Raw genomic sequence first — 57,671 nt, 5'->3', positions numbered from 1 at the left:
GCGGAACAGCGGACCGAACGGCACCGTCACGTCTCCGATCCTCACCACCACGCCGAGGTCGAACCAGTCGGCGCTCTCGGTGTCGACGGCCGTGAGGGTGAGCGTGAGGGCACCGTTCAGCAGCCGGTAGTCGGGCGGCACGCCCTCGCGCTCGATCCTGACGCCTCCGACCGCGTCGAGCAGGGGCAGCTGCTCGACCACGAACACCGCCGCATCCGCTCCGCGGAGCACGGCGGGCCGATCGGTGTCGGGGACGATCGACGACCCCGCCTCGGCCAGCACGGCCGTGGCCCTGCGGAGGATCGCCGACTCGAGGTCGACCGGCCCGCCACCGTCGAGCTCGCCGGCGCGATCGGGAGTGCGCCGCCAGTGCCAGCTCACCCGCGCGACGCGGCGCGGCTCGAACGAGACGGTGCAGACCAGGCGCGGCGGCTCGGGCTCGTCGAGCACGAGTGCGGTGTCGTCGCTCCGCACCGCGACCCGGCCGCGCAGCGGCACCAGGTGCTCGCGGAGGAACTCGTCGACATCGTCCGGGGGGACGAGGGTGCTCCCGGGATGGCGGAGGAGCCGGAGCTCCTCGTCGTCGAGCGGGAGCGGCGTCGGCGCGAGCACGAGGCGGGACGGATCGCCGCCGACGACCGCGTAGAGGCCGTGCCGGGCGATCGGACGCGCCGACTCGACGGGCGGCTCCGTGTCGTCGATCCGCAGCACCGGTCGGAGCTCGAGGGCGCCCGACCTCGACTCGGCGCGCAGCGAGACCTGGGCGGCCGACGCGAGGGCGAGGGCGCCCTTGTCGGGGGCGAGCAGCGGGATCCGCAGCGCCTCGGCCTGTGCGAGCAGCTGCCAGAGCAGCGGGCTCTCGTAGTCGTCGAGGTGGATCCAGTCGGGGTCCTGGCCGAGGTGGACCGTCCGGGTCGCGCGGTGCAGCGCGGCGAACTCCGCGAACCAGCGCTGGTGCGAGGGATCGAGGGAGAGCCGGTGGGTCTGGTGGTTCAGCGACTTCCAGGTGAGGGTCGTCCGGTTCCACGCTCCCCCGCGCCCGGCGACGACCGGCCGGGTCGCGAGGCGGTGGTCGTCGCGGTCGGCGGCGTCGTAGCCCGTGGCGACGACCCGCTCGCTCGCCGGGGCGCGCCAGGGGTCGTCCGCCCGGCGCACGAGGCGGCGCAGCTCGAACTGCAGCCCGATCGGCGTGAGCGGCCCGGTGCTCTCGGCCGCGGCTCCCCCGCTGAGCTCGCCGACGCGGGCGCGCCAGGACGCGGAGGAGGACGCTTCGGGAGGCACCGGTCCATGCTGTCACGACCCTCCGACACGGCCGTCCCGCGGCGGGAGGGGGGCAGAATCGGAGCATGACCAGCAGCGACTCCCCCGAACCCACTGTCCTCGCGATCGGCGGAGGCGGACTCCGCGTCGCCCTGACCACCGCGGGCGCCGAGATGACCTCCCTCCGCGACGACGCCGGCCGGGAGTACCTCTGGCAGGCCGGCCCGGAGTGGCGCCGGCACGCCCCGGTCCTCTTCCCGATCATCGGGCGCCTGCCGGGCGACACTCTGCACCACGACGGCGTCGACCACCGGATGGGCCAGCACGGCATCGCCCGCGACCGCGTCTTCGAGCTGGCCGGCGTCTCGGGCGACGAGGCCGTGTTCCGACTGCGGAGCGACGACGCCACCCGCGCGGTGTTCCCGTTCGACTGGACGCTGCTGATCGCCTACGCCGTCACCGGCTCGAGCGTGCGGATCACGCAGACGGTGGAGAACCGCGGCACGGGTCCGCTCGGCGCCTCCGTCGGCAACCACCCGGCGTTCGCGCTTCCGCTGCCGGGGGCGACCGGCGGGCACCGCATCAGCTTCGCTCAGGCGGAGCCGGAGGGGTTCCGCCGCGCGCCCGAGAACCTGCTGCTCGACGAGCGGCACCCGGCACCGCTCGAGGACGGAGTGCTCACCGTCGACGATGCGCACTTCGAGGAGGGCGTGATGATCTTCGACGAGCCGCGCCGCAGGACGCTCCGGCTCGAGGCCGACGGTGCGCGCACGATCGAGGTGGACTCCGGCGACTTCGACGTCGTCGGCGTGTGGAAGCCGGTCGGGGCGCCGTTCGTCTGCATCGAGCCGTGGCGTAGCATCCCGACCCCGGCGGGGTGGGACGGCGACATCCTCGACAAGCCCGGCCAGTTCGTGCTGCAGCCGGGCGAGCAGCGCGCCTTCGCCTACAGCATCACGCTGGCCTGAAGGTCCTCGCGCTGCAGCCGGGCGTCGAGGAGCTCGAAGCGCCGGATGATCAGCCCCTCGCGCGTCGCCCAGGGGCAGATGACGAGCTTCTCGACGCCGAGCGCGTCCATCGCCGCCTCAGCGACGAGAGCGCCGGCCAGGAGCTGCGGCGCACGGAGGACCGAGACGCCGGGCAGCGCTGAGCGATCGGCGGCGCTGATCGCAGCCAGGCGCGAGGACCACAGCCGGAGATCGATGAGGTGCAGCTCGCGGCGGGCGAGCGGGCCGGCCGCGCTCGGAGCGGCGCCCGCGATCCGCGCCAGCGAGCGGAACGTCTTCGAGGTGCCGGCGACCAGATCGGGGCGGCCGAGGGCGAGGAAGGCGCGCACCGGCTCCGCCAGGATCTCGCGGGCGTGACGGCGGGCCGCCTTGACGCTGGTGGCCGACGCCGGATCGCCGACCAGGAGATCGCGGGTGACGCGACCGGCACCGAGCGGGACGGACACGGCGAGCTCGGGGACCTCGTCGACGCCTTGCGACAGCTCGAAGGACCCGCCGCCGATGTCGAGGTCGAGGATCGACCCGGCGCCCCAGCCGAACCAGCGGCGGACCGCGAGGAACGTCGCGGAGGCCTCGGCCTCGCCGCCGAGCTCCTGGAGGTGCACCCCGGTCTCGGCGCGCACGCGGTCGAGGACCGCCGCGCCGTTGCCCGCCTCGCGGATCGCGGACGTCGCGAAGGCGAGCAGATCCTCCGCCCGGTGGGCGCGGGCGACCTCGTGCGCCTCCGCCACGAACGAGATCAGCTCGCGCTGCCCCTCCTCGGTGATGTCACCGGCGGAGTCGAGGTACGCGACCAGCGCGAGGCTGCGCTTGTGCGACCGGTACGGCACGGGCCGCGCTCCCGGATGCGCGTCGACCAGCAGCAGGTGGACCGTGTTGGAGCCGATGTCGAGCACGCCGAGTCGCATGCGCCCACGCTAGCGCGGGCCCGACGCACCCCCGGACACGGCGCCTCCGGGGACGACGCGGGCGTCGTCATGCCCCTGGCGGCGGCGGCACCAGCAGCACCCACAGGAGACCGATGCCCGTACGGAGATCGGTCTCGATACGCCGCCTTCGGCGGCTACTCGACCAGCATGCATGCGAGCGACACGTGCAGGCGAGCAGGCACGTGGCTTCCCGCACGACTGACGGTGGTGGGTCCCGATACGCCGCCTCCGGCGGCTGCTCGACCAGCATGCTCGCGCGCGGCGAGCGGGTACGCACGTTGTCCCCGGCATGCGCGCCGAGCGGCCTCGCAGCGCAGCTGCCGAGCCGAGAACGGAGGCCTGCAATCCAGTCGAACCCTCCGCAGGGTCACCGGCGATCCGCGTGACAGCGGATCATCGTACCCGGAACGCGACACGCTCCCCCACCGCGACCACCCGCGGAAGCCGACCGCGCGACGGGCGACGAGCGCAGCGAGGAGCCCGTCGACAAAGGCCCGGCCGCAACGCGACCGGGCCTCTGCAGGAACTCAGTGGTCCCAGTTCTCCACGGGCTTGTCCGAGGTGGAGGAGCCGACGACGTGCACGCGCATGTCGTTGGTGGTGCCGGCGCGGCCGGGAGGGGATCCGGAGACGACGACGACGGTCTCGCCGGGCTGGGCGAGTCCTTCGCGCAGCAGCACCTCGTCGACCTGCGCGAACATCGCGTCGGTGTGGTTCACCCGCGGCGTCACGAAGGACTGGACGCCCCAGTTGAGCGCCATGCGGCGGCGGACCGCCGGCTCGGGCGTGAACCCGATGATCGGGATGCCGTGGCGCAGGCGGGTCATGCGGCGGACGGAGTCGCCCGACTCGGTGAACACGCAGAGGAACTTGGCCTCGACGAACTCGGCGACCTCGGCGGCGGCCAGCGTGACCGATCCGCCCTGGGTGCGCGGCTTGCTGCCGAGCGGGGGGATCCGCTCGAGCCCGTGCTCCTCGGTCGATTCGACGATGCGGGCCATGGTCTGGACGGTGACGACCGGCCAGGCTCCGACGCTGGTCTCGCCCGAGAGCATGACCGCGTCGGCGCCGTCGAGGATCGCGTTCGCGACGTCGGAGGCCTCAGCGCGGGTGGGGCGCGGGCTCTCGATCATCGACTCGAGCATCTGGGTCGCTACGATGACGGGCTTGGCCCAGCGGCGGGCGAGCTCGACGGCGCGCTTCTGCACGATCGGGACGGCCTCGAGGGGCAGCTCGACGCCGAGGTCGCCGCGGGCGACCATGATGCCGTCGAAGACGTCGATGATCTCCTGCAGGTTGTCGACGGCCTGCGGCTTCTCGATCTTGGCGATGACGGGAGCCTTGCGGCCCTCCTCCGCCATGATCTCGTGCACGCGGACGATGTCGCTGGCGTTGCGCACGAAGGACAGCGCGATGATGTCGGCGCCGAGGCGGATGCCCCAGCGGAGGTCGTCCTCGTCCTTCTGCGAGAGGGCGGGGACGTTGACCGCGACTCCGGGCAGGTTGATGCCCTTGTTGTTCGAGATGTTGCCGGGGACGACGCACTCGGTGATGACGCGCGGGCCGTCGACGGCGGTGACGCGGACAGCGACCTTGCCGTCGTCGATGAGCAGCATGTCGCCCGGGTTCACGTCGTCGGGGAGGCCCTTGAACGTGGTGCCCGAGAGCTCCTTGGTGCCGAGGACCTCCTCGGTGGTGATGGTGAAGACGTCGCCCTCGGCGAGCGGGTACGGTCCGCCCTCGAACTTGCCCAGGCGGATCTTCGGACCCTGGAGGTCGACGAGGATCGCGACGGCGCGGCCGGCGTCGTCGGCCGCCTGGCGGACGATCCGGTAGATCGCCTCGTGCACGTCGTAGCTGCCGTGGCTGAGGTTCATGCGGCACACGTCCACGCCGGCGTCGATGATCGCACGAATGGTCTCGTACGAGGACGTTGCCGGGCCGAGGGTGGCGACGATTTTCGCTCGTCTCATTGAGGGGGTGCTCCGTTGTTCTGCGCCCGGAGGCGCGTCGTTAGCGGGGAGGGTGAGCAGGGATTGCTGGCGGCCAGAGACTATCGCGTCCCTGCGACTACAGCGTGAAGCCGCGGTCGTTGGGCCCGACGGGTGCGGGGAGCTGGGTGCTGCCCTCGAGGTAGCGGTCGACCTCGGCAGCGACGGAGCGGCCCTCGGCGATCGCCCAGACGATCAGGGACTGTCCGCGACCCGCGTCTCCGGCGACGAACACGCCGGGGACGCTGGTCTCGAAGTTCGCTCCGCGGTCGACGTTGCCGCGCTCGGTGAAGGGCACGGCGAGCTGGCCCGCGAGATGGTGCGACTCGGGGCCGGTGAAGCCCAGGGCGAGCAGGACCAGATCGGCCGGGATCTCGCGCTCGGTGCCGGCCTTGGGGACGCGGCGCCCGTCGAGGTACTCGGTCTCGGCCACGCGCACCGCGCGGACCTCGCCGACCTCGTTGGAGAGGAACTCCACGGTCGAGGCGAGGAACATCCGCTCCCCGCCCTCCTCGTGGGCGCTCGAGACCTCGAACACCGTCGGGTCCATCGGCCAGGGCTGGCCCTCGGGACGCTCCGACGGCGGCTGCTTGCCGATCGCCAGGTTGGTGACCGAGGCGGCCTTCTGGCGGTGCGCGGTGCCGATGCAGTCCGCGCCGGTGTCGCCTCCGCCGAGGACGACGACATGCTTGCCCTCGGCCGAGATCTGCTCGAAGACGCGGTCGCCGGCGATGGCGTGATTCGACTGCACCAGGTACTCCATGGCGAAGTGGACGCCGGAGAGGTCGCGACCGGGGATCGGCAGATCCCGCGGCACGAGGGCGCCGGTCGCGACCACGACGGCGTCGTAGCGCGCACGCAGGTCGTCCCACGTGATGTCGGAGCCGATGTCGACTCCGGCGCGGAACCGGGTGCCCTCGGCCTTCATCTGGTTCAGACGCAGCTCGAGGTGCTTCTTCTCCATCTTGAAGTCGGGGATCCCGTAGCGCAGGAGTCCGCCGATGCGGTCGTCGCGCTCGTAGACCGCGACGGTGTGCCCGGCGCGGGTGAGCTGCTGCGCGGCGGCGAGACCGGCCGGCCCCGAGCCGACGACGGCGACCGTCTTGCCGGTCAGGCGCTCGGGCGGGTGCGGCTGCACCCAGTCGTTGCCGAAGGCCTGATCGATGATGGAGACCTCGATCTGCTTGATCGTGACCGCGGGCTGATTGATGCCCAGCACGCACGACGACTCGCACGGCGCGGGGCACAGCCGACCCGTGAACTCCGGGAAGTTGTTCGTCGCGTGCAGGCGCTCGATGGCCTGGCGGCCCTCGCCGCGCCACATCAGGTCGTTCCACTCGGGGATCAGGTTGCCGAGCGGGCAGCCCTTGTGGCAGAACGGGATGCCGCAGTCCATGCAGCGGCCGGCCTGCCGACGCAGGACGGCGGAGTCGCCCTGCTCGTAGACCTCCTTCCAGTCCATCAGGCGGACGGACACGGGGCGCCGCTTGGGCAGCTCCCGGTCCTGCACCTTCAGGAACCCCTTGGGATCAGCCACCGGTCACCTCCAGAATCCGTCCCCAGACGATGTCGCCATCGGGGTCGAGCCCCTCCTCGACCGCCGATGCGCGCGTGGCGAGCACGGCGGCGAAGTCGCGGGGCAGTACTTTGACGAAACGCGAGACGGTTCCGTCGAAATCGTCGAGCATCCCCTGGGCCAGGGTCGACTCGGTCTCGGCCACGTGCCGCTCGAGGAGATCACGGAGGATCTCGACGTCGGCGCTGCCGAGCTCGGACAGCGTCAGCTCGCCCGAGGCGAGAGCGTCGCGATTCACGAGCTCGCGCTGCAGGTCGTGGATGTACGCCGTGCCGCCGGACATGCCCGCGCCGAGGTTGCGCCCGGTCGCCCCGAGGATCACCGCGAGACCGCCGGTCATGTACTCGAGCGCGTGGTCGCCCACCCCTTCGACGACCGCGGTCGCTCCGGAGTTGCGGACCAGGAAGCGCTCGCCGACCATGCCGCGGATGAACATCGTGCCCTGGGTCGCCCCGTAGCCGATGACGTTGCCCGCGATCACGTTGGTCGAGGCGTCGAAGGTGCTGCGCCGGTCGGGGCGCACCACGATCTGTCCGCCCGAGAGTCCCTTGCCGACGTAGTCGTTCGAGTCGCCCTCGAGGCGCAGCGTGATCCCCGCGGGGAGGAAGGCGCCGAGCGACTGACCGGCGGACCCCGTGAGGAGCACCGTGATCGAGTCGGCGGGCAGGCCGTTCTCGCCGTAGCGGACGGTCACCTCGTGACCGAGCATCGTGCCGACCGCCCGCTCGGTGTTCTTGATCTCGCGCTCGATCACGACCGTGCCGCGGTGGTCGAGCACGTTCGCCGAGAGCCGGATCAGCTCGTTGTCGAAGTGGTGCTCGAGCTCGTGCTGCTGGGCGCGGCCGTGCCGGCGCGGCTCCTCCGCCGAGAAGACGGGGCCCACGAGGATCGGCGTGAGGTCGAGACCGCTCGCCTTCCAGTGCTCGATCGCCTGGTTGACGTCGAGCAGCTCGCGGTGGCCGACGATCTCGTCGATGCTGCGGAAGCCGAGCTGCGCGAGGTACTCGCGCACCTCCTGCGCGATGAACTCGAAGAAGTTGACGACGAACTCGGGCTTGCCCGAGAAGCGCTTGCGCAGCTCCGGGTTCTGGGTCGCGACGCCCACCGGACAGGTGTCGAGGTGGCAGACGCGCATCATGATGCAGCCCTCGACGATCAGCGGAGCCGTCGCGAAGCCGAACTCCTCGGCGCCCAGGAGCGCCCCGATCACGACGTCGCGGCCGGTCTTCATCTGACCGTCCACCTGCACCACGACGCGGTCGCGCATGCCGTTGAGCATCAGCGTCTGCTGCGTCTCGGCGAGGCCCAGCTCCCAGGGGGTGCCGGCGTGCTTGAGCGAGTTCACGGGGCTCGCGCCGGTGCCGCCGTCGTGGCCGGAGACCAGGATGACGTCGGCGAGGGCCTTCGCGGTGCCGGCGGCGACCGCTCCGATGCCCGACTGGCTGACCAGCTTGGCGTGGATGCGCGCCGACGGGTTCGCCCGCTTCAGGTCGAAGATCAGCTGCTTCAGGTCTTCGATCGAGTAGATGTCGTGGTGCGGAGGCGGCGAGATGAGCCCGACGCCCGCTGTCGCGTGGCGGGTGCGCGCGATCCACGGGTAGACCTTCGTCGGCGGCAGCTGACCGCCCTCGCCGGGCTTGGCGCCCTGGGCGAGCTTGATCTGGATGTCGTCGGCGTGCGTCAGGTACATGCTCGTGACGCCGAAGCGCCCGGAGGCGACCTGCTTGATCGCGGAGCGGCGCTCGGGGTCGAGCAGGCGCTCGGTGTCCTCGCCGCCCTCACCGGTGTTCGACTTGCCGCCGAGGCGGTTCATCGCGATGGCCAGCGTCTCGTGCGCCTCCGGGGAGATCGAGCCGTAGCTCATCGCTCCCGTCGAGAAGCGCTTGACGATCGACTCGACCGGCTCGACCTCGTCGATCGGGACGGGCGTGCGGCCCGCGGTGTCGAGCGCGAACATGCCGCGGAGGGTCATCAGCGAGGTCGACTGGTCGTCGACCATCTTGGTGTACTCGCGGAACACGTCGTAGCGGCGGTTGCGGGTGGAGTGCTGCAGGCGGAACACCGTGTCCGGGTTGAACAGGTGCGGGGCTCCGTCGCGGCGCCACTGGTACTCGCCGCCGACCGCGAGGCGCTCGTGCGCGATGATCGCGCCGTCCTCCGGGTAGGCGGCGCGGTGGCGCGCGGCGTTCTCCTCGGCGACCACGTCGATCCCGATGCCGCCGAGCTTCGAGACGGTGCCGGTGAAGTACTGGTCGACGAACTGCTGGCTGAGCCCGACGGCCTCGAAGGTCTGCGCGCCCGCGTAGCTCGACACCGTCGAGATGCCCATCTTCGACATGATCTTGAGCACGCCCTTGCCGAGCGCCTTGATCACGTTCTTGACGGCCTTCTCGGGCGAGATGTCCGAGAGCATGCCGCTGCGCACCAGGTCCTCGCACGTCTCCATCGCGAGGTACGGGTTGACCGCGGAGGCGCCGTAGCCGATCAGCGTGGCGACGTGGTGCACCTCGCGGACGTCGCCGGCCTCGACGACCAGCCCGACGCGCATCCGGTTCTCGGTGCGGATCAGGTGGTGGTGCACGGCCGCGAGCATGAGCAGCGACGGGATCGGCGCCAGGTCCTTCGTGGAGTCGCGGTCGGACAGCACGAGGAACTGCGCGCCGGCCGCGATGGCCTCGTCGGCCTCGCTGCACATCTCGTCGATGCGGTCCTGCATGGCGCGGGGGCCCGCGTCGACGCGGTAGAGCCCGCGGATCGTCGTGGTGATGTGACTGAGCGGGCGCGGCGCGATGTGCTGGATCTTGGCGAGCTCGTCGTTGTCGATCACCGGGAAGTCGAGGACGACCTGGCGGGCGTGCTCCGCCCCGGAGGAGAGCAGGTTGCGCTCCGGGCCGAGACCGAGGCGCAGCGAGGTGACGACCTCCTCGCGGATCGAGTCGAGCGGCGGGTTGGTGACCTGCGCGAACGCCTGCGTGAAGTAGTCGAACAGGAGGCGCGGCCGCTTCGACAGCACCGCGACGGGAGTGTCGGAGCCCATGGCGCCGAGCGGCTCGGCCCCGGCCTTCGCCATCGGCAGCAGGAGGAGGCGGACCTCCTCCTCGGTGTAGCCGAAGGTGCGCTGGCGGCGGTTGACGGACGCCGGAGTGTGCACGATGTGCTCGCGCTCGGGCAGGTCCTTGAGGTTGATGCGGCCCTTGTCGAGCCACTCCTCGAACGGAGCGGAGTCGGCGAGCTGCGCCTTGATCTCCTCGTCCTCGACGAGGCGGCCCTGCTCGGTGTCGACCAGGAACATGCGCCCCGGCTGGAGGCGGCCCTTCCGGACGATCTTCGCGGGGTCGATGTCGAGCACGCCGATCTCGCTGGCGAGCACGACGAGGCCGTCGTCGGTGACGACGTAGCGCCCGGGGCGCAGGCCGTTGCGGTCGAGGGTCGCGCCGACGAGCTCGCCGTCGGTGAAGACGATCGCGGCCGGGCCGTCCCACGGCTCCATGAGCATCGAGTGGTACTCGTAGAACGCGCGGCGCTTCTGGTCGATGGCGGCGGCCTGGTTCTCCCACGCCTCCGGCACCATCATCATGATCGCGTGCGGCAGCGAGCGACCGGCGAGGTTCAGCAGCTCGACGGTCTCGTCGAACGAGGCGGAGTCGCTGCGCCCGGGCGAGACGATCGGGAACAGCGGCGAGAGGTCGCCGAGGGCGGCGCTCTTCAACTGCGACTGGCGCGCGCGCATCCAGTTGCGGTTGCCCTGCACCGTGTTGATCTCGCCGTTGTGCGCGATCATCCGGAACGGCTGCGCGAGCGGCCACGACGGGAAGGTGTTGGTCGAGTAGCGCGAGTGCACGAGGGCGAGCTTCGAGGCGAAGCGCTCGTCCGAGAGGTCGGGGTAGAACGGCTCCAGCTGGAGCGTCGTCACCATGCCCTTGTAGACCATCGTGCGGCTCGAGAGCGACATGAAGTAGACCTCGAGCTCGCGCTCGACGCGCTTGCGGAGGCGGAAGGTCAACCGGTCCAGGCGCACCGAGGCGAGCGGGACCCCGGTGTCGTCGGTGAGGTCGCTCGTGACGTAGAGCTGCTCGATCGCGGGCATCGCGGCGCGGGCCAGGGTGCCGATCTCGTCCGGCTGGACCGGGACGGAGCGCCAGCCGAGCACCGAGAGGTTCTCCTCCCGGGCGATCTCGGCGATCGTCGACTTGACGCGCTCGCGCTCGAAGACGTCGACCGGCAGGAACGCGTTGCCGACGGCGTACTGCCCGAGGGCGGGGAGCTCGAACGGCGCCACGGCGCGCAGGAACTCGTCGGGGATCTGGGTGATGATGCCCGCGCCGTCGCCGGTGCCGGCGTCGGAGCCGACGGCGCCGCGGTGCTCGAGGTGCCGCAGCGCCTCGAGGGCGAGGTCGATGATGTCGTGGCCGGCGGTGCCGCGCATGGTGGCGACCATCGCGAGGCCGCAGGCGTCCTTCTCGGCCGACGGGTCGTACATCCCCTGGGCCGCCGGGGCGCCGAGGAACGGCAGGGAGGAGACGCGGGGCGAGTGCTGGGCAGGTGCCATGGGAACCGTCTTCACGAGAGTTGTGGCGGATCGGGACGTCGCTGGCCCGCGGTGGTGAGGGAGGTGCGGCTCCCCGATCGGGAGGGCCGTGTCTGCGAAGTGACGGAGGTGGCTGTCACGTCGGGTGGGTCGAGCTCAGTGGGAGCGAGTGCCGAGGGATCGAGCGCCGTGGGCGCGTGCAGGGTGATCGGGCGCCCGATCGATCACGTCCGGGTGGCAGCGCTTGTGGCGTCGGCCCCGCGTGATGATCGAGCGATCGTCGGGCACCCTCGGGGCGGTCACGGGCGGACCCGTGGCCTCCCTCAGGTGCGGGAGACCGTCGTCGTCTCGGCGTCGTCGCCGGAGTCGGCAGTGGTGGCGTGCGTCGGGTCGGAGTCGACGTCCTCGAATTCTACCGCAGCCGGGGCGGGCGTCCACTCGCGGCCGGGGCGGTAGGCGGAGGGCTCGCCTCCTGGGTGCTCGCGGCGCTGGATCTCGATCAGGACGAGCCCGATCACCACGGCGATCAGCGCGGCCCAGACGTTGGTCCGGATGCCCCAGAAGACCTCGCTGGGGTCGATGCGGATCGACTCGAACCAGATGCGGCCGACCCCGTACCAGATCAGGTAGGTGCCGAACACGGTGCCCCACTGCAGCCTGAACTTGCGCTCGAGCAGCAGGATGACGGCGATGCCGACGACGTTCCACACGATCTCGTAGAGGAACGTGGGGTGGAAGAGCGTCCCCTCGGGGAGGCCCTTCGGGAACGCCGGGTTGTCGGACGAGATCTCGAGACCCCAGGGAAGCGTCGTCGGCAGGCCGAACAGCTCGGCGTTGAACCAGTTCCCGATGCGGCCGAGCGCCTGCGCCGCGAGCATGCCGGGCGCGAGGGCGTCGGCGAAGGTCCAGAACCGGACTCCCGTCCACCGGCAGCCGATCCAGGCGCCGACGGCACCGCCGATCAGGCCGCCGAAGATCGCGTTGCCGCCGTTCCAGATCCGGATGACCTCCCACGGGTCGGCGCCCGCGTAGAAGTAGTCGCCGGGGTGGGTGAGCACGTGGAAGACCCGCGCTCCGACGATGCCGAGCGGGACCGCCCAGATGATGATGTCGAGCACGACCCACGGCTCGGCGCCGCGGCGCACCAGGCGCCGGTTCGTCATGATCGTGGCGGCGACGATGCCGAGGAGGATGCACAGCGCGTAGGCGTGGATCGAGAACGTGAAGGTCCCGATGGAGAAGTCGTACTGTCTCCACGCCTCGGGCGGGCTCGGGATGCTCAGCGGGAGGGACACCGTCAGGTCGACCTTTCGAAGGAGGGATGCCCGCGGGCGCGACGACAGCGCGCCCGGTGGGCATCCCGAGTGTAGTGGGAGCTCGTCAGCGAGCGGATGCGGCGCGCGTGCCCTCGGCGAGGCCCCGCGCGGTCTCGGCGACCGCGTCCACTCCCCCGGAGGCGAGCGCGCGGACGAGCGCCGAGCCGACGATGGCGCCGTCGGCGTAGGCGAGGATCTCGGCGACCTGCGCGCCGGTCGAGACGCCGACTCCGACGCAGGCGCTCTCGGAGCCGGCCGCGCGCAGCCGGTCGACGAGGGTCCGGGCGGCGCGGTCGACATCGGCGCGGGCGCCGGTGATGCCCATCGTCGAGACGGCGTAGACGAATCCGCGGCTCTGGCCGACGGCCTGGCGCAGGCGCTCGTCGGTCGAGGAGGGGGCGGCGAGGAACACGCGGTCGAGTCCGAGGCGCTCGGAGACGGCGATCCACTCCGCACCCTCGTCGGGAATGAGGTCGGGGGTGATGAGCCCCGAGCCGCCGGCCTCCGCGAGGTCGGTCGCGAACCGCTCGACGCCGTACTGCAGCACCGGGTTGTAGTAGGTCATCACGAGGACGGGCACGTCGACGCGGGCACGGATCTCGCGGACGGCCTCGAACCCGTGTCGCAGGCGGAACCCTCCGGCGATCGCGGCCTGGGTCGCCTCCTGGATGACCGGGCCGTCCATCACGGGGTCGGAGTAGGGCAGGCCGAGCTCGATCGCGTCGACGCCGTTCTCGGCCAGGGCGACCGCCGCGTCGATGCTCGTCGCCAGATCGGGGAAGCCGACGGGCAGGTAGCCGATCAGGGCGCCCGCCGCCTCGACGTTCCGCCGGCGGACGGTCTCGGCGACGCTCGGTCCGATGCCGCTCACGACTGCACCGCGCCCTGGTCCATCAGGCCGAAGTAGTGCGCGGCCGTGGTCATGTCCTTGTCGCCGCGACCGCTCAGGTTGACCAGGATGGTCGCCTCGGGGCCGAGCTCGCGACCGAGCTCGAGCGTGCCGGCGAGGGCGTGCGCGGACTCGATGGCGGGGATGATCCCCTCGGTGCGGCTGAGCAGCATCAGGGCGTCCATCGCGGCGGCGTCGGTGACGGCGCGGTAGTCGGCGCGGCCGATGCTCGCGAGCCAGGAGTGCTCGGGGCCGACGCCCGGGTAGTCGAGACCGGCCGAGATCGAGTGCGACTCGGTGGTCTGGCCGTCCTCGTCCTGCAGGAGGAAGGTGCGGGCGCCGTGCAGGACGCCGGGGCGGCCCTTGCTGATGGTCGCCGCGTGACGCGGGGTGTCGACTCCGTCGCCGCCGGCCTCGAAGCCGACGAGGCGCACCTCGGGGTCGTCGAGGAAGGCGTGGAAGATGCCCATCGCGTTCGAGCCGCCGCCGACGCAGGCGGTGACCGCGGTGGGCAGCGAGCCGGTGAGCTCGAGGACCTGCTCGCGCGCCTCCTCGCCGATGATCTTCTGGAAGTCGCGCACGAGGGCGGGGAACGGGTGCGGGCCCGCGACGGTGCCGAAGATGTAGTTGGTCGTCTCGACGTTGGTGACCCAGTCGCGCATCGCGTCGTTGATCGCGTCCTTGAGCGTCCGCGAGCCGGTCGTCACCGAGACGACCTCGGCGCCGAGCAGGCGCATCCGCGCGACGTTGAGCGCCTGGCGCTCGGTGTCGACCTCGCCCATGTAGACGACGCAGTCGAGCCCGAAGAGGGCCGCGGCGGTGGCGGCCGCGACACCGTGCTGACCGGCGCCGGTCTCGGCGATCACCCGGGTCTTGCCGATGCGCTTGGTCAGCAGCGCCTGGCCGAGCACGTTGTTGATCTTGTGCGAGCCGGTGTGGTTGAGGTCCTCGCGCTTGAGGATGATCCGTGCGCCGCCGGCGTGCTCGGCGAAGCGCGGCACCTCGGTGATGATCGAGGGGCGGCCCGTGTAGCTGCGGTGCAGCTCCATGAGCTCCGCCTGGAACGCGGGGTCGACCTTGGTGCGGTCGTACTCGGCGCTCAGTTCGTCGAGGGCCTCCACGAGGGACTCGGGGACGTAGCGTCCGCCGAAGTCGCCGAAGTAGGGACCGAGTTCATCCCGGAGTGCCATGGCAGTGCCGCCTATCAGTTGGGTGCCTGCACGCCGGGGAGGTCGCCCGCGCGCAGGAAGGAGTCGAGGGTCGAGACGGGGTCGCCGCCGGTGACGAGGGCCTCGCCGACGAGGACGACGTCGGCGCCGGAGCGGCGGTAGTGGGCGACGTCGTCGGCCGAGAGGACGGCCGACTCGGCCACCTTCACGGCGTCGGCGGGGAAGCGGTCGGCGAGTCGGCCGAAGAGGTCGCGGTCGAGCTCGAACGTCGAGAGATCGCGGGCGTTCACGCCGATGAGGCGGGCGCCGAGATCGGCCGCCCGGGCGAGCTCCTCGCCCGAGTGCGTCTCGACCAGCGGCGTCATGCCCAGCTCGAGCACGAGCCCGTGCAGCTCGCGCAGCACGCTCTGCTCGAGCGCCGCCACGATCAGGAGGACGAGGTCGGCCCCCGCGGCCCGCGCCTCGAGCACCTGGTAGGGCTCGGCGATGAAGTCCTTGCGGAGGACGGGGACGGACACGCGGGCGCGCACGGCCTCGAGGTCGGCAAGCGAGCCCTTGAACCGGCGCTCCTCGGTGAGGACGCTGATGGCGCCCGCTCCGCCGAGCTCGTACTGCGCGGCGAGGTGCGCGGGATCGGGGATCTCGGCCAGTGCGCCGCGCGAGGGGCTGGAGCGCTTCACCTCGGCGATGATCCGCACCCGCTCGGCGGGAGCGAGGGCGGCCAGCGCGTCGAGGGCGGGCGGACGCTCCGAGGCGCGGCGCTCGACGACGGCGAGGGGGACGCTCTCGCGGCGGCGGGCCGCATCGGCCAGGGCGCCGGCGGTCAGATCGGTCAGCACTCTACGCGCGCGCCTTCGGGTTGGCCTTGGCTCCGTTGACGCCGTAGCCCAGCCGGGCCATCACGACGCCGACGAGCAGGCCCACGACGACGAGGCCGGCGGAGAGCCACACGACGATCGCCTGATCGAAGAAGAAGGCGACGGTGCCGATCGTGAACCCGACCAGCATGATGACGATGGCCGTCCACGCTGCGGGCGAGTGGCCGTGGTTGTCGTCGTCGTGCTCGGTGCTCATGGGTCTCCTCCTGGACGTGCATCGGGACCCCAGCAGTCTAGCGTGCGGTGCCTGAGCGGCCCCGCCGGTGCAGGGGTCCTCAGCGGGCGGAGGTGGGGTCGTCGCCGCGCGACAGCTCGTCCCAGGAGACGACCGGGTCGATGCTGCCCTCCTCGGTCTCGACGGTCGACGCGCCGTGCCCGTAGCCGTCGGCCGGCTCGAATCGCGAGGCGCGCTTCTTCTTCGCGCCGGGCCAGCGGCGGACCGTCGCGATGACCACGACGCCGAGGACCGCGGTCACCACTCCGGCCACGAGGGCGACGATCGGCCAGGCGGTCGAGCCGGACGAGTCGACGAGCGCGGCGACCGACTCCTGCCCGGCGATCGCCGTCGCGTTCGTGACGAGCGACGACCCCGCCCGCACCGGGTCGCCGAGCGCGGTCGACGCGGCCAGCACGACCGATCCGCCGAGGACGACCTGCAGCACGCCGAGGACCACCCGGAAGGCGGGCCCGGCGATGGCGAGCGCGGCGGCCAGTGCCAGGCCGGCCAGCGCGAGGGCCGAGAGAGCGGGGGCGGCGACCGTGCCGACGACGGCGAGGGGCGTGCCGTCGCCGACGGTCGCGGCGAGGGTGAGGGTGAACCAGGTCTGGGTCGAGGAGGTGAGCTCGAGCGCCGCCAGCAGGACGATCCCGAGGATCACCGAGGACTTCAGGCGCCGACCGGTCATGCGCTCACTCCCTCGGCCGGAGGTCGGCGACCGGATCGAGCGGGTCGACGTCGAAGCAGGCGTGCGCTCCCGTGTGGCAGGCCGCACCGATCTGCTCGACCTGCACGAGGAGGGTGTCGGCGTCGCAGTCGAGCGCGGCGCCCCGCACGTACTGGGCGTGGCCGGAGGTGTCGCCCTTGCGCCAGTACTCCCGGCGGGAGCGCGACCAGAACGTCACGCGCCCCTCGGTCAGGGTGCGGCGGAGGGCCTCGCGGTCCATCCAGCCCATCATCAGCACCTCGCGGGTGTCGTGCTGCTGGATGATCGCGGGCAGCAGGCCGCTCGGGTCGAAGCTCGCGCGGTCGAGGACCTCGGCGAGGGCGGCGGGGGTCATCGGCGGATCTCGATCCCGGAGTCGTCGAGGGCGCGCTTCACGTCGCCGATCGTGAGCTCGCGATTGTGGAAGACGGAGGCGGCGAGCACGGCGTCGGCGCCGGCCTCGATGGCGGGGGCGAAGTGGTCGACGGCGCCGGCGCCTCCGGAGGCGATCACCGGGACAGTGCTCAGCTCGCGCACGGCGGCGATGAGCTCGAGGTCGAAGCCCTGCTTGGTGCCGTCGGCGTCGATGGAGTTGACCAGCAGCTCGCCCGCGCCGCGCTCGACGGCCTCGCTCGCCCAGGCGAGAGCGTCGAGGTCGGTCTCGCGGCGACCGCCGTGGGTCGTGACGACGAAGCCCGACGCGGCCGCGTCACTCCGCTTCACGTCGAGCGAGAGCACCAGCACCTGCGCCCCGAAGACGTCGGCGATCTCGCCGATCAGCTCGGGTCGGGCGATGGCGGCCGAGTTGACGCCGACCTTGTCGGCGCCGTGAGCGAGCAGGCGCGACACGTCGTCGACGCCGCGGACACCGCCGCCGACCGTCAGCGGGATGAAGACCTGCTCGGCGGTCGCGCGGACGACGTCGTAGGTGGTGGAGCGGTCGTCGACCGTGGCGGTGACGTCGAGGAAGGTCAGCTCGTCGGCGCCCTGCTCGAAGTAGAGGCGGGCGAGCTCGACGGGGTCTCCCGCATCGCGCAGGTTCTGGAAGTTGACGCCCTTGACCACGCGCCCGGCGGCGACGTCGAGGCAGGGGATGACGCGGACGGCGAGGCTCACGGCGCCTCCCTAGAGCCGAGCGGCGTGGATCGATGTGACGAGGATCGCGCGGGCGCCCAGATCGTAGAGGCGGTCCATCACCTGGTTCATGTCGGCACGGGTGACCATGACGCGGACGGCCAGCCACTCGGGGTCGTGCAGCGGCGAGACGGTCGGCGACTCGAAGCCCGGAGCGATGGCCGTGGCCTCCTCGAGGAGCGACGCGGGGCAGTCGTAATCGAGCAGCACGTACTCGCGCGCGACGAGCACGCCCTGCAGGCGCCGCAGCAGCACGGGGATGCCCGCCGGCTCGCCCGCGGCGGAGACCAGGACGGCGGTGGAGTCGAGGATCACCGGGCCGAAGATCTCGAGGCCCGCCTTGCGGAGCGTGGTGCCGGTCTCGACGACGTCGGCGATCACGTCCGCGACACCGAGCTGGATGGCCGACTCGACGGCTCCGTCGAGGCGGATGAGGGTGACCTCGACGCCGTGCTCGCGGAGGAAGCCGCCGACCAGTCCGGGGTAGCTGGTCGCGACGCGCAGGCCGTCGATCTGCTCGAGCGAGCTGTAGCGACCGGCGGGGCCGGCGAAGCGGAACGTCGAGTCCGCGAAGCCCAGGCTCGCGATCTCGCGCGCCTGGGAGCCGGAGTCGATGAGCAGGTCGCGCCCCGTCACTCCGACATCGAGGGCGCCGGATCCCACGTAGGTCGCGATGTCGCGCGGGCGGAGGTAGAAGAACTCGACCCCGTTGCGCTCGTCGACGACGTGCAGCTCCTTGGGGTCGCGACGGCCGACGTAGCCGGCCTCGGCCAGCATCTGACCGGCGGTCTCGGAGAGGGAGCCCTTGTTGGGCACGGCCACGCGCAGGAGTGCGGTCGCGGCGGGAGGGGTGGTGGTCACGGGGAGTCCTCGAGAGCTCGACGGTGGATCGGTGGGCGCGGGCCTCCCGGCGCGCGGAGCGTGGTGGCGCGTCGGCGCCGAGCGACGACGCACCCCCGAGAGGGTGCTCACAGATGCCGGTAGACGTCGGCGGTCGACAGGCCCTTCGCCAGCATCAGCACCTGCAGGTGGTAGAGCAGCTGCGAGATCTCCTCGGCCGTGCGCTCGTCGCCCTCGTACTCGGCGGCCATCCAGACCTCGGCTGCCTCCTCGACGATCTTCTTGCCGATGAAGTGCACCCCGGCGTCGAGCTCGCGGACGGTGCCCGAGCCCGCGGGACGGGCGGCGGCCTTCTCGCCCAGCTCGGCGAAGAGGTCGTCGAAAGTTTTCACCCGGGAAGTCTATACGCCGCGGGTGGCGGGGCGGCGCGGGGTGCGCGCGGTCTGCAGGAGCACGTGCGGTCTGCAGGAGCGTCCGGCCGGTCAGTGCCGGTGCAGGTGCGCGGTCGCGGTGTCGCGCAGGGCGGCGATGGCGGCCTCCGGGTCATCGGCGCCGAAGACGGCGGAGCCGGCGACGAAGGTGTCGGCGCCCGCCTCGGCGGCGATCTCGATCGTGCCGGGGGCGATCCCTCCGTCGACCTGGAGCCAGACGTCGAGCCCGGTCCGCTCGACCGCGGCGCGGAGCGCGTGCAGCTTCGGCATCGTCTCGGCCATGAACGACTGGCCGCCGAAGCCGGGCTCGACCGTCATCACGAGCACCTGGTCGAACTCGGGCAGCAGGTCGAGGTAGTCGTCGACCGGGGTGCCGGGCTTCAGGGCGATGCCCGCGCGCGACCCGATCTCGCGGAGGCGGCGCGCCAGGGCGACGGCGTCGCGGGCGGCCTCGGCGTGGAAGGTGACCGAGTAGGCGCCCGTCTCGGCGTAGCCCGGTGCCCAGCGGTCGGGGTCGTCGATCATGAGGTGCACGTCGAGCGGGCGCGGCGACACCTCCTGGAGGCGCTGCACCATGGGCAGCCCGAAGGTGAGGTTCGGGACGAAGTGGTTGTCCATCACGTCGACATGCACCAGATCGGCCGTCGAGATCCGCTGCAGCTCGGCCTCGAAGTTGACGAAGTCGGCGGACAGGATGCTGGGGTTGATCCGTGCGGGCATGACTCCCAGCCTAGGCGGGGCGACCCGGCTCCCTCATCCTCGGGGACCCTCGCGGGGCGGGTCAGGAGTCGGTGCGACGCAGGATCTGGATGAACATGGCGTCGGTGCCGTGGCGGTGCGGCCAGAGCTGGACGTGCGAGCCGGACCCGCCGAGCGGGAGGGGCTCGCGGGTGACGCTCCGGAGGATCCCGGGGGTGTCGACGAGCTCCAGCGCGCCCGGGTGCCGCTCCTCGGCCAGCGCGAGGACGCGACGGGTCTCGCCGAGGTGCGGCGAGCAGGTGACGTAGGCGAGCAGTCCGCCCGGTGCGAGCGCCTCGAGTGCGGCGTCGAGCAGCTCGCCCTGCAGCTCGGCCAGCTGCGCGACATCCTCGGCCGACTTGCGCCAGCGCGCCTCCGGACGGCGTCGCAGCGCGCCGAGACCCGTGCACGGGGCGTCGAGGAGGATGCGGTCGAACTCCCCCGAGTGCTCGCGGCCGATCTCGCGGCCGTCGCCGACGCGCACCTCGACCGACGGATCGACGGCCGCCAGCGCCTGGCGCACCAGACCCGCTCGCGCCGGCACCACCTCGTTGGCGAGGAGCGTCGCTCCCCCGCCGCGCGCCTCCGCGGCGAGCAGCGCGGCCTTGCCGCCCGGGCCGGCGCAGAGGTCGAGCCAGCGCTCGCCGGGGGTGATCGGGCGCGCGCGGGAGAGGGCGAGGGCCGCCAGCTGCGAGCCCTCGTCCTGCACGCGGACCCGGCCGTCGTGGACGGCGGGGAACGCCTCCGGATCGCCGCCGGTGCTCACCAGGCCCACCGGCGAGTAGCGGTCGGCCTCGGCGTCGGGCAGCTCGGCCGCCTCGGCGAGACCGGGAAGCGCCACCAGGTTCACCCGGGGGGCGGCGTTGTCGGAGGCGAGCAGCGCGTCGAGCTCGTCGGCCGCGCCCTCCGCGGCGAGGGCTCGGCGCAGGGCCTTCACGATCCAGGCCGGGTGCGAGCTCAGGGCGGCGAGGCGGTCGTCGCCGGAGGTGGCGGCGGTCGAGACGCGGGTGCCCCACTCCTCGGCGCTCGAGCGCGAGACCGCGCGCAGGACCGCGTTCGCGAAGGCGACGGCGCCGCGCGAGGATCCCGCGGCGACCAGCGCCACGCTCTCGTTGACGGCGGCGTGCGCGGCGACGCGGGTGCCCAGGAGCTGGTGAACGCCCAGCCGCAGGGCGTCGAGCACGGGCGCGTCGATCGCGTCGACGGCGCGGCCCGCGGCCAGGGCGATGACCCGGTCGTAGTAGCCGGAGAGGCGCAGTGTGCCGTAGCAGAGCTCGGTCGCGAGTCCGGCGTCGGCGGGAGAGAGGCCCGCGGCGCGGATCCTCGCCGGCAGCACGAGATTCGCGTAGGCGTCGGAGCCGCTCACCGCGAGGAGGACGTCGTAGGCGACCTGGCGCGCGGGTGCCACGGCGCTCACGCGAGCACCGCGCTCTCGCGCAGGCCGCGCGCCCACGCGGCGCCGGGCATCGGGTTCTTGCCCGCCGGCTGGACGCTCACGAGCTCGACGGCCCCGTCGGCGGTGCCGACCAGCGCGCGGCCGACGTCGAGGCGCACCTCCCCCTGGGCGAGCTGCGGCGCCTCGGCGACCGCCCGCAGGGCGAGCACCTTGACCCGCAGGTCGCCCAGCGAGGTGGAGGCACCGGGCTCGGGCGTCACTCCGCGGACGAGGGCGAGGACCTGCGACGACGACCGGCTCCAGTCCAAGCGCCCGTCCGTCACGTCGAGCTTGGGGGCGAGGGTGACCTCGCCGGTCTGCGGCACGGCGACGGCGCGGCCCGCGGCGAGGTCGTCGACGACGGAGACGGTGAGAGCCGCGCCGGAGTCGGCCAGCACGTCGAGCAGCTCGCCCGCCGAGCGGCCGTCGACCTCCTCCGAGATCTCGGCGTAGACGTCGCCGGCGTCGAGCTCGGCGACCAGCTGGAACACGCTCGCGCCGATCGGCGACTCCCCCGCCATCAGCGCGCGCTGCACCGGCGCGGCACCCCGCCAGCGCGGGAGCAGCGAGAAGTGCAGGTTGATCCAGCCGAGTCGCGGCACGGCCAGGAGGCGCGCCCGCACGAGACCGCCGTACGCGACGATCACGCCGAGGTCGGGCTCGAGCGCCGCGATCCGGTCGGTGACGGCCTCGTCGAGCCGGTTCGCCCGCAGCAACGGCAGCCCGAGCTCCTCGGCGACGGCGGCGACCGGCGACAGAGTGAGCACGCGCTTCCGGCCCACCGGGGCGTCCTCGCGCGTCACGACCGCGACGATCTCGTGCTCGGAGGCGTCGAGGGCGCGCAGGGTCGGGACGGCGGCGGCCGGCGTGCCGGCGAAGACGAGGCGCACGAGGGGCTCCTGGGGTCAGAGGATGTCGGGATCGTCGAGGCGCACGCGGAGCTTGGGGGCCGGGCGGAAGCGGCCCGGCGTGGTCGGCGGGCGGCGGCGACGGGTGGCGTTGCGGATGACCGCGGCCCGCAGGCGGGCGGCCACCTCTGCTCCGCGAGCGTAGTCGAAGCGCACGATGGCCCGGACGGAGCCGTCCTCGAGGCCGACCGGCCCGAGCACCTCGTGACGATCCGCCTCGTCGAGCGTCTCGAGCGCCTCCGCGACGGCGTGCGCATCGCCGCTGACGGTCGCGAGCCGCACCGCGGGCGGGAAGCGGAGCGCCCGGCGCTCGACCAGCTCGCCGCGGAGGTACTCGGCCTGCCGCCAGGTCGCGAGCGCGGTGGCGAGACGGCCGCCGACGCCGACCAGGAGCACCGGGGCGCCGGGGCGGGCGAGCGCGGCGGCGTTCGACCAGGTGCGCAGGGCGTCGTCGGCGACCCGCAGGCTCTCGCGGGCGAGCATCCGCTCGCCGTCGAGCAGGAGCACGGCGTGGTAGCCGCCGTCGGCTCGGGGCTCCGCTCCGCGGGTGGCGACGACGAGCGCGGGCTCGTCGGGGAGGGTCAGAACGGGCCGCTGTCCGTCGGCGACGACGACCTTCGCCCCGGGGAACGCGCGCCCGAGCTCCTCGGCGGTGCGCCCGGCACCGAGGGTGACCAGCCGGAGCGTCGTGGCCTCGCAGACCGAGCACGTCCACTCCGCTGCGATCAGCCCGCACCAGCCGCAGCTCGGCCGGGCGCCGGCAGCGTGGACGCCGAGCGGACCCTGGCAGCGGTTGCAGCGCGCCACCGTGCGGCAGCGGGCGCACGCGACGACCGGCGCGTAGCCGGGCCGAGCGACCTGGACGAGCACCGGACCGGAGTCGAGGCCCGCCCGCGCCTGGCGCCAGGCCGAGGAGGGGATGCGCGCCGCCGCGTCGTGCTCGTCGGCCGCGGACTGCTGGGCGGTCGGCACCACGTGCGGTCGCCTCGACGGGCGCGGCCCGACCTCGGCGGCGAAGCCGATCTCGACGAGTCGCTCGACGTCGACCGTCCGGGTGTTGCCGAGCAGCACCAGGCCTGCTCCGCTCTGCTCCTGGCGCACCAGGGCCACGTCGCGGGCGTGCGCGTACGGAGCGAGCGGCTCGGCGAAGAGCGGATCGCCGTCGTCCCACAGCGCTATCAGGCCGAGTGCGGACGAGGGCGCGTACAGGACGGAGCGGTTGCCGACGACGACCCGCGGTCCGGGCCGGAGGCAGCTGAGGAACGCGGCGTAGCGCCCGGCGCCCTTCTGCCGGGCGTCGAGGCGCACCATCGCGTCGCTCGGAACGGTCTCGGCGAGGGCGAGTTCGAGCTGCTCCTGATCGCGGTAGTCGGGGACGGCGAGGATCGCGTCGCGCCCCGTCGCGAGCGTGTCGCGGGCCAGCTCGGCGAGGGTGAGCGCCCAGCCGCCGACCCAGGCTCCGGAGTCGAGGCGCACCGGGGTCGGAACGGAGGCGACCGCCAGCCTTCCGCCGTCCGCGAGCGGGGCGAACGCGTCGGCCGGGTACCCGGAGACGCCGCCCGCCTCGACGGGCGCCGCGCCGTCGACGGCCTCGGCCGCGAGGAAGGCGCGCTCGACCCGCACGTGCCTCCGGGGCACAGCGAGCCGCAGCACGTCGCTCGCCCCGCCGGACGCGCGGTCGGCCACCCGTCGGGCCAGGGCCCAGACCTCGGGCGTGAGCACCGGCAGCGGCGACACGAGCTCCTCGAGCTCGCTCAGCGCTCCCACGTGCTCGGAGCCCTCGCCCACCTCGACGACGAAGGCGTCGGCGATGCGGCCGCCGGTCCGCAGGGGGACGCGCACGCGCACGCCCGGCCGCACCTCGGCCCGCAGCGCCTCGGGGATCGCGTAGTCGAGCAGCCGATCGAGCTGCGGCAGCGGGGAGTCGAGCAGCACCCGCGCGACGAATCCCGCCGGAGCAGCGGCGTCCGCCATCACGGGGCTCGCTACGACAGACCCGCCGCGGAGCGGAGGTCGTCGACGCGGTCGAGGCGCTCCCAGGTGAAGTCGGGCAGCTCGCGGCCGAAGTGGCCGTAGACCGAGGTCTGGGAGTAGATCGGGCGGAGGAGGTCGAGGGCGTGGATGATCGCCGCGGGGCGCAGGTCGAAGACCGAGCGGATCGCCTCGGTGATCAGCTCGTCCGACACCCTCCCCGTGCCGAACGTCTCGACGTAGAGGCCGACGGGTGCCGCCTTGCCGATGGCGTACGCGACCTGCACCTCCATCCGGGAGGCGAGACCCGCGGCGACGGCGTTCTTCGCGACCCAGCGCATCGCGTAGGCGGCCGAGCGGTCGACCTTCGACGGGTCCTTGCCCGAGAAGGCGCCACCGCCGTGACGCGAGGCGCCGCCGTAGGTGTCGACGATGATCTTGCGGCCGGTGAGCCCGGCGTCGCCCTGCGGGCCGCCGATCTCGAAGCGGCCGGTCGGGTTGATGAGCAGGCGGACCGCCGAGGAGTCGAGATCGACCGTCTCGAGCACGGGGCGGATGACGTGCGACTCGATGTCGGCGTGGATCTGCTCGGTGCTCACGTGCTCGGAGTGCTGGGTCGAGAGCACGACCGTGTCGATCGACCGGGGCGTCGTGCCCTCGTAGCCGATGGTCACCTGGGTCTTGCCGTCGGGCCGGAGGTAGTCGAGCTCGCCCGACTTGCGGACGGCGGCGAGGCGCTCGGCCAGGCGGTGCGAGAGCCAGCTCGGCAGCGGCATGTACTCGGGGGTCTCGTCGGTCGCGAAGCCGAACATCAGGCCCTGGTCGCCGGCGCCCTGGCGGTCGAACACGTCGTCGTCGGCGGAGTCGGTGCGCACCTCGAGGGCGGTGTCGACTCCGGCGGCGATCTCGGGCGACTGCTGGCCGATCGAGATCGAGACGCCGCAGGAGCGGCCGTCGAAGCCCTTCTCGGAGGAGTCGTAGCCGATCTCGACGATCGTGTCGCGGACGATCTTGGGGATCTCGACGTAGCCCGAGGTCGATACCTCGCCCGCGACGTGCACGAGACCGGTCGTCACGAGCGTCTCGACGGCGACCCGGCTGTGCGGGTCCTCGCGGAGCAGGGCGTCGAGGATGCGGTCCGAGATCTGGTCGCAGATCTTGTCGGGGTGGCCCTCGGTCACGGACTCGGAGGTGAACAGGCGGAGGGGTCCGGAGGTCATGGGGTCAGCGTCTCTCTTCGTGCCGGGTCGTGTCGTGCCGGAGGTTCTCGTGCCGGATCTTCTCGCCCCTGTATCGAGGCGCTTCCGCGCCACGGCGGAGCGTTCTCGCGCCCGCGGACGGCGTGGCCGCGCCGAGGAGGCGCGGCTCCAGGACCCGTCGAACGGGCGGGGCGTCGGTCAGCGCGCGACCACGTCGAGGACGCGATCGGCGACCGACGACTTGGTGCCGGAAGCCTCGATCACTATATCTCCGGCCCGATCGAGGACCACGACGGTATTGCTGTCGCTCTGGAAGCCCTCGCTCCAGCCGACCCTGTTGAGGACGAGCAGATCGCAGCCCTTGCGCGCGATCTTGGCGCGCCCGAGCTCCAGCATCGCCTCGCGTCCGGGCTCGGTCTCGGCGGCGAATCCGACGATCAGCTGGCCTGCGGTCTTCGCGGCCGAGATCTCGGCCAGGATGTCGGGGTTCTTGACCAGCTCGAGGACCAGGCGGTCGCCCTGCTGCTCCTTCTTGATCTTCGCCTCGGCCACGCTCGCGGGCCGGTAGTCGGCGACCGCGGCGGCCATGATGACGATGTCGGCGTCCCTCACGGCCGCGAGCACCGCGTCGCGCAGCTCGAGCGCCGTGCCGACGCCGCTGACGTCGATCCCGCGCGGCGCCTCGATGTCGAGGTTCGCGGCGATGACGCTCACCTGCGCGCCGCGGGCGGCCGCCGCGACGGCGAGGGCCACGCCCTGGCGCCCGCTGGAGCGGTTTCCCACGAAGCGGACCGGGTCGAGGGGCTCGCGGGTGCCACCGGCGGTGACGAGGACGCGGAGTCCCTCGAGGTCGCGGCGCGCTCCGGTGGAGCGGGCGTGCACCGCGAGGGCCTCGGCGACGATCGTCGCGGGCTCCTCCATGCGGCCGGCTCCGGAGTCGGTGCCCGTCAGCTGGCCCACCGCGGGGCCGACGACGTGCACGCCGCGCGAGCGGAGGGTCTCCATGTTGGCGACGGTCGCGGCGTTGGCCCACATCTCGGTGTGCATCGCCGGAGCGACGACGACCGGGGCCGTGGAGGCGAGGACGGTGTTGCCGAGCAGGTCGTCGGCGAGGCCGGTCGCGAGCTTGGCGAGCGTGTGCGCCGTCGCCGGTGCGATGACGATGAGGTCGGCCGCCTGCCCGATGGCGACGTGGCGGACCTCGGCGACGCCCTCGTAGAGCTCGGTGTGGACGGCGTTCCGGGAGATCGCCTCCAGCGTCGGCTTGCCCACGAAGCGCAGGGCGGCCTCGGTGGCCACGACGTGGACGTCGTGACCCTCGAGGACCAGGGCGCGCACGACTCCGACGGCCTTGTAGGCGGCGATGCCGCCGGTGATCCCGACGACGACGTTCAGCCGCGCCGCGGCCTTCCGCGAGGTGCGCACCCGGTCGTGCTACTCGGCCAGCGGAGCTGCGACGAGCTTGTCCTCGTTGATCTCGTGCAGAGCGACCGAGAGCGGCTTGTCGTCGATGGTCGAGTCGACCAGCGGGCCGACGTTGTCGAACAGGCTGCCCTCGTGGAGGTCGGCGTAGTAGTCGTTGATCTGGCGCGCGCGCTTGGAGGCGAAGATGACGAGCGCGTACTTCGAGTCGACCTTCGAGAGCAGCTCGTCGATGGGCGGGTCGATGATGCCGAGGTTGTTGGCCATGGTGTCTCCTTGTTTGGGCTGATCAGCGCTGTGCGGGGCACCAGCGCCGATCTGCGGCTCCGGAGCGGCACGGCGCGAGGTGACGGGGGCGTGAGCCCTGCGGCACCGGGGCGTCGGCCCGGAGGTGGTCGGTGGCCCGGGTCTCAGCGACCCGCGTCGGCGGGTGCGCCGTCGGCACGAGGCGACATCAATTCTACGACCTCGCGGGCCGCTTCGGGCACGGTGCTGTTCACCACCGCGAAATCGAACTCGTCCTGCGCCGCGAGCTCGACGCGTGCGGTGGCGAGACGGCGCTCCTGCTCCTCCGGGCTCTCGGTGCCGCGGCCGACGAGCCGGCGGACGAGTTCGTCCCAGCTGGGCGGGAGGAGGAACACCAGGCGGGCGTCCGGCATCCGCTCGCGCACCTGGCGCGCACCCTGGATGTCGATCTCGAGCATCACCTGCCGGCCCTGCGCGAGAGCGGCGTCGATCGGTCCGCGCGGGGTGCCGTAGCGGTAGGCGTTGTGCACCGTCGCGTACTCGAGGAACTCCCCCGCCTCGATCATGCGGTCGAACGCGGCGTCGTCGACGAAGTAGTAGCTCACTCCGTCGATCTCGCCGGGGCGCGGCGAGCGGGTCGTCGCCGAGACCGAGAGCAGGACGTCGGGGTAGTTCTCGCGGATGTAGGTCGAGACCGTGCCCTTGCCGACGGCGGTCGGGCCGGCGAGCACGACGAGGCGGTTGCGCTCGGTGCGGCGCTGGCGCGCCTCCCGCTGCTCGAGGAACCCGTGCAGGCCCTCGACCTGGCGGCGCCCGAGACCGCCGAGGCGCTTCGACGGCGCGATCTGCAGCTGCTCCATCACGCGCGGAGTCTTGACCACCCCGAGTGCGGGGACGGCGCGCAGCAGGTCGGTGACGCGCATCCGCCCCTCGACCCCGGTCGGGTCGGCCTGCGCCGCGGCGAGGACGGCGGTCGCGAGGCGTGCACCGGAGGCCACGTCCCGCTTGACCTCGGCGCGTGCGCGACGGGCCGCGATCGCCGCCTCCGACGCGGCGCGGCGGTCCACCTCGGGCGGGGACGGGCGGCGGCCGGCCGGCTCGGCACTCGATGCCTCGGAGCCCTGCGCATCGACACTCTGGGGGCTGACGGTTTCAGCGGACAAGGGTCTCCTGGATGTGTGTGGCGCGTCGGTCGATCTCGGCGGCGATCCCCTGGGGGCCCGCTCCGAGGACACTGCGCGACTCGCTGACGATCGTCGCCGCGGCCAGCTCACCGAAGAGCCGCGACGCGTCGGCGACCGCCGCACCCTGGTGGCCGAAGCCGGGAGCCAGGACCGGGAGTGCGGGGCGCCGGAGCGAGGCGGTGTCGATGCCGAAGTCGCCGAGGGCGACGGTGGCCCCGAGCACCACGCCGATCGAGCCGATCGACGAGCGCGCGTGTTCCTCGTTCCAGGATGCCACGTCGGCCAGCACCGCGCTGGCCAGGGGGGAGCCGCTGCGGACGCCGTCCTGGACGATCGCGCGCTGGATCGGCGCCGCCTCCGGATTGGAGGTCGCGGCCAGGACGAAGACACCCTTGCCCGTCTCCTCCGCGAGGGCGAGCATCCCGTCGAGCGAGCCGAGTCCCTGGTAGGCCGAGGCTGTCATCGCGTCGGCCTCGAGCGGCGATCCCGGCCGGAGCCAGGCCTCGGCGTACGCCGTGACGCTCGTGCCGATGTCGCCGCGCTTGACGTCGGCGATCACCAGCAGGCCGGCCGCGCGCGCATCGGCGAGGACCCGCTCGAGGGCGAGGTACCCGGCCGAGCCGTGCCGCTCGAAGAACGCCACCTGCGGCTTGACGACGCCCACCCGACCGGCCGAGGCCTCGACCACGGCGCGGCCGAAGCTCTCGAGCCCGGCCGCGTCGTCGGAGAGGCCCCACGCGTCGAGCAGGAACGCGTGCGGATCGATCCCCACGCACAGCTGCCCGTGGGCGTCGAACGCCCGCCCGAGGCGCTCCCCGAACGACGTCACGCCGTGCGCTCCGACCGGCGCAGCGCGTAGTCCTGCAGGCTGGTCACCTCGAACGGCTCGGCGGCCGCATCGAGCGACGCCACCGCGGCCGCCAGCTGGGCGATCGTGGTGAACAGCGGCTTGTCGGCGGCGACCGCGGCGGCCCGGATCTCGTAGCCGTCGGCGCGGGAGGCGCCTCCGCTGGGCGTGTTGATCACGACGTCGACCTCGTCGCGGCTCACGAGCTCGACGATCGACGGCGCGTCGTCGACGGCCTCCTCGCTGTACTTGCGCACCACGCGGGCCTGGATGCCGTTGCGGTTGAGCACCTCCGCGGTGCCCTCGGTGGCGAGGATCTCGAAGCCGAGCTGGCGGAGCCGGAGCGCCGGCAGCACGATCGCGCGCTTGTCGCGGTCGGCGACCGAGATGAACACGGTGCCGCTCGCGGGCATGCCGCCGTACGCCGCGTCCTGGCTCTTCGCGAAGGCGCGCGGGAAGTCGCGGTCGATGCCCATGACCTCGCCGGTCGAGCGCATCTCGGGGCCGAGCAGCGAGTCGACGATCTGGCCGTCCTTGGTGCGGAAGCGCTTGAACGGCAGGACCGCCTCCTTCACGGCGATCGGCGAGTCCATCGGCACGTCGGAGCCGTCGCGCTCGGGCAGCAGACCCTCAGCCTTGAGCTCGGCGATCGTCTCGCCGACCATCAGGCGCGAGGCGGCCTTCGCGAGCGGGATGCCGAGCGCCTTCGAGACGAACGGGACGGTGCGGGAGGCGCGCGGGTTCGCCTCGAGGACGTAGAGCACGCCCTGGCCGATCGCGAACTGCACGTTGAGCAGCCCGCGGACACCGATGCCCTGCGCGATGGCGAGGGTCGCCTCCCGGACGCGGTCGATCTGCGTGCGGCCGAGGGTCACGGGAGGCAGGGTGCACGCGGAGTCGCCGGAGTGGATCCCGGCTTCCTCGATGTGCTCCATCACGCCGCCGATGTAGAGCTGCTCGCCGTCGAAGAGGGCGTCGACGTCGATCTCGATCGCGTCGTCGAGGAAGCGGTCGACCAGCAGCGGGTGGGTGGCGTCGATGATGCCCTGGCCCGCCATCCGGTCGAAGTAGTCCTCGAGCTGGTCGGTGCTGTAGACGATCTCCATGCCGCGGCCGCCGAGGACGAACGAGGGGCGCACGAGCACGGGGAAGCCGATGCCGGCCGCGACCTCGAGGGCACCGTCGAGATCGGTCGCGGTGCCGTTCTTCGGGGCGAGCAGGCCCGCCTCGTCGAGGATCCGCGAGAACGCGCCGCGCTCCTCCGCGAGGTCGATCGCCGCCGGAGTGGTGCCGAGGATCGGCACGCCCGCCGCCTCGAGGCCGCCCGCGAGGCTGAGGGCGGTCTGGCCGCCGAGCTGCACGACGACGCCGACGAGCTCGCCCGACTGCGACTCGGCGTGGATGACCTCGAGGACGTCCTCGAGCGTGAGCGGCTCGAAGTAGAGCCGGTCGGAGGTGTCGTAGTCGGTCGAGACCGTCTCGGGGTTGCAGTTGATCATGATCGTCTCGTAGCCGGCGGCCGAGAGGGCGAACGAGGCGTGCACGCAGGAGTAGTCGAACTCGACTCCCTGCCCGATCCGGTTGGGGCCCGAGCCGAGGATGACGACCTTGCGGCGGTCGGCCGCGACGACCTCGGTCTCCTCGTCGTACGACGAGTAGTGGTACGGAGTGAGCGCCGGGAACTCCCCCGCGCAGGTGTCGACGGTCTTGTAGACCGGGCGCACGTCCAGGTAGTAGCGGAGGCGGCGCACCTCGGCCTCGTCGAGTCCGCGCAGCTGAGCGATCTGCACGTCCGAGAAGCCGTGGTCCTTCGCCAGGCGCAGGACGCCCGCGTCGAGCGATGCGGCGTCGCGGACGAGGTCGGCGATCTCGTTGATCAGCACGATCTGGTCGAGGAACCACGGATCGATCTTGGTCGCCTCGAACGCCTGCTCGGCAGTCGCGCCCGCGCGCAGCGCCTGCTGCACGGTCACGATCCGGCCGTCGGTCGGGGTCTTCGAGATCTCGAGCAGCTCGTCGGCCGAGCGCGACTCGTCGCCCCAGTGGAACGAGGAGCCGCGCTTCTCGAGCGAGCGGAGCGCCTTCTGCAGCGCCTGGGCGTAGTTGCGGCCGATGGCCATCGCCTCTCCGACCGACTTCATGGTCGTGGTGAGGGTCGGATCGGCGGCCGGGAACTTCTCGAAGGCGAACCGGGGCACCTTGACGACGACGTAGTCGAGCGTCGGCTCGAAGCTCGCGGGCGTCACCTTGGTGATGTCGTTCGGGATCTCGTCGAGGCGGTAGCCGATCGCGAGCTTCGCGGCGATCTTGGCGATCGGGAAGCCGGTGGCCTTGGACGCGAGCGCCGACGAGCGGGAGACGCGCGGGTTCATCTCGATCACGATGATGCGGCCGTCGGCCGGGTCGACCGCGAACTGGATGTTGCAGCCGCCGGTGTCCACGCCCACGTCGCGGATGATCTGGATGCCGATGTCGCGCATCTTCTGGTACTCGCGGTCGGTCAGGGTCAGCGCCGGGGCGACCGTGATCGAGTCGCCGGTGTGCACGCCGACCGGGTCGACGTTCTCGATGGAGCAGACCACCACGACGTTGTCGGCCGTGTCGCGCATCAGCTCGAGCTCGTACTCCTTCCAGCCGAGGATCGACTCCTCGAGGAGCACCTCGGTGGTCGGGCTCTGGTGCAGTCCGTCGCCGACCATCCGCACGAGCTCCTCGCGGGTGTACGCGAAGCCGGAGCCGAGGCCACCCATGGTGAAGGACGGGCGGATGACGAGCGGGTAGCCGAGGTCCTCGGCGTACTCCACCGCCTCCTCCACCGTGTGCGCGATGTACGACCTGGCGACGCCGGCGCCCGCGTCGAGCACGAGCTGCTTGAAGATCTGACGGTCCTCGCCGCGGTTGATCGCCTCGAAGCTCGCGCCGATCAGCTCGACGTCGTACTTCTCGAGGATCCCGAGGTCGTGCAGCTGGATCGCGGCGTTCAGCGCGGTCTGGCCGCCGAGGGTCGGCAGGATCGCATCCGGCTTCTCCTTGGCGATGATCGCCTCGATGGCCTTCGGCGTGATCGGCTCGACGTAGGTCGCGTCGGCGAAGTCGGGGTCGGTCATGATCGTCGCCGGGTTCGAGTTGACGAGGATGACGCGGACGCCCTCCTCGCGCAGCACGCGGCAGGCCTGGGTGCCCGAGTAGTCGAACTCGACCGCCTGGCCGATGACGATCGGCCCGGAGCCGATCACGAGGACGCTCTTGATGTCTTCTCTGCGGGGCATCAGTTCTGGTCTCCGGAGTCGCTGGTGGAAAGGGGCTCGGCGCCGTCCTGCTCTGCCGTGCGCTGCACGACCATGGCGCGGAAGCGGTCGAAGAGGTAGTTGGAGTCGTGCGGGCCGGCCGCCGCCTCCGGGTGGTACTGGACCGAGAAGGCGGGGATGTCGAGGCAGCGCAGGCCCTCGACGACCGAGTCGTTGAGGCTGTAGTGGCTGACCTCGACGCGGCCGAAGCCCTCGGGCGAGTCGAGCTCGCCGTCGATCGGCGCGTCGACCGCGAAGCCGTGGTTCTGCGCGGTGATCTCGACGCGGCCGGTCAGCTTGTCGAGGACCGGCTGGTTGATCCCGCGGTGCCCGAACGGCAGCTTGTAGGTGCCGAAGCCGAGGGCGCGGCCGAGCAGCTGGTTGCCGAAGCAGATGCCGAAGAAGGGCAGGTCGGCGCGCAGCGTGGTGCGCAGCAGCTCCACGTGGCGGTCGGACGCCTCCGGGTCGCCGGGGCCGTTCGAGAAGAACAGCGCGGAGGGGTCGAGCTCGAGCACCTGCTCGGCGGTGACCGACTCGGGCAGCACGTGAACGTCGAAGCCGCGCTCCGAGAGGTAGTTGACGGTCGAGGTCTTGACGCCCAGGTCGATCACGGCGACGGAGCCGACCCGCTCGCCCTGAGCGGGCACGGTGTACTGCTCGTCGGTCGAGACCGCGGAGGAGAGGTTGAGGCCCTCCATCTGCGCGCCGCCGAGCACCAGCGCGAGCTGCTCCTCGGCGGGCAGGGCGAGGTCGTCGCCCGAGAAGACGCCCGAGCGCATCGATCCGGCCGAGCGGATGTGGCGGGTGATCGCCCGGGTGTCGACGCCCGAGATGCCGACGATGCCGTCGGCCTCGAGGTCGTCGTCGAGCGAGCGCTGCGCGCGGAAGTTCGAGACGACGCGGGAGGGATCGCGGACGACGTAGCCGGCGACCCAGATGCGGCGCGACTCCCTGTCCTCGTCGTTGGTCCCGGTGTTGCCGATGTGCGGGGCGGTCTGCACGACGATCTGCCCGGCGTAGGACGGGTCGGTGAGCGTCTCCTGGTAGCCGGTCATGCCGGTCGCGAAGACGATCTCACCGAGCGTGCGGCCGCGCGCGCCGTAGGCCTGACCCGAGAATCGTCGCCCGTCCTCGAGAACGAGGACGGCGGTGGGTTCGGTGCTGAGGCGTGTGGTTGGCACGGACTAGGAGCCCTTCTGGGTCGGGGTGGAGTCGCCGTCGGCGACGGGGGAACGGGGGGTCTCGGTGCCGGCGAGCCGGCGGATCTCGGCGACGAGGTGCGCGCGCAGGCGCGGCTCGGCGACGCGGAGGTAGCTGTCGACGGTCTCGTCGCCGCGGGGCGACCAGGAGACGACCAGCAGGCCGCCCTCCTCGACCGCGCGGTCGATCACGTAGCTGCCCTCGCCGGCACCGCGGAGCAGCGCTGCCGGGATGACCGTCTCGCGCTCGCCGACGGGAGCGATCACGACTCCGCGCTCGTGCAGGCGCAGCATCGAGCGGCCGCGGAAGCCCAGGCCTGGCAGGACGACGCGCTCGAGCGGCTGCTCGAAGCGGGTGGTCGCGACGTAGGGCAGCTCGACGGCCTCGACCTCGGCGCCGAGGGAGGCCGCGGGGACCGCCTCGGGAGCGAGGTCGGCCGACCGGCGGCGGCGGGCGCGCCACGACAGGGCCATGCCGGCGAAGACCAGCACGAGGACGGCGACGAAGACGATCGTGATGGCGGTCCTATCCACGGGCCGACCTCGCGGACTCGGCGACGGTCGACGCGTCGACCAGCTCGCCGTCGAGGACGGTCGGGTAGCCGCGGTGCAGCGTCGCGACGACGCGTCCCGGCAGCTCGCGGTCGAGGTAGGGCGAGTTGACGCTGCGACCGCGCAGGTCGTCGGTCGAGAAGCGCCGGCGCACCTCCGGGTCGTAGAGCACGACGTTCGCCGGGGCGCCGACGACGAGACCGCGGTCGTAGCCGTCGAGGCGGCCGATGCGCGCGGGGGCGGAGGAGAGCACGCGGGCGACGTCGGACCAGGAGAGGCGGCCGTCGTCGACGACCGCGGCGTGCACGACGCTCAGCGCGCTCTCGAGGCCGACCATCCCGAAGGCGGCGGAATCCCACTCGCACTCCTTGGCCTCGACCGGGTGCGGGGCGTGGTCGGTGGCGACGATGTCGATGGTGCCGTCGGCCAGCGCCTCGCGGAGGGCGAGGACGTCCTCGTCACGACGCAGCGGCGGATTGACCTTGAAGCGGGCGTCGTAGGCGGCTCCGTCGCGACCGTGTCCGGCGACCAGCTGCTCACTGAGGAGCAGGTGGTGCGGGGTCACCTCGGCGGTGACATCGATGCCGCGGGCCTTGGCCCAGCGGATCACGTCGACGGAGCCGGCGGTGGAGACGTGGCAGACGTGCAGGCGCGAGCCGACGTGCTCGGCGAGGAGGACGTCGCGGGCGATGATCGCCTCCTCCGCCACGGCCGGCCAGCCCTGCAGGCCGAGCGCGCTCGAGACGGCGCCCTCGTTCATCTGCGCGCCGATCGTGAGGCGCGGCTCCTGGGCGTGCTGCGCGACGACTCCGTCGAAGGCCTTCACGTACTCGAGCGCGCGGCGCATGAGGAGCGCGTCGGAGACGCATTTGCCGTCGTCCGAGAAGACGCGGACAGCGGCGCGGCTGCGGGCCATCGCGCCGAGCTCGGCGAGCGACTCCCCCGCGAGGCCGACGGTGACGGCGCCGATCGGGCGGACGGTCGCGTAGCCCGCGTCCTCGCCCAGGCTCTGCACCTGCTCGACCACGCCCGCGGTGTCCTGCACCGGAGAGGTGTTGGCCATCGCGAAGACGGCGGTGAAGCCTCCGGCCGCGGCGGCACGGGTGCCGGTCAGCACGGTCTCGCTCTGCTCGAAGCCCGGCTCGCGGAGGTGGGTGTGCAGGTCGACGAGGCCGGGCAGCGCGAGCAGGCCGTCGGCGTCGATGACGCGGGCGCCGCTCGAGTCGAGGTCGGTGCCGATCTCGACGATCACGCCGCCGTCGATCAGCACGTCGGCCGTGGACTGGTCGGCGAGCGTGGCGCCCGACACAAGGATCCGATTCATCAGTAGACCTCCCGTTCGCCGGACAGCAGCAGGTAGAGCGCGGCCATCCTGACGGAGACCCCGTTCGCGACCTGCTCGAGCACCGTGGAGCGGCTCGAGTCGGCGGCCGCCGAGGAGATCTCGACGCCTCTGTTCATGGGTCCGGGGTGCATGACGATGGTATCCGGGCCGAGACGGGCGAGCCGCTCGTCGTCGAGACCCCAGATGCGCGCGTACTCGCGGCCGTTGGGGAAGAAGCCGCTCGACATCCGCTCGAGCTGGATGCGCAGCAGCATCACCACGTCGGGCAGTCCCGTGTCGATCGCATCGTCGAGGTCGAAGCGGATCGTCGCGGGCCAGTCCCGGGTGTCGACCGGCACCAGCGTGGGAGGCGCGATCAGGGTGACCTCGGCGCCGAGGGTCGTGAGCAGCCAGACGTTCGATCGGGCGACCCGCGAGTGCAGGATGTCGCCCACGATCGTCACCGCGACTCCGTCGAGGCCCTTGCCGCGCGAGGCCTGAGAGCCGTGCAGGCGGCGGCGGATGGTGAACGCGTCGAGCAGAGCCTGGGTCGGGTGCTCGTGGGTGCCGTCGCCTGCGTTCAGGATCGACGCGTCGATCCAGCCGCTCGCCGCGAGCACGGCCGGGGCTCCGGAGGCGCTGTGCCGGATCACGACGCCGTCGGCGCCCATCGCGGCGAGGGTCTGCGCGGTGTCCTTCAGGCTCTCGCCCTTGGACACGCTCGAGCCCTTGGCGCTGAAGTTGATGACGTCGGCCGAGAGCCGCTTCGCCGCCGCCTCGAACGAGATGCGGGTGCGGGTCGAGTCCTCGAAGAACAGGTTGACGACCGTCTTGCCGCGCAGCGTCGGCAGCTTCTTGACCTCGCGGTTCTGCACGTCGGCCATGTCCTCGGCGATGTCGAGGAGCGCGATCGCCTCGGCGCGGCCGAGGTCCCTGGTCGAGAGGAGGTGCTTCACGAGGCGCTCCCGTCGGCGGCGCGCGCGGACTCGATGGCGACGAGGTCCTCGCCGTCGGTCTCGACCAGGCGCACGTTGATCCGCTCGCTGAGGCTGCTGGGCAGGTTCTTGCCGACGAAGTCCGCGCGGATGGGCAGCTCGCGGTGACCGCGGTCGACGAGTGCGGCGAGCCGGACGGCCCGCGGGCGGCCGATGTCGCTCAGGGCGTCGAGGGCGGCGCGGATGGTGCGCCCGGAGAAGAGGACGTCGTCGACGAGGACGACGGTGCGGCCGTCGATGCTCGCGGGGACCGCCGTGCGGGCGGGGGTGCGCACCGGGTGGCGCGAGAGGTCGTCGCGGTACATCGTGACGTCGAGCGAGCCGGCGAACACCGGATCGGCGTCGGGCTCGATGCGGGCGATCGTCTCTGCGATGCGCCGGGCGAGGACGACGCCGCGCGTCGGGATCCCGAGGATCACCAGCGAGTCGGCGCCGCGGTTCGACTCGAGGATCTCGTGAGCGATGCGCGTCAGCGCGCGCGTGATGTCAGCGTCGTTGAGCACTGTTCGTGCCGTCACACCGACCTCCTTCCCCGCCTCACTGGACGGCTGTTAAAGGAAAAGCCTCGTCGAGTATAGGTCCGAGTCGCCCGGCACCCCACCCGCAGGCGGCGTCCAGCGATGAGGCCGCTCCGTATCTCAATGGTGAGGAGGAAGGCGGCGCCCGGCGCCCCTGCATGCTGGTCGAGTAGCCCCGCAGGGGCGTATCGAGACCCACGAGCTTCAACAGAGGCGGCTTCTGCTCCGGCCTTCTGAAGCTGGTGGATCTCGATACGCCCGCTTCGCGGGCTACTCGATCAGCGAGGGAGGGGAGGACAGCAGCGCCGAGGAGACACGGCGAGCGGACGAACGCGGAGTCAGGCCGTCGCGCGCGTCTCCGCGACCGAGGCGAGCAGGCCGTTGATGAAGCCGGCGGAGTCGTCGGTCGAGAGGACGGTCGCCGCCTCCACCGCCTCCGAGATCGCGACGCCGTCGGGCACCGCGTCGTTGTGCAGGATCTCCCAGACGCCGATCCGGAGGATCGCGCGGTCGACCATCGGCATGCGCGACAGGGTCCAGCCCTGGGCGAGGTCGGAGATCAGCGCGTCGATCTCGTCGGCGTGGTCGATGACTCCGTCGACGATCTCGCGGGCGTAGAGCCAGGAGGCCTCACGCGCCGGCTCGTTCACCGCGCGCTCGGCCTCCGAGCGGAGCGACTGCGCGAAGGAGATCTGCCGGACGTCGGCGTTGTAGAGGATGTCGAGGGCGCGCTTGCGCGCCTTCGTGCGAGCACTCACCGGTGGCCCGGCTCAGCTGACGCGGCCGAGGTAGTCGCCCGTGCGGGTGTCGACCTTGACCTTCGTGCCGAGCTCGAGGAACAGCGGGACCTGGATCTGGTAGCCGGTCTCGACCGTCGCGGGCTTGGTGCCTCCGGTCGAGCGGTCGCCCTGGAGGCCCGGCTCGGTGTAGGTGATCTCGAGGACCACGGAGGCGGGGAGGTCGATGTAGATCGGGTCGCCCTCGTGCAGGGCGAGCGTCACGTTCTGGTTCTCGAGCATGAAGTTGGCCGCGTCGCCGACGACGGCCTCGGGGACCGTCACCTGGTCGTAGTCGCTGGTGTCCATGAAGACGAAGTCGGCGCCGTCGCGGTAGAGGTACTGGAAGTCGCGACGGTCGACGTTGGCGGTCTCGATCTTCGCGCCGGCGTTGAAGGTCTTGTCGACGACCTTGCCCGTGAGCACGTTCTTCATCTTCGTGCGGACGAACGCGCCGCCCTTGCCCGGCTTCACATGCTGGAAGTCGATGACGTTCCAGAGCTGACCGTCGATGTTGAGGACGGTGCCGTTCTTGATGTCGGTGGTAGAGGCCATGCGAAGGGGGATCCGTTTCGGTGGAAGTCTGCTGCCGCGTCGCCCGGCTCCGGGCACGGCGATATCGGCCGGTACGGCCAACCCGTCGAGTGTAGTCGAAGTCCGCCTCGAAGCCGAGGGCGCTCCCGGCGGCCCGAGCCTGGACGCCGGGTCCGAGCGGCTTGACCCCGCGCCCTCCGCGCGGGACGGTGGAGGATCACGCGCGAGAAGGAGAGACAGATGGACATCCCCTCGGATCCCGGATCCTCAGGACTCTTCACCGTCATCACGACGTTCTTCCCGATCTTCTTCGGCGTGGTCGTCGTGATCATGGTCGTGATCGTCGTCGCCAACGTCCGCCGCGCGAAGAAGCTCGGAGTGAATCCGCTCACCCTGCAGACCGACGTCGCCGCCCGCTTCGCCAAGGGCGGTCTCGCCGCCGACCGTCCACTCGCCGACCGCCTCGCCGAGCTCGAGAACCTCCGCGCGGCCGGAACGATCACCGAGGCGGAGTACGCCGCCGCCCGGACCGCGGCCCTGGGCGGCGGCGCGTAGGCGCCTTCCTACGCGCCGATCTCCTGGTACGCCGCGAAGAGGAGCGAGGTCTCGGGACCCTGCAGGATGCTCGGCCGCGCGAGGTCGTCGAGCACCACGAAGCGGAGGATGCCCGCGCGCGACTTCTTGTCGCGCTGCATGGAGGCGAGCAGCGTCTCCCACCGGCCGAGCGGGTAGCTCGTCGGCAGGGTCAGCGACTCGAGCACGCTCCGGTGCCGATCGACGACGGCGTCGCTGAGCGTGCCGGTCAAGCGCGAGAGCTCGGCGGCGAAGACCATGCCGACCGACACCGCCGCTCCGTGCCGCCACTGGTAGCGCTCGGCGTGCTCGATGGCGTGGCCGAGGGTGTGACCGTAGTTCAGGATCTCGCGCAGGCCCTGCTCGGTGAAGTCCTCGCCGACGACCCGAGCCTTGATGCCGATCGAGAGCTCGACCAGACGCCGGAACTCCTCGGAGGTCGGGTCGGTCGCGAGGTCGACGTCGGACTCGATGATGTCGAGGATCTCGGGCTCCGCGATGAAGCCGTACTTCACGATCTCGCCGAAGCCCGCGAGGATCTCGTTGCGCGGGAGGCTGGTGAGCACGTCGAGATCGGCGACCACGGCGCGCGGCGCGTGGAACGCTCCGACGAGGTTCTTGCCCTCGGCCGTGTTGATGCCGGTCTTGCCGCCGACCGCGGCGTCGACCATGCCGAGCACGGTCGTCGGGACCTGGACGAGGTCGACGCCCCGCAGCCAGGTGGCCGCCACGAAGCCGGCGAGGTCGGTGATCGCTCCGCCGCCGAAGCCGACGACCACGTCGGTCCGGGTGAAGTCCGACTGCCCCATCACCTGCCAGCAGAAGGCGGCGACCTCGACGCGCTTGGCCGCCTCGGCGTCCGGGACCTCCGCGAGGAGCACCTCGTAGCGCTCGAGGAGGCTCTCGCGCATCTCGGCGGCGAGGACCGCGAGGGTCGGCGGGTGCACGATCAGCACCTTGGCGGCGCGGGGCCCGATCGCGTCGGCGAGGCCGTCGAGGAGTCCCCGGCCGACGGTGATGTCGTAGCCGTTGTCTCCGGAGACGGTGAGGGCGGTGGTGCCGTCGGTCATGACTGTCTTCCACTCGGGCGGCCGGTCTCGGCCGCCGATTCTGTCGGTGCGGGTCCGCCGGCGGCGGTCGCGTCGTCGAAGGGCGGGTGCTCGGCGCGGTGGCGGTCGCGCACCCAGTCGGCGACCTCGGCCGCGATCAGGGTGATCGGCCGCCGGGAGGTGTCGACGGTGTGATCCGCCAGCGCGTCGTAAGTCGGCCGCCGCGCTTCGTGCAGGCGCGTCCAGTCGGCCACTCCCCCGCGCACGAGCGGGCGGACGCCGGAGCCCAGGCGCGAGGCGACGGCCTCGGCCGTGGTGGTCAGGAGGACGACGGGGACATCGGCGAGGTCGGCCTGCGTGGCCGGATCGAGCACGGCACCGCCGCCGAGGCTCAGCACGACGTCGCGGCCCACCTGGCGCTCGACGATCGAGCGCTCCTCGCGGCGGAAGGCGTCCTCGCCGTGCCGATCGAAGTAGGCGGCGATCGGACCGTGCATCCGGACGAACTCGGCGTCGGAGTCGACGAACTCGGCCGCCAGGGCCTTCGCGACCCGCTTGCCGATCGTCGTCTTGCCCGCGCCCATCGGGCCGATCAGGACGACGCGCGCGCGAGTCGCGCCGGTATCGTGACCCGCCATCAGCGGGCCGTCGCCCGGGAGCCGGCGCGCATCAGGCGAGGCCGAGCGCCGGGTCGCTCGCGGGCAGGGTCCGCAGCTCCCCCGGGATCGCGGCGAGGTAGCCCTGGAGGTTGCGGCGGGTCTCGGTGACGCTGTCGCCGCCGAACTTCTCGAGCACGGCGTTGGCGAGCACGAGGGCGACCATCGCCTCCGCGACCACGCCGGAGGCGGGAACGGCGCAGACGTCGGAGCGCTGGTGGTGCGCGCCGGCCGCCTCTCCCGTCGACACATCGACGGTGCGGAGGGCGTGCGGAACAGTCGCGATCGGCTTCATCCCGGCGCGGACGCGCAGGACGGTGCCGGTGCTCATGCCGCCCTCGGTGCCGCCGGCGCGGTCGCTCGAGCGGCCGATGCCTCCTGAGGCCTGGAACAGCTCGTCGTGCGCCTCGGAGCCCCGGCGGGTCGTGGTGAGGAAGCCGTCGCCGACCTCGACGCCCTTGATCGCCTGGATGCCCATGAGCGCGGCGGCGAGCTGTGCGTCGAGCCGGCGGTCCCAGTGCACGTAGGAGCCGAGACCCGGGGGGAGGTCGTAGGCGAGCACCTCGACGACGCCGCCGAGCGTGTCGCCGTCGTCGTGCGCCCGGTCGACCTCGGCCACCATCAGCGCGCTCGTGGCGGCGTCGTGGCAGCGCAGCGGATCGGCGTCGAGGGCGTCGACATCGTCCGGGGTCGGCAGCGCCGAGCCCTCGGGGACACGGACCGGGCCGATCGCGAGGGTGTGGCTGACGAGGGTGATGCCGAGCTCGCCGAGGAACCGGCGGGCGACGGCGCCCAGTGCGACGCGGGCGGCCGTCTCGCGGGCGGAGGCGCGCTCGAGCACGTTGCGCGACTCCGGGAAGCCGTACTTCTGCATGCCGACCAGGTCGGCGTGCCCGGGGCGCGGGCGGGTGAGCGCGGCGCCGCGGCCCTTCGGCAGGGTCTCGGGATCGCGCGGCTCTGCCGACATGACGTCGACCCAGCGCGGCCACTCCGTGTTGCCGATGCGCAGCGCGATGGGGCTGCCCATCGTGGCGCCGTGGCGGATTCCGGAGGACACCGCCAGCTCGTCCTGCTCGAAGTTCATCCGCGCGCCACGGCCGTAGCCGAGCTTGCGGCGGGCGAGATCCGCCCTGATGTCGTCGAGGGAGACGGGGACGCCTGCGGGGAGTCCTTCGAGGACGGCGACGAGTTCGGGACCGTGGGATTCCCCGGCCGTGAGCCAACGGAGCATCCCACGATTCTCGCACATGCGCTCCGGCGCCCGATCTCAGGCGCCGGGATCGACCGGGACCGCCGCGCGCATCGCCTCGAGCACCGCGCCCTCCCGCGGCAGCGGAACCGCGGGATCTCCCCCGGCGAAGATCCGCACCTGCACGAGCGCCTGGTGCAGCAGCATGCCGAAGCCCGAGACGACCGGCGACTCCGCCGCGCGCCAGCGGAGCGCGAGGGTGCTCGGCCAGGGCGAGTACGCCACGTCGAACAGCGTCGAGGAGGCGGCGACCACGTCGGGCACGCGCAGAGCGTCGGCAGCGCCCCCCGGCAGGGTCGAGACGACGAGCGGATGCGGCGCGCCGCTTTCCCAGTCGGCGAACGGGCGGACGTCGAGGACGACCCCGAGGGCGGTCGCGACGGGCTCGAGGGCCGCCGCCCTCTCGGGAGAGCGCAGCGTCACGGTCACCCGCGCGGCGCCCAGCTCGGCGGCGGCGGCGATCGCGGAGGCGGCGGTCGCGCCTCCGCCGAGCACCTCGACCCGGTCGGCCGAGGTGATCCCCGCCTCGGCGAGGGCGCGGACGATCCCCGCGACGTCGGTGTTGAAGCCCCGGAGCCGCTCCCCCTCGACGAGCACCGTGTTGACGGCGCCCGTCGCCCGCGCGACCAGATCCTCCTCGGCGAGCAGCGGCCGGACGGCGTGCTTCAGCGGCATCGTCAGCGACAGCCCGTGCCAGCGCTCCCGCGCGATCACATCGGCGAGCGTCGCCTCGGTGGCCTCGACGGCCGTGTAGGTCCATTCGAGCCCGAGCACGCCGTAGGCCGCCGCGTGCAGCGCGGGCGACTTCGAGTGCGCGATCGGGGATCCGAGGACCGCGAGGCGCCTCGGACCCTCGATCACTGGTACTCCGGGTGGTCCCGCATCCAGGCCTGCCACTGCGCGACGGCGGCCTCGTGCTCGGCGTCGGTCGTGGAGTAGACCGTCTCGCCGGTCTCGAGGTTCACGGTGACGAAGTACATCCAGGTGCCGTCGGCGGGGCGCAGCACGGCGTCGATGGCGACGTCACCGGGGTTCGAGATCGGCGCGGGAGGCAGCCCGTCGCGCTGATAGGTGTTGTAGATGTTGTTCGCGTCGTCGCGCTCGGCATCGGTCGTCGTGACGCGGTCGGTCGCTCCCGTGCCGTAGGCGACGGTGGCGTCCGACTGGAGGCGCCAGCCCTGGTCGAGCCGGTTCTGGAACACCCGCGCGACCTTCGGGAAGTCCTCCGCGACGCGCGCTTCGCGCTGCACGAGCGACGCGAAGACCACGGTCCGGTAGCGCTGGTCGACGGGCACCCCCGCGGCGTCGAGCGACTGGTACATCCGGTCGACGAGCGTCTGCAGGATGTCGTGCGCCGGGGTGCTCGGATCGACGTCGTACGTCGCGGGGAAGAGGAAGCCCTCGAGGCTGGTCGCCTCGGCCGGGAGCCCGAAGGAGCCCCAGTCGGCCGCAGCCGCCTGCAGATCGGCGAGGGGGACGCCGGTGCCGTCGGAGATCAGCGGCAGGGCCGACGCGAGGGCGGTGCCCTCCGGGATGACGAACGTGTTGGCGAGGCGGGTCGACTCGGAGTCGAGCAGGGCGGAGAGGGCGGCCTTCGCGCTCATCTCGGCCTTCAGCGAGTAGGCGCCGGGCTGGAACACGGGCTCCGGGGTCTGCGAGACGAGGAGGTCGTAGAACGGCGGGGACGACTTGATGACGCCGTCGGTCGCGAGGTTCGCTGCGATGTCGCTCCCCGTGTCGCCCTGGTGGATCGTGAAGACGACCTCGCTGGTGCCGGTGCCGGTGTAGTCGGTGGTCTCCGGCTCCGCGAAGAGCGCTCGCACCGGCTCGATGAAGATCGTCACGGCGACCGCGACGAGCGCCACGAACACACCGAAGGCGAGCAGCCCGCCGATCAGTCCGCGGCGGTTGCGCGGCTTCCGCTCGCGCTTGCGGCGCCTGGGAGCGGGAGCCGCCTCCGGGTGCGCGGGCGCGACGGCGACACCGCGATCGCGGGGTGCCGGCACGTCCGGCCCGGAGAAGAGCCGGTCGAGCGGATCGTTCCCGGCCGGGACCTCACTCGAGGCGGACGACGGATCCTGGGACTGCGGACTCTGATGATCGGCCTCGGCTGCGCGGGCGGCGCGGCGGCTCGGGGGGACGTCGGTCACGGGTTGGTCGTCCTTCGTTCGGTTCGAGCGCGCTGCCCGCCGGGGTACCGGAGGAGCGCTCGGAATCGATGGCGTGCTGCAGGATCACCACGGCGGCGATCTGGTCGATCACGGTGCGGGAGCCGCGGGTGCTGCGGCCCGAGAGGTGCAGGGCGCCCTGGGCGGTGACGGTCGAGAGCCGCTCGTCGACGAGCCGGACCGGCGCGGAGGGCACGGCCGAGGCGACCCGCGCCGCGAAGGAGCGCGCGTCGTCGGTGGAGGCGGTCTCGCCTCCGGACAGCGACAGGGGCAGGCCGACGACGATCGCGCGGGCGTCGTACTCCGCGGCGATCGCCGCGATGCGGGCGATGTCGGAGTCGTCCTCCGCGCGCGCGACGGTCTCGACCGGCAGCGCGAGCAGTCCGTCGGCGTCCGAGCGCGCGACTCCGATGCGGGAGCGACCCACGTCGATGCCGAGCCGCACGCCGAACCGCTCCATTCAGCTGGTCGCTTCCGTCACGACGGCCTCGAGTGCCGCGCCGATCGCCGAGACGTCCGAGCCACCACCCTGCGCGAGGTCGTCCTTGCCGCCTCCGCCTCCGCCGAGGATCCCGGCGGCACGGCGGGCGAGGACGCCCGCCTTCCGGCCGAGGTCGCGGGCGGCCTGGTTGGTGGCGACGATGACGGCGGGCTTGCCGGACACGTCCGCCGCGAGGGCGACGACCGCCGCCTCCTGGCCGAGGCGCTCGCGCACGGAGGTGACGAGGGAGCGGAGCTCGTCGGTGGAGCCTGCGGTGCCGATGTTCTCGGCGACGACGGTGACTCCGCCGACGGTGCGGCGGTTCGCTGCGATCGCGGGCACGCGGTCGGCGAGAGCGCGCGCCTCGAAGGCCGCGATCTTCTTCTCGGCGGCCTTGAGGCTCGCGACGAGCTCGGAGATGCGCTCGGGCAGCTGCTCGCGGGGCGTCTTGAGCGATGACGAGATCGTGCCGACCAGGGCGCGCTCGGCGGCCAGGTCCTTGAACGCCTCGCGGCCGACGAGCGACTCGACGCGGCGGTTCGTGGATCCGACCGACGACTCGCTGACCAGGCTGATCAGGCCGACCTCGGCGGAGGTGCCGACGTGGGTGCCGGCGCAGAGCTCGCGCGACCAGGGACCGCCGATGTCGACGACGCGCACGACGTCGCCGTACTTCTCGCCGAACAGGGCCATCGCGCCGAGCGCTTTCGCCTCGTCGAGCGGGAGCTCGCGGGTGACGACCTCGAGGTTGTCGCGGATCGCGGTGTTGGCGATGTCCTCGATCTCGCTCCGGGTCTCGAGCGAGAGAGCCTGGTTCCACGAGAAGTCGAGGCGCAGGTAGCCGGCCTTGTTGTAGGAGCCCGACTGGTGCGCCTGCGGGCCGAGGACCTGCCGGAGCGCGGCGTGGATGAGGTGGGTGCCCGAGTGCGCCTGGGTCGCGCCGCGGCGCCAGTCGCGGTCGACGACGGAGGTGGCGGCGTCGCCGACGCCCACCTCGCCGCTCGCGACCTGGACCGTGTGACTGATGAGCCCCTTGACGGGCTTCTGCACGTCGAGGACCTCGAGGTCGAAGCCGGAGCCGACGATGCGACCCGCATCCGCCTCCTGACCGCCCGACTCGGCGTAGAGCGACGTGGCCTCGAGGACGACCTCGGCGATGTCGCCGGCGACGGCCTTCGTGACGACGTGGCCGCCGACGATCAGCCCGACGATGCGGGACTCGGTCTCGAGGACGTCGTAGCCGGTGAAGAGGGTCTCGCCGCGGGCGCGGAAGTCGGCGTAGACCGAGAGGTCGGCGAGGGCCGACTTCTTCGACTTCGCATCGGCCTTCGCGCGGGTGCGCTGCGCCGTCATGAGCGAGTCGAACGCCTCGCGGTCGACCGCGAGCCCCGACTCCTCGGCGATCTCGAGCGTGAGGTCGATCGGGAAGCCGAAGGTGTCGTGCAGGAGGAACGCGGTGTCGCCCGGGAGCGTCGCGGCCTCGGCCTTCTTGGTCTTCAGCACCGCGAGGTCGAGGATCTCGGTGCCGGCGGCGAGGGTGCGCAGGAACGCCTCCTCCTCGCCGAACGCGCTGGTCGAGAGCCGCTCGTAGTCGTCCCGCACCTCGGGGTAGGCGGCCGCCATCGCGTCGCGCGAGGCGGCGAACAGCTCGGGGAACGTTGCCGTGTCGACTCCGAGCAGGCGCATCGCGCGCACCGTGCGGCGCATGAGGCGGCGGAGGATGTAGCCGCGCCCCTCGTTCGACGGCGTCACGCCGTCGGAGAGCAGCATCAGCGAGGAGCGGACGTGGTCGGCGATGACGCGCATCCGGACGTCGTCCTCGTGCACGGCGCCGTAGCGGCGGCCCGAGAGCTCGGACGCGCGGTCGAGGACCGGGCGCACCTGGTCGATCTCGTACATGTTCTCGACGCCCTGCTTGAGGAACGCGACGCGCTCGAGGCCCATGCCGGTGTCGATGTTCTTGCGCGGCAGCTCGCCCAGGATGTCGAAGTCGACCTTGCTCGTGCCCTCCCCGCGCAGGTACTGCATGAAGACGAGGTTCCAGATCTCGACGTAGCGGTCGTCGTCGGTGGCGGGGCCGCCATCGATGCCGTAGGCGGGGCCGCGGTCGAAGAAGATCTCGGAGCAGGGGCCGGCCGGGCCGGGCTGACCGGTCGACCAGTAGTTGGTGTCCTTGTCGAGCCGCTGGATGCGCTCGTCGGGGAGGCCCGCGATCTTCTTCCAGAGCGCGATGGCCTCGTCGTCGTCCTTGTAGACGGTGACCCAGAGGTCCTTCTCGTCGAAGCCGTAGCCGCCGTCGCTCTCGAGACCGGTGAGGAGCTCCCAGGCGTAGCCGATCGCCCCCTCCTTGAAGTAGTCGCCGAACGAGAAGTTGCCGTTCATCTGGAAGAACGTGCCGTGCCTCGGGGTCTTGCCGACCTCTTCGATGTCGTTGGTGCGGATGCACTTCTGCACGCTCGTCGCGCGCGGGTACGGCGCCGGGACGACTCCGGTGAGGTAGGGCACGAACGGCACCATGCCGGCGACCGTGAAGAGGAGGCTCGGGTCCTCGCTCACGAGGGAGGCGGAGGGGACCACGGTGTGACCGCGGCTCCCGAAGAAGTCGAGCCAGCGGTTGCGGATGTCAGCGGTCTGCATGGGTTCCGTTACGGTTCGGTCGGTGAACGACGCGGATGTCGGGTGGCGGGGTCTCAGCCCTCGCCGATGGCGGCCTTGAGCTCGGCCTCGCGCTGGTGATAGCCGTCCGAGACGGCCTCGCCCAGCTCCTTCGCCGTGCGGTTGAGGTCTTCGAACAGGCGGGCGCCGGCGGGAGTCCGGGCGACCTGGTGCGCGAGGGCGAAGCCGAGGCCGACCCCGACGACGATCAGGACGAGATTCTTCACGGGGGTTCCTTCCACGGCGGCGGGGTGCGCGAGCCTTCTCGATTGTAGGGCGCGAGCCCCGGGCTACCTGGAGGCGGACCTGCGGGTGCGCTTGGAGGCCTTCGCGGCACTGCGGCCGACGGCGGCACCGGCCTTGTCGGCGGTGCGACCCGCCACGAGCACGGCACGGACGCCTGCCGTGAAGCCGGCCAGCTTGATCAGCGGCCCGCCGATCGTGGCGGCCGTGAGGGCGACGAGCGCGTTGACGTTGCCGGTGACCTCGGCGACGTCCTTCGTGATGGTGTCGACGCGGGCGAGCTGCTGGTTCGCCTCGCGGAGCGTCGAGGCCGACTCGTCGAGGATCGGGGTCAGGCCGTCGCTGGCCTGCTTGATCGCCTCGCTGGTGCTGTCGAAGACGCGCCCGAGCTTCCAGAGGGGGATGGCCGCGATCGCGACCAGTATCGCGAACACGCCCGCGGCGATGAGTCCTGCGATGTCTCCACCGGACACGGTGACCTCCCTCTCGACGCCGCGCGTTGCGGCACTCCAGCCTAGACGCGGGGCGGCGGGGGCTCCGCACGGCCCGTCGCGGGGACTTAACGGGAAAGGCCCCGGCGTGGACCGGGGCCTTCCTCGTGCGGGGGTCGACTCAGCGAGCCGCGTAGTACTCGACGACGAACTGCACTTCGCAGGTCACGGGGACCTCGGCGCGCTTCGGGCGGCGCAGCAGCGTCGCCTGGAGCTTGTCGATCTCGACCTCGAGGTAGCCCGGGGTCTTGGGGAGCACGTCGACGTGTCCACCGGCGGCGGCGACCTGGAACGGGTCGGTGCCCTCGGAGCGCGGCTTGACGTGGATGACCTGGCCCGGCTTCACGCGGAAGGAGGGGCGGTCGACCGTCTTGCCGTCCACCATGATGTGGCGGTGGGTGACGAACTGGCGGGCCTGCGCCGTGGTGCGGGCGAAGCCCGAGCGCAGGACGAGGGCGTCGAGACGCATCTCGAGGAGCTCGACCAGGTTCTCACCGGTCAGGCCCTGGGTGCGGCGCGCCTCCTGGAAGGCGATGCGCAGCTGCTTCTCGCGGATGCCGTACTGGGCGCGCAGACGCTGCTTCTCACGAAGGCGGACGGCGTAGTCGGAGTCCGCCTTGCGCTTCGAGCGGCCGTGCTCACCGGGAGCGTAGGGACGCTTCTCGAGGTAGCGGGCGGCCTTCGGGGTCAGGGGGATGCCGAGGGCGCGCGACAGGCGCGTCTTCGAGCGGGTACGTGAGGTGGTCGACACTGTGGTCCTTCCAAGGTCTGAGAGGTTCGGTCGCAGCTCTCGACCGCCTGCTCCGGGAGGAGGGCGGACGCCGTGGTCGTGTCCGCTCGCGGGTGCGTGCGGAAGGGTGACCGCGGTGACGAACTGCGCGATTCAGAGGGATCGCTGCTCCGCTCGGCTACAGAGCGGTGGGCAACCTCGCAAGACTACCACCTCGGGTCGCGGGCGTCACCCGCTGACAGGAACGCGGCAGAGGAGAGGCGGGAGGCGTCAGCCTTTGCCGCGGATGATCCGCAGCAGCTTCGCGAGCCGGGCCGAGACGTCGCGCTCGTTCCCGTGCTCGGTCGGCCGGTAGTAGCGCGCGCCCTCCAGCGCGTCGGGGAGGTACTGCTGCTCGAGCACTCCGAGGTCGGCGTCGTGCGGATAGCGGTAGCCCTTGCCGTGCCCGAGCCGCTTCGCTCCGGGGTAGTGCGCATCGCGCAGGTGCGCCGGCACCCGGCCGGCCTTCCCGGCGCGCACATCGGCGATGGCGAGGTCGATGGCGGAGTAGGAGGCGTTCGACTTGGGAGCGGTGGCCAGGTGCACGACCGCCTGGGCGAGCGGGATGCGCCCCTCGGGCATCCCGATGAACTGGACGGCGTCGGCGGCGGCGATCGCGACGACCAGGGCCTGCGGATCGGCCATGCCGATGTCCTCGGACGCCGAGACGATGATGCGGCGGGCGATGAAGCGCGGGTCCTCCCCCGCCTCGATCATCCGGGCCAGGTAGTGCAGCGCCGCGTCGACGTCGGATCCGCGGATCGACTTGATGAAGGCGCTGATGACGTCGTAGTGCTCGTCGCCGTTGCGGTCGTAGCGCAGCAGCGCTCGGTCGACGGCGCGGGCGACCACCTCGGTGGTGATGAGCGGCAGGCCGGGCTCGTCGGCCGCGGGTGCGTCCTCCTCCCCCTTCTCGTCGTCCTCGTCGTCGTCCGACCCGTCGGAGCGCTCCGCGAGCGCGACGCGATCCGCCTCCCGTGCCTCCGAGCGCGCCGAGGTCGCCGCCGCCTCCAGCGCCGTGAGGGCGCGCCGTGCGTCTCCGGAGGCGAGGCGCACGATGCTCGCGCGCGCCTCGTCGGCGAGCTCGACGGAATTTCGGAGCCCGCGCTCGTCGGCGAGGGCTCGATCGACCAGGATCCCGAGGTCGTCGTCGCTCAGCGGCTCCAGGGTCAGCAGCAGCGACCGCGAGAGCAGCGGGGCGATGACCGAGAAGGACGGGTTCTCGGTGGTGGCGGCGATGAGGATGACCCAGCCGTTCTCGACACCGGGGAGCAGCGCATCCTGCTGGGCCTTCGTGAAGCGGTGGATCTCGTCGAGGAAGAGGACGGTCGAGGTGCCGTACAGATCGCGGGTGGAGAGCGCCTCCTCCATCACCTGGCGCACGTCCTTCACCCCCGCGGTCACCGCGGACAGCTCGACGAAGCGGCGCCCGCTGGAGTGCGCGACCGCCTGGGCGAGCGTGGTCTTGCCGGTGCCGGGAGGGCCCCAGAGGATGACCGAGACGGCTCCGCGCTCGCCCGTCTTGTCGGCCGCGAGGGCGACGAGCGGGGAGCCGGGGGTGAGCAGGTGGCGCTGGCCGGCGACCTCGTCGAGGCTGCGCGGCCGCATCCGCACCGCGAGCGGAGTCGCCCCCGAGCGGAGTCCTGCCTGCTGCATGGTCATGCCGTCCAGCGTAACGACGGCCTCCGACACCGGGACGGGACGACGGAGCCCGCCAGGTCGCTCCGGAGGACGCGTTTTGTCGACGATCGGCCGATTCTCGTAGGCTCTACGCCGTTCGCGCTCGCGCGGACCGCCGCGCCGGACTGGGGCGCGATCGGACACGGCGGAGGAACACGTGGCTCAAGGCAAGTCGAACGACCGCGAGGCGCGCACCCGGCTCCGGGCCTACCAGGCCCGCCAGAGCCTCCACCGGACCCGCGTGAAGCGCCGGACCCGCGACAACGTCATCGCCGCCGTCGCCGGAGTGATCGTGATCGCCCTGGCGGTCGCCGCCCAGCTCCTCTACTTCTCCGGCGGGCCCGGCACCCCGGTCGCCGAGCCGACGACCTCCGAGAGCGCCACGCCGACGCCGGCCGCCACCGGAGCGAACACCGGGGACGTCCCCTCGAGCGACATCGCCGAGGGCCGCGACTGGACCGGCACCATGACGATCAACACCGACGCGCTCGGCATCACGCTCGCCGGTGCCGCCGCTCCTCAGGCCGTGTCGTCGTTCATCTCGCTCACGCAGTCGGGCTTCTACGACGGCGTCTCGTGCCACCGCCTCACCACCGAGGGGCTCTACGTGCTGCAGTGCGGCGATCCGAACGGCGACGGCACCGGCGGGCCCGGCTACAGCTACGGGCCGGTCGAGAACGCCCCCGCCGACGGGGTCTACCCGGCGGGCACGATCGCGATGGCCCGCCAGTCGGGCAACGGCTACAGCCAGGGCAGCCAGTTCTTCATCGTCTACCAGGACACCGAGCTCCCGGCCGACGCCGCGGGAGGCTACACCGTGATCGGCCAGGTCACCTCGGGGCTCGACACCCTGACCAGCGACGTCGTCGCGAAGGGCACCGCCGACGGATCCGGTGACGGCGCCCCCGCCGAGCCGGTCGCCATCACCTCCGTCACCGTCCAGTAGCGCTGCGGCGCCCCGCCGCCCCGGGCACGAACCCCGGATGCGGGGAGTGCAATAGGCTGAACCCCACTGCCCGTTCGCGGCCGAGCGCGGTCACCGGCCCACCGGCCGTCGTGCCACACCGGCCGACGACCGGGCTGTGAGAGAACAGCCCAATACCGAGGAGTCCGCTGTCGGAGACGACGGGGACGAGTCCGGTATCGAACAGCACGACATCGAACAGCAAGGTGAGGCTCCGAGCGATGAGTGACCAGCAGCCGTGGGGACGGGTCGGCGACGACGGGACGGTCTACGTCCGCGTCGGCGACGGGGAGCGCGAGGTCGGCCAGTACCCCGATGCGACTCCCGAGGAGGCGCTCGCCTACTACGAGCGCAAGTACGTCGAGCTGGCCGGGCAGGTCTCGCTGCTCGAGCAGCGCGCGAAGCGGGGTGCTCCGGCGGGAGACGTCGCCCGCGCCGTGCAGTCGCTGACCGCGGCGATCGCCGACGCCCGCGCCGTCGGAGACCTCGAGTCGCTGCAGAAGCGCATCGGTGCGCTCGGCGGCTCCGTCGAGGATCTCACGGAGCAGCAGGCCGCGGAGTCGAAGGCCGCGCTGGCCGAGGCTCTCGCGCACCGCGAGGCCATCGTCGCCGAGGCCGAGGCCCTCGCGGCCGTCGACCCGGCCAAGACGCAGTGGAAGCAGGCCAGCGCCGCCATCGACGACCTGTTCGCCCGCTGGCAGAACCACCAGCAGCAGGGTCCTCGACTGCCCAAGAACGAGGCGAACGAGCTGTGGCGCCGCTTCCGCGGTGCCCGCACCACGATCGAGCAGAACCGCAAGGCGTTCTTCGCCGATCTCGACTCCTCGCACCGTGAGGCGAAGTCGGCCAAGCAGGCGCTCATCGACCAGGCGGAGGCCCTCGTATCGCGCGGAGCCGAGGCGATCCCGGAGTACCGCGCCCTGCTGGAGCAGTGGCGGGTCGCCGGGCGCGCGGGCAAGCGGTTCGATGACGCGCTCTGGGCGCGCTTCAAGGCCGCCGGCGACGCGATCTACGGCGCCAAGGCCGAGATCGTCGCGCAGGAGAGCGTCGAGTACACCGAGAACCTCGACCTCAAGCTCGCCCTTCTCGAGGAGGCCGAGCCGCTCCTGCAGGAGGAGGACCGCGAGAAGGCCAAGCGGGTCCTGCTCTCGATCCAGGAGCGCTGGGACGCCGTCGGACGGGTCCCGCGCGAGCAGGTCCGCACGATCGAGGACCGCCTCCGCAAGGTCGAGGCCCACGTGCGCAAGCTCGACGAGGACCACTGGAACCGCAGCAACCCCGAGCGCAAGGCGCGCTCGGAGGGGCTCGCGTCGCAGCTGACCGCGGCGATCCAGAAGCTGCAGGACGAGCTCGACGAGGCGAAGGCGCGCGGCGACCGTGCGGCGATCCAGCAGGCCCAGGAGGCGCTCGACGCCCGCAAGGTCTGGCTCGACGCGCTCGGCTGAGCTCCCCCACCTCCCCGGCTGACGCGGATCTGTCCACAGACTCGCCGATGACGTCCCGGAGGGGAGGCGCCTCGTCCACTCTGAGTGGATGACGCGCCTCCCCTCCGTTCTGCTCCCCGGGCACCTGCCCCTCGCCGAGCTCTGCGCCGCCCGCCTCGACGGCGAGCTGATCGCGATCGACGAGGGCTACCTCGTCGCCGATCTGCCGCTCGGGCCGGCGGAGCGCGCAGCGGCGCTGCTCGCGGTCCTCCCCCGCGGGACGGTCGCCGATCGGCGCTCAGCGGCCTGGATCCACGGCGCGACGATCGACCCGCCGAGGATCCACAGCGCCTCGATCGACCGCCGCAACCGGCTGCATCCGCCGGTCCTGTCCCGGGTCCGCTACCACGAGGTCCGCCTGACGGACGCCGACGTCCTCGTCATCGGCGGGTGCCTCGTGACGACTCCCGAGCGGACGCTGATCGACCTCGCGAGAACCCGCGGCGAGTGCGACGACGCCCTGCTGCGCGCCCTGGCCGCGGCGACCGGGACTTCGCTGCCCGAGCTGCTCGAGCGTCTCCGACCCGGTGCCGGGCCCACCGTGGCGGGTCGACGGATCGCGGAGGACCGCCTGAGGACGGCGCTCGGCACCGCGGACGGCTCCGAGTCGCCCGCGGTCGCTCCGTGAGGGGCTCAGCCGGCGTTGACCCGATACACGTCGTAGACCGCGTCGATCCGGCGGACGGCGTTCAGCACGCGATCGAGGTGGGTGGTGTCGCCCATCTCGAAGACGAAGCGGCTGATCGCGAGGCGGTCGCTCGAGGTCGACACGGTCGCCGACAGGATGTTGACGTGGTGCTCCGAGAGCACGCGGGTGACGTCGCTGAGCAGGCCCGACCGATCGAGCGCCTCGACCTGGATCTGCACCAGGAAGATGCTCTTGGACGACGGCGCCCACTCGACGTCGACGATCCGCTCCGGCTCCTTCAGCAGCTCCTGCACGTTGTGGCAGTTCGCCTGGTGCACCGAGACGCCGGCGCCCCGGGTGACGAAGCCGACGATCTGATCGCCGGGGACGGGGGTGCAGCACTTGGCGAGCTTGACGAGGATGTCGGGAGCGCCTTTGACGAGGACGCCCGACTCGCTGCTGCGGCTGCGCGGGCGGGGCGAGCGCGGGAGGGTGACCTCGTTCTCGTCCGACTCCGGATCGCCCTGGATCGAGGCGACGACCTTCTCGAGCACCGACTGGGTCGAGACGTGGCCCTCGCCGACGGCCGCATAGAGCGCCTCGACGTCGTTGTAGCGCAGCTGGCTGGCCACCTCGGTGAAGGTGTCCTGGCTCATCAGCTTCTGCAGCGGCAGATTCTGCTTGCGCATCGCGCGGGCGATCGAGTCCTTGCCCTGCTCGATGGCCTCGTCGCGGCGCTCCTTGGTGAACCACTGACGGATCTTGTTGCGGGCGCGGGGACTCTGGACGAAGTTCAGCCAGTCCTGGCTCGGGCCCGAATCGGGGTTCTTCGAGGTGAACACCTCGACCACGTCGCCGGTGGTGAGCGAGGACTCGAGCGGGACGAGGCGGCCGTTGACCTTGGCCCCCATCGTGCGGTGACCGACCTCGGTGTGCACCGCGTACGCGAAGTCGACCGGAGTCGCGCCGGTCGGCAGGCCGATGACCCGGCCCTTCGGCGTGAAGACGTAGACCTCCTTGGCCCCGATCTCGAAGCGGAGGGAGTCGAGGAACTCGTTGGGGTCGGTCGTCTCGGACTGCCAGTCCGAGAGGTGGGCGAGCCAGGCGAGGTCGGTGTCGTTCGAGCCGTCGGTGGGCACCTTGCCGGTGGCCATCTGCTCCTTGTACTTCCAGTGCGCAGCGATGCCGAACTCGGCGTGCTGGTGCATCTCGTTGGTGCGGATCTGGATCTCGACCGCACGGCCCTTCGGGCCCACGACGGTCGTGTGCAGCGACTGATAGAGGTTGAACTTGGGGGTCGCGATGTAGTCCTTGAAGCGGCCCGGCATCGGGGTCCAGCGCGCATGGATGGAGCCGAGCACGGCGTAGCAGTCGCGCACCGAGTTGACCAGCACGCGGATGCCGACGAGGTCGTAGATCTCGTCGAACTCGCGACCGCGGACGACCATCTTCTGGTAGATCGAGTAGTACTGCTTCGGCCGGCCGACGACGCGGCCGCGGATCTTGCCGGCGCGGAGGTCCTCGCTGATGAGGTCGATGACGTTCTGGACGAACTCCTCGCGCTGCGGCGTGCGCACCTTCACGAGGCTCTCGATCTCGTTGTAGATCTTGGGGTAGAGCACGGCGAACGAGAGGTCCTCGAGCTCCCACTTGATCGCCTGGATGCCGAGGCGGTGCGCCAGGGGGGCGTAGATCTCGAGGGTCTCCGTCGCCTTGCGGGCCGCCGACTCCGCCGGGACGAAGCCCCAGGTGCGGGCGTTGTGCAGGCGGTCGGCGAGCTTGATGATCAGCACGCGGATGTCCTTCGACATCGCGACGATCATCTTGCGGACGGTCTCGGCCTGCGCGCTGTCGCCGTACTTGACCTTGTCGAGCTTCGTGACTCCGTCGACCAGCATCGCGACCTCGTCGCCGAAGTCGGCCCGGAGCTCGTCGAGCGTGTAGTCGGTGTCCTCCACCGTGTCGTGCAGCAGAGCGGCTGCGATCGTCTTCGAGCCGATACCGAGATCGGCGAGGATCTGCGCGACGGCGAGGGGGTGCGTGATGTACGGCTCACCGCTCCGGCGCTTCTGCCCGGCGTGGGCGCGCTCGGCGACCGAGTAGGCCCGCTCGATCAGCGCGATGTCGGTCTTCGGGTGGTGCATCCGCAGAGTGCGCACGAGGGTGTCGACCGCCCCGGAGGGCTGAGCACGCGAGAAGATCCGCGGGACGAGCCTGCGCAGGGCAGCCGTCGAGGACGTGGTCGTCGTGTCGCTCACGCGGGCATCTCCATCGCTCCATTATCGCCCGCGGCGACCTCCGCCGTGACCGCTCCGCCGTGGGCGGACGGGACGGATGTCAGTCGATGCGGCCGGGGGTGCCGTCGCCGGCGACCACCGCACCGCCCGCCGCCGACCAGGCCGTCATCCCGGCCTCGATGTTGGCCGTCTCGTAGCCGGCGCGATCGAGGGCCTGGACCACCATCGCCGAGCGGACTCCCGAGTGGCAGACGACGAGGATCGGCGCGTCGGCCGGCAGCTCGTCCTGCCGCTCGCCGATCTGGCCCATCGGGATGTGGTGCGCGGTGGGCGCGTGGCCGAGCGCCCACTCGTGCGGCTCGCGCACGTCGAGCAGCCAGACCTCGTCGCGCTCGACGAGGCCGACCGCGTCGACTGCGGAGACCTGTGCGTACTCGGCCATCGCGATCCTCCTAGGAGCCCTGGACGACAGGTGTCACGGCGCGCTCGCGAGCCGTGGTGACGCGCTTGTCGTGCTTCGAGATCTCGGGCTCGCGGCTGCGCAGCTGCGCGTAGAGCGGGGCGGCCACGAAGATCGTGGAGTACGTGCCCACGATGATGCCGATCAGGAGCGCCAGCGAGATGTCGCGCAGCGTCCCGGCGCCGAGGACGAACGCGCCGATCACGAGGATCGCCGCGACCGGCAGGGCCGCCACGATCGAGGTGTTGATCGAGCGGACCAGGGTCTGGTTCTCGGCGAGGTTCACCGTCTCGGAGAAGGTGCGCGTGGTGCTCCCCAGCGCCTCGACCGTGTTCTCGCGGATCTTGTCGAAGACCACGACCGTGTCGTAGAGCGAGTACCCGAGGATCGTGAGGAGGCCGATGACCGCGGCGGGCGACACCTCCGTGCCGGTGATGCCGTAGACGCCTGCCACGATCACGAGGTCGTGCAGGAGGGCGACGATGGCGGCGAGCGACATCTTCCAGGTGCGGAAGTACGCCCACATGGCGAGGGCGGCGAGCACCACGAAGATGATCAGGCCGCGCACCGCCTGCTGCGTCACGTCCGAGCCCCAGGCCGCTCCGATGAAGGAGGAGGCGACCTGATCGTTGGGAACGCTGTAGGCCTCGGCCAGGGCGTTGCGGACAGCGGTCGACTCGTCGGTCGAGAGCTGGCTGGTCTGCACGCGGATCGAGTCGTCGCCGACGACCGAGACGCGCGGGACGGCGTCGGCCGAGACCGACGTCACGGCATCGGTCGCCGCGTCCTGGTCGAGGCTGGACGGCGACGTGACCGTGAACTCCGAGCCGCCGGTGAACTCGATGCTGAAGTTGAAGCCGCCCCGCGCCGCCGTCCCGAGGACGGTCAGCAGGATGATCACGATCGAGATCAGGTACCAGGTGCGGCGGCGGCCGACGAAGTCGACGGAGCGCTTGCCGGTGTAGAGGTCGTTTCCGAACTGCGAGAAGCTGGCCATCACGCGTCCTTCCCGTTCGCATCGTTGGACGTCGACCGGCCGGCCGCCTCAGCGGCCTTGCGCTCGGCGATGGTCTGGCGCTTCGCGGCCTCGCGGGCGGCGGAGGAGCCCTTGCCCGCGACGACCGCGTCCTGCGGACGGAACGCCGCCCGGCCGCGGTAGACGGCACCGAGCGCGCGTGGATCCAGCCCGGAGGCCCGATGCCCCTCGGAGAAGAACTTCGTCGTGGCGAGCAGCTGCAGCATCGGGTGCGTGAAGAGGATCACGACCACGAGGTCGATCAGCGTGGTGATGCCGAGCGTGAGCGCGAAGCCGCGGACGCTGCCGACCGCCAGGGCGAAGAGCACGACGGCGGCGAGGAGGTTCACCATGTCGGACGCGAAGATCGTGCGCAGCGCCCGCCGCCAGCCCGCCTCGACCGAGGACTCGAGCCCTCGGCCGTCGCGCAGCTCGTCGCGGATGCGCTCGAAGTAGACGATGAACGAGTCGGCCGTGATGCCGATCGCGACGATCAGACCCGCCACTCCCGCCAGCGAGAGCCGCAGGCCCTCGCGCCAGGACAGGATCGTCACGACGAGGTAGGTGACGATCGCCGCCACCAGCAGCGACGCGATGGTCACGGCACCGAGCACGCGGTACTGCGCGATCGAGTAGACGACGACCAGGATCAGTCCGATGAGGCCGGCGAGCAGTCCGCTCGCGAGCTGCGTGGATCCGAGCGTCGCCGAGATGCTGTCGGAGCTCTGCACCTGGAAGCCGATCGGCAGCGCACCGTACTTGAGCTGGTCGGCCAGGGTCTTCGACGACTCCTGGGTGAACGAGCCGGAGATCTGCGCGTTGCCGTCGGTGATCGCGGCGTTCGTCGACGGCGCCGAGATGAC

52 protein-coding genes (2 of these 52 running past the window's edge) are annotated in these 57,671 nt (G+C 72.0%); 5 read left to right on the top strand and 47 right to left on the bottom strand.

What is annotated here, in order from left to right; genetic code table 11:
• Positions 1-1,281, bottom strand: partial view of a DEAD/DEAH box helicase gene (locus GRS96_RS11035; protein WP_159988474.1) — the start only. 1,749 nt of this gene lie to the left of the window's left edge; the window shows 1,281 of its 3,030 coding nt (coding positions 1-1,281); the start codon lies at positions 1,279-1,281; the stop codon falls past the left edge of the window.
• Between the two features lie 65 nt (positions 1,282-1,346).
• Between GRS96_RS11035 and GRS96_RS11030 the strand changes: the two genes are divergently transcribed.
• The gene (locus tag GRS96_RS11030) at positions 1,347-2,228 is read left to right on the top strand and encodes an aldose 1-epimerase family protein (RefSeq protein ID WP_159853447.1); all 882 of its coding nucleotides are present in this window, start codon (positions 1,347-1,349) and stop codon (positions 2,226-2,228) included.
• Here GRS96_RS11030 and GRS96_RS11025 read toward each other — a convergent pair.
• From GRS96_RS11025 to efp, 31 genes are all read right to left on the bottom strand, one after another.
• The gene (locus GRS96_RS11025; RefSeq protein WP_159853445.1) at positions 2,207-3,175 is read right to left on the bottom strand and encodes a Ppx/GppA phosphatase family protein; all 969 of its coding nucleotides are present in this window, start codon (positions 3,173-3,175) and stop codon (positions 2,207-2,209) included. The two genes, GRS96_RS11030 and GRS96_RS11025, sit on opposite strands and share 22 nt — an antisense overlap.
• 548 nt (positions 3,176-3,723) lie before the next feature.
• Positions 3,724-5,169, bottom strand: coding sequence for a pyruvate kinase (pyk, locus tag GRS96_RS11020; protein ID WP_159853443.1), 1,446 nt, complete (start codon positions 5,167-5,169; stop codon positions 3,724-3,726).
• Between the two features lie 97 nt (positions 5,170-5,266).
• Positions 5,267-6,724: a glutamate synthase subunit beta gene (locus tag GRS96_RS11015; protein ID WP_159853441.1), complete on the bottom strand. Its 1,458-nt coding sequence runs from the start codon at positions 6,722-6,724 to the stop codon at positions 5,267-5,269.
• A complete protein-coding gene (gene gltB, locus GRS96_RS11010) occupies positions 6,717-11,312 on the bottom strand; it encodes a glutamate synthase large subunit (protein ID WP_159988473.1) in 4,596 nt (1,531 codons plus the stop codon). Before gltB ends, GRS96_RS11015 begins: the two co-directional genes overlap by 8 nt.
• A gap of 302 nt (positions 11,313-11,614) precedes the next feature.
• Positions 11,615-12,586, bottom strand: coding sequence for a prolipoprotein diacylglyceryl transferase (lgt, locus tag GRS96_RS11005; protein WP_235021808.1), 972 nt, complete (start codon positions 12,584-12,586; stop codon positions 11,615-11,617).
• An 85-nt stretch (positions 12,587-12,671) separates the two neighbouring features.
• Positions 12,672-13,478, bottom strand: coding sequence for a tryptophan synthase subunit alpha (gene trpA, locus GRS96_RS11000; RefSeq protein ID WP_159853437.1), 807 nt, complete (start codon positions 13,476-13,478; stop codon positions 12,672-12,674).
• A complete protein-coding gene (gene trpB / locus GRS96_RS10995) occupies positions 13,475-14,686 on the bottom strand; it encodes a tryptophan synthase subunit beta (protein ID WP_159988472.1) in 1,212 nt (403 codons plus the stop codon). Before trpB ends, trpA begins: the two co-directional genes overlap by 4 nt.
• 14 nt (positions 14,687-14,700) lie before the next feature.
• Positions 14,701-15,504 (bottom strand): indole-3-glycerol phosphate synthase TrpC, encoded by an 804-nt coding sequence (trpC, locus tag GRS96_RS10990; protein ID WP_159853433.1) that lies wholly within the window; start codon positions 15,502-15,504, stop codon positions 14,701-14,703.
• A 1-nt stretch (position 15,505) separates the two neighbouring features.
• Positions 15,506-15,739: a DUF6704 family protein gene (locus GRS96_RS10985; protein ID WP_159853431.1), complete on the bottom strand. Its 234-nt coding sequence runs from the start codon at positions 15,737-15,739 to the stop codon at positions 15,506-15,508.
• A 79-nt stretch (positions 15,740-15,818) separates the two neighbouring features.
• The gene (locus GRS96_RS10980) at positions 15,819-16,448 is read right to left on the bottom strand and encodes a Trp biosynthesis-associated membrane protein (RefSeq protein WP_159853429.1); all 630 of its coding nucleotides are present in this window, start codon (positions 16,446-16,448) and stop codon (positions 15,819-15,821) included.
• Between the two features lie 4 nt (positions 16,449-16,452).
• Positions 16,453-16,821 (bottom strand): phosphoribosyl-AMP cyclohydrolase, encoded by a 369-nt coding sequence (hisI, locus tag GRS96_RS10975; protein ID WP_159988471.1) that lies wholly within the window; start codon positions 16,819-16,821, stop codon positions 16,453-16,455.
• A complete protein-coding gene (gene hisF, locus GRS96_RS10970; protein ID WP_159853425.1) occupies positions 16,818-17,582 on the bottom strand; it encodes an imidazole glycerol phosphate synthase subunit HisF in 765 nt (254 codons plus the stop codon). Before hisF ends, hisI begins: the two co-directional genes overlap by 4 nt.
• 9 nt (positions 17,583-17,591) lie before the next feature.
• Positions 17,592-18,461, bottom strand: a complete 870-nt coding sequence (hisG, locus tag GRS96_RS10965) for an ATP phosphoribosyltransferase (RefSeq protein WP_204162075.1) — start codon at positions 18,459-18,461, stop codon at positions 17,592-17,594.
• Positions 18,462-18,568: 107 nt separating this feature from the next.
• Positions 18,569-18,832, bottom strand: a complete 264-nt coding sequence (locus GRS96_RS10960; protein WP_159853423.1) for a phosphoribosyl-ATP diphosphatase — start codon at positions 18,830-18,832, stop codon at positions 18,569-18,571.
• A gap of 90 nt (positions 18,833-18,922) precedes the next feature.
• Complete coding sequence (rpe, locus tag GRS96_RS10955; protein ID WP_159853421.1) at positions 18,923-19,591, bottom strand: ribulose-phosphate 3-epimerase; 669 nt, start codon at positions 19,589-19,591, stop codon at positions 18,923-18,925.
• 61 nt (positions 19,592-19,652) lie between these two features.
• Positions 19,653-21,026 carry an RsmB/NOP family class I SAM-dependent RNA methyltransferase gene (locus tag GRS96_RS10950; protein ID WP_236553618.1) on the bottom strand — a complete coding sequence of 458 codons (1,374 nt, stop codon included), beginning with the start codon at positions 21,024-21,026 and terminating at the stop codon, positions 19,653-19,655.
• Positions 21,023-21,934, bottom strand: coding sequence for a methionyl-tRNA formyltransferase (locus GRS96_RS10945; RefSeq protein WP_236553617.1), 912 nt, complete (start codon positions 21,932-21,934; stop codon positions 21,023-21,025). The genes GRS96_RS10950 and GRS96_RS10945 overlap by 4 nt, the downstream gene beginning before the upstream one ends.
• 15 nt (positions 21,935-21,949) lie before the next feature.
• A complete protein-coding gene (locus GRS96_RS10940) occupies positions 21,950-23,926 on the bottom strand; it encodes a primosomal protein N' (RefSeq protein ID WP_159853419.1) in 1,977 nt (658 codons plus the stop codon).
• Between the two features lie 11 nt (positions 23,927-23,937).
• Positions 23,938-25,143 (bottom strand): methionine adenosyltransferase, encoded by a 1,206-nt coding sequence (gene metK / locus GRS96_RS10935; RefSeq protein WP_159853417.1) that lies wholly within the window; start codon positions 25,141-25,143, stop codon positions 23,938-23,940.
• Positions 25,144-25,320: 177 nt separating this feature from the next.
• The gene (gene coaBC, locus GRS96_RS10930) at positions 25,321-26,517 is read right to left on the bottom strand and encodes a bifunctional phosphopantothenoylcysteine decarboxylase/phosphopantothenate--cysteine ligase CoaBC (protein WP_159989312.1); all 1,197 of its coding nucleotides are present in this window, start codon (positions 26,515-26,517) and stop codon (positions 25,321-25,323) included.
• A 39-nt stretch (positions 26,518-26,556) separates the two neighbouring features.
• On the bottom strand, positions 26,557-26,811 hold the full coding sequence (gene rpoZ / locus GRS96_RS10925) for a DNA-directed RNA polymerase subunit omega (protein ID WP_159853415.1): 255 nt from the start codon (positions 26,809-26,811) through the stop codon (positions 26,557-26,559).
• 143 nt (positions 26,812-26,954) lie between these two features.
• On the bottom strand, positions 26,955-27,857 hold the full coding sequence (gmk, locus tag GRS96_RS10920) for a guanylate kinase (RefSeq protein WP_236553688.1): 903 nt from the start codon (positions 27,855-27,857) through the stop codon (positions 26,955-26,957).
• Positions 27,858-27,942: 85 nt separating this feature from the next.
• Positions 27,943-28,803 carry an orotidine-5'-phosphate decarboxylase gene (pyrF, locus tag GRS96_RS10915; protein WP_159988469.1) on the bottom strand — a complete coding sequence of 287 codons (861 nt, stop codon included), beginning with the start codon at positions 28,801-28,803 and terminating at the stop codon, positions 27,943-27,945.
• Positions 28,800-32,090 (bottom strand): carbamoyl-phosphate synthase large subunit, encoded by a 3,291-nt coding sequence (gene carB / locus GRS96_RS10910; protein WP_159988468.1) that lies wholly within the window; start codon positions 32,088-32,090, stop codon positions 28,800-28,802. The genes pyrF and carB overlap by 4 nt, the downstream gene beginning before the upstream one ends.
• Positions 32,090-33,289: a glutamine-hydrolyzing carbamoyl-phosphate synthase small subunit gene (gene carA / locus GRS96_RS10905; protein ID WP_159853407.1), complete on the bottom strand. Its 1,200-nt coding sequence runs from the start codon at positions 33,287-33,289 to the stop codon at positions 32,090-32,092. The genes carB and carA overlap by 1 nt, the downstream gene beginning before the upstream one ends.
• Positions 33,290-33,292: 3 nt before the next feature.
• Positions 33,293-33,841 (bottom strand): PH-like domain-containing protein, encoded by a 549-nt coding sequence (locus GRS96_RS10900; protein WP_159988467.1) that lies wholly within the window; start codon positions 33,839-33,841, stop codon positions 33,293-33,295.
• Positions 33,834-35,183: a dihydroorotase gene (locus tag GRS96_RS10895; protein ID WP_204162074.1), complete on the bottom strand. Its 1,350-nt coding sequence runs from the start codon at positions 35,181-35,183 to the stop codon at positions 33,834-33,836. Before GRS96_RS10895 ends, GRS96_RS10900 begins: the two co-directional genes overlap by 8 nt.
• Positions 35,183-36,139: an aspartate carbamoyltransferase catalytic subunit gene (locus GRS96_RS10890; RefSeq protein ID WP_159853403.1), complete on the bottom strand. Its 957-nt coding sequence runs from the start codon at positions 36,137-36,139 to the stop codon at positions 35,183-35,185. Before GRS96_RS10890 ends, GRS96_RS10895 begins: the two co-directional genes overlap by 1 nt.
• On the bottom strand, positions 36,136-36,696 hold the full coding sequence (gene pyrR, locus GRS96_RS10885) for a bifunctional pyr operon transcriptional regulator/uracil phosphoribosyltransferase PyrR (protein ID WP_159853401.1): 561 nt from the start codon (positions 36,694-36,696) through the stop codon (positions 36,136-36,138). The genes GRS96_RS10890 and pyrR overlap by 4 nt, the downstream gene beginning before the upstream one ends.
• A 338-nt stretch (positions 36,697-37,034) precedes the next feature.
• Positions 37,035-37,454, bottom strand: a complete 420-nt coding sequence (gene nusB / locus GRS96_RS10880) for a transcription antitermination factor NusB (RefSeq protein ID WP_159853399.1) — start codon at positions 37,452-37,454, stop codon at positions 37,035-37,037.
• Positions 37,455-37,466: 12 nt separating this feature from the next.
• Complete coding sequence (efp, locus tag GRS96_RS10875; RefSeq protein WP_159853397.1) at positions 37,467-38,027, bottom strand: elongation factor P; 561 nt, start codon at positions 38,025-38,027, stop codon at positions 37,467-37,469.
• 219 nt (positions 38,028-38,246) lie between these two features.
• On the opposite strand from efp, the gene GRS96_RS10870 reads away from it, so the two are divergent.
• On the top strand, positions 38,247-38,561 hold the full coding sequence (locus GRS96_RS10870; protein WP_159988466.1) for an SHOCT domain-containing protein: 315 nt from the start codon (positions 38,247-38,249) through the stop codon (positions 38,559-38,561).
• Between the two features lie 8 nt (positions 38,562-38,569).
• On the opposite strand, the gene aroB is transcribed toward GRS96_RS10870, so the two are convergent.
• The 11 genes from aroB to GRS96_RS10815 all read right to left on the bottom strand — a co-directional run bounded on the left by aroB (position 38,570) and on the right by GRS96_RS10815 (position 50,002).
• The gene (aroB, locus tag GRS96_RS10865; protein WP_159853393.1) at positions 38,570-39,649 is read right to left on the bottom strand and encodes a 3-dehydroquinate synthase; all 1,080 of its coding nucleotides are present in this window, start codon (positions 39,647-39,649) and stop codon (positions 38,570-38,572) included.
• Positions 39,646-40,266 (bottom strand): shikimate kinase, encoded by a 621-nt coding sequence (locus GRS96_RS10860; RefSeq protein ID WP_159853391.1) that lies wholly within the window; start codon positions 40,264-40,266, stop codon positions 39,646-39,648. The genes aroB and GRS96_RS10860 overlap by 4 nt, the downstream gene beginning before the upstream one ends.
• A 31-nt stretch (positions 40,267-40,297) precedes the next feature.
• Positions 40,298-41,515, bottom strand: a complete 1,218-nt coding sequence (aroC, locus tag GRS96_RS10855) for a chorismate synthase (RefSeq protein WP_159988465.1) — start codon at positions 41,513-41,515, stop codon at positions 40,298-40,300.
• Between the two features lie 36 nt (positions 41,516-41,551).
• A complete protein-coding gene (locus tag GRS96_RS10850) occupies positions 41,552-42,394 on the bottom strand; it encodes a shikimate dehydrogenase (RefSeq protein ID WP_159988464.1) in 843 nt (280 codons plus the stop codon).
• The gene (mltG, locus tag GRS96_RS10845; RefSeq protein ID WP_204162073.1) at positions 42,391-43,683 is read right to left on the bottom strand and encodes an endolytic transglycosylase MltG; all 1,293 of its coding nucleotides are present in this window, start codon (positions 43,681-43,683) and stop codon (positions 42,391-42,393) included. The genes GRS96_RS10850 and mltG overlap by 4 nt, the downstream gene beginning before the upstream one ends.
• Positions 43,589-44,161, bottom strand: coding sequence for a Holliday junction resolvase RuvX (gene ruvX / locus GRS96_RS10840; RefSeq protein WP_159853385.1), 573 nt, complete (start codon positions 44,159-44,161; stop codon positions 43,589-43,591). The genes mltG and ruvX overlap by 95 nt, the downstream gene beginning before the upstream one ends.
• Entirely contained in the window at positions 44,162-46,819 is a 2,658-nt protein-coding gene (gene alaS / locus GRS96_RS10835) for an alanine--tRNA ligase (protein ID WP_159988463.1), read from the bottom strand.
• 53 nt (positions 46,820-46,872) lie between these two features.
• Entirely contained in the window at positions 46,873-47,064 is a 192-nt protein-coding gene (locus tag GRS96_RS10830; RefSeq protein ID WP_159853381.1) for a hypothetical protein, read from the bottom strand.
• Between the two features lie 63 nt (positions 47,065-47,127).
• Positions 47,128-47,553: a DUF948 domain-containing protein gene (locus tag GRS96_RS10825; protein ID WP_159853379.1), complete on the bottom strand. Its 426-nt coding sequence runs from the start codon at positions 47,551-47,553 to the stop codon at positions 47,128-47,130.
• Positions 47,554-47,692: 139 nt separating this feature from the next.
• A complete protein-coding gene (gene rpsD / locus GRS96_RS10820) occupies positions 47,693-48,322 on the bottom strand; it encodes a 30S ribosomal protein S4 (protein ID WP_056042936.1) in 630 nt (209 codons plus the stop codon).
• 249 nt (positions 48,323-48,571) lie between these two features.
• Positions 48,572-50,002 carry a replication-associated recombination protein A gene (locus GRS96_RS10815; protein WP_159988462.1) on the bottom strand — a complete coding sequence of 477 codons (1,431 nt, stop codon included), beginning with the start codon at positions 50,000-50,002 and terminating at the stop codon, positions 48,572-48,574.
• Positions 50,003-50,177: 175 nt separating this feature from the next.
• On the opposite strand from GRS96_RS10815, the gene GRS96_RS10810 reads away from it, so the two are divergent.
• The 3 genes from GRS96_RS10810 to GRS96_RS10800 all read left to right on the top strand — a co-directional run bounded on the left by GRS96_RS10810 (position 50,178) and on the right by GRS96_RS10800 (position 53,096).
• The gene (locus tag GRS96_RS10810; RefSeq protein ID WP_159988461.1) at positions 50,178-50,966 is read left to right on the top strand and encodes a peptidylprolyl isomerase; all 789 of its coding nucleotides are present in this window, start codon (positions 50,178-50,180) and stop codon (positions 50,964-50,966) included.
• A 239-nt stretch (positions 50,967-51,205) separates the two neighbouring features.
• Positions 51,206-52,429 (top strand): DUF349 domain-containing protein, encoded by a 1,224-nt coding sequence (locus GRS96_RS10805; RefSeq protein ID WP_159853373.1) that lies wholly within the window; start codon positions 51,206-51,208, stop codon positions 52,427-52,429.
• An 88-nt stretch (positions 52,430-52,517) separates the two neighbouring features.
• Positions 52,518-53,096: a hypothetical protein gene (locus GRS96_RS10800; protein WP_159988460.1), complete on the top strand. Its 579-nt coding sequence runs from the start codon at positions 52,518-52,520 to the stop codon at positions 53,094-53,096.
• A 5-nt stretch (positions 53,097-53,101) separates the two neighbouring features.
• Here the strand turns inward: GRS96_RS10800 and GRS96_RS10795 are convergent, their stop codons facing one another.
• From GRS96_RS10795 to secD, 4 genes are all read right to left on the bottom strand, one after another.
• Positions 53,102-55,354 (bottom strand): RelA/SpoT family protein, encoded by a 2,253-nt coding sequence (locus tag GRS96_RS10795; protein ID WP_159853369.1) that lies wholly within the window; start codon positions 55,352-55,354, stop codon positions 53,102-53,104.
• A gap of 79 nt (positions 55,355-55,433) precedes the next feature.
• Complete coding sequence (locus GRS96_RS10790) at positions 55,434-55,775, bottom strand: rhodanese-like domain-containing protein (RefSeq protein ID WP_159853367.1); 342 nt, start codon at positions 55,773-55,775, stop codon at positions 55,434-55,436.
• A gap of 10 nt (positions 55,776-55,785) precedes the next feature.
• Positions 55,786-56,790 carry a protein translocase subunit SecF gene (secF, locus tag GRS96_RS10785; RefSeq protein ID WP_159853365.1) on the bottom strand — a complete coding sequence of 335 codons (1,005 nt, stop codon included), beginning with the start codon at positions 56,788-56,790 and terminating at the stop codon, positions 55,786-55,788.
• Positions 56,790-57,671: the 3' portion of a protein translocase subunit SecD gene (gene secD / locus GRS96_RS10780; protein ID WP_159853363.1), read on the bottom strand. Its footprint extends 843 nt past the window's final position; the window shows 882 of its 1,725 coding nt (coding positions 844-1,725); its start codon lies beyond the right edge, outside the window; the stop codon is at positions 56,790-56,792. The genes secF and secD overlap by 1 nt, the downstream gene beginning before the upstream one ends.

This window comes from Rathayibacter sp. VKM Ac-2803 (assembly GCF_009807175.1).
In the GTDB taxonomy this organism is placed as follows: Bacteria; Actinomycetota; Actinomycetes; order Actinomycetales; family Microbacteriaceae; genus Rathayibacter.
This window is presented reverse-complemented; position numbering and strand designations above follow the sequence as displayed.

What these genes read in the sequence shown, in the direction of transcription:
- gltB (WP_159988473.1), bottom strand. Translation starts at nt 11,312, where the DNA reads ATGGCACCTGCCCAGCACTCGCCCCGCGTCTCCTCCCTGCCGTTCCTC.
- metK (WP_159853417.1), bottom strand. Translation starts at nt 25,143, where the DNA reads ATGACCTCCGGACCCCTCCGCCTGTTCACCTCCGAGTCCGTGACCGAG.
- GRS96_RS10940 (WP_159853419.1), bottom strand. Translation starts at nt 23,926, where the DNA reads ATGGCGGACGCCGCTGCTCCGGCGGGATTCGTCGCGCGGGTGCTGCTC.
- pyk (WP_159853443.1), bottom strand. Translation starts at nt 5,169, where the DNA reads ATGAGACGAGCGAAAATCGTCGCCACCCTCGGCCCGGCAACGTCCTCG.
- efp (WP_159853397.1), bottom strand. Translation starts at nt 38,027, where the DNA reads ATGGCCTCTACCACCGACATCAAGAACGGCACCGTCCTCAACATCGAC.
- trpB (WP_159988472.1), bottom strand. Translation starts at nt 14,686, where the DNA reads ATGGCACTCCGGGATGAACTCGGTCCCTACTTCGGCGACTTCGGCGGA.
- GRS96_RS10895 (WP_204162074.1), bottom strand. Translation starts at nt 35,183, where the DNA reads ATGAATCGGATCCTTGTGTCGGGCGCCACGCTCGCCGACCAGTCCACG.
- GRS96_RS10980 (WP_159853429.1), bottom strand. Translation starts at nt 16,448, where the DNA reads ATGACCGGTCGGCGCCTGAAGTCCTCGGTGATCCTCGGGATCGTCCTG.
- GRS96_RS10985 (WP_159853431.1), bottom strand. Translation starts at nt 15,739, where the DNA reads ATGAGCACCGAGCACGACGACGACAACCACGGCCACTCGCCCGCAGCG.
- GRS96_RS10860 (WP_159853391.1), bottom strand. Translation starts at nt 40,266, where the DNA reads ATGGCGGGTCACGATACCGGCGCGACTCGCGCGCGCGTCGTCCTGATC.
- aroB (WP_159853393.1), bottom strand. Translation starts at nt 39,649, where the DNA reads ATGACCGACGGCACCACCGCCCTCACCGTCTCCGGAGACAACGGCTAC.
- GRS96_RS10790 (WP_159853367.1), bottom strand. Translation starts at nt 55,775, where the DNA reads ATGGCCGAGTACGCACAGGTCTCCGCAGTCGACGCGGTCGGCCTCGTC.
- GRS96_RS10800 (WP_159988460.1), top strand. Translation starts at nt 52,518, where the DNA reads ATGACGCGCCTCCCCTCCGTTCTGCTCCCCGGGCACCTGCCCCTCGCC.
- secF (WP_159853365.1), bottom strand. Translation starts at nt 56,790, where the DNA reads ATGGCCAGCTTCTCGCAGTTCGGAAACGACCTCTACACCGGCAAGCGC.
- alaS (WP_159988463.1), bottom strand. Translation starts at nt 46,819, where the DNA reads ATGCAGACCGCTGACATCCGCAACCGCTGGCTCGACTTCTTCGGGAGC.
- ruvX (WP_159853385.1), bottom strand. Translation starts at nt 44,161, where the DNA reads ATGGAGCGGTTCGGCGTGCGGCTCGGCATCGACGTGGGTCGCTCCCGC.
- GRS96_RS10870 (WP_159988466.1), top strand. Translation starts at nt 38,247, where the DNA reads ATGGACATCCCCTCGGATCCCGGATCCTCAGGACTCTTCACCGTCATC.
- GRS96_RS11030 (WP_159853447.1), top strand. Translation starts at nt 1,347, where the DNA reads ATGACCAGCAGCGACTCCCCCGAACCCACTGTCCTCGCGATCGGCGGA.
- GRS96_RS11025 (WP_159853445.1), bottom strand. Translation starts at nt 3,175, where the DNA reads ATGCGACTCGGCGTGCTCGACATCGGCTCCAACACGGTCCACCTGCTG.
- rpe (WP_159853421.1), bottom strand. Translation starts at nt 19,591, where the DNA reads ATGCCCGCACGGATCAACCCCAGCATCCTGTCCGCCGACTTCGTCAAC.
- GRS96_RS10815 (WP_159988462.1), bottom strand. Translation starts at nt 50,002, where the DNA reads ATGACCATGCAGCAGGCAGGACTCCGCTCGGGGGCGACTCCGCTCGCG.
- aroC (WP_159988465.1), bottom strand. Translation starts at nt 41,515, where the DNA reads ATGCTCCGTTGGCTCACGGCCGGGGAATCCCACGGTCCCGAACTCGTC.
- hisI (WP_159988471.1), bottom strand. Translation starts at nt 16,821, where the DNA reads ATGACCCCCGCCGCCCTCGCCGAGGTCCTCGACCGCGCGAGCTTCGAC.
- carB (WP_159988468.1), bottom strand. Translation starts at nt 32,090, where the DNA reads ATGCCCCGCAGAGAAGACATCAAGAGCGTCCTCGTGATCGGCTCCGGG.
- rpoZ (WP_159853415.1), bottom strand. Translation starts at nt 26,811, where the DNA reads ATGGCCAACAACCTCGGCATCATCGACCCGCCCATCGACGAGCTGCTC.
- GRS96_RS10805 (WP_159853373.1), top strand. Translation starts at nt 51,206, where the DNA reads ATGAGTGACCAGCAGCCGTGGGGACGGGTCGGCGACGACGGGACGGTC.